Source organism: Marispirochaeta aestuarii (assembly GCF_002087085.1).
GTDB classification, from domain to species: Bacteria; Spirochaetota; Spirochaetia; order JC444; family Marispirochaetaceae; genus Marispirochaeta; species Marispirochaeta aestuarii.
In genome coordinates this window covers 57414-114349 of the sequence record NZ_MWQY01000011.1, presented here as the reverse complement: position 1 = coordinate 114349, position 56936 = coordinate 57414, and the positions used below count along the sequence as shown (strand labels likewise).

Below are 56936 nucleotides of genomic sequence, written 5' to 3'. Positions count from 1 at the left end.
TGACTGACCCCAGAGACCTGGAGCTGGAAAACCAGGACCTGACGGACGCCATCGTTTCAGCCTACGAAACCATTGAGTCTGCCATTGAAATGACCGATTTTCTCGATACCCTTACCAGCGCCTCTCCCCTTGACCGGGTACTCGAACTGACGGGAGAACGGCTGAATTCAATCATTCCCTTCGATGTCTCCGCCTTTTACCTGGTAAATGATGATACCGGCGAACTGGAGCTCTATTCCTGCCGTCCTGCTGCAGAGGCTGAACATATTAAAGGCCTGATTGCAGAGGAGATGGAGAAGGGGAATATTCACATAGCCCTTAGAGACCAGCGCCCCATGCTGCGTCACATAGAGGCCGAAGACAGAAACAGGCTCCTTCTCCACTCCATAAGCACAACCCGCCGCTGCCGTGGACTCTTCGCCGGGGTGTTCAGCCACGGTCCGGGCCACGGAGACAGGCTGACTCTCCTGCTTTTTACCCTGATACTGTCCCACTGTGCCAATGCCCTGGAAAGCGCCTCCCTGTACGAAATGGTTCACCGCTCCAACCTGGCCCTTACAGGATCGGTGGAAAAAAACCGGATCCTCTTCAACAAGCTCAGTATGGGTATCGATGAAATTCTGCGCCTGGTCCGCCACATGCTCAAGTCAGATCCCTCAGTATCCCCGGAAGAAAAGGCGAACCGCCTTACGGTTCTGCGGGCCGCGTACCGCTACTTTACACAGACGGGAATCCCGGAGGAGAGGAACCTGCGGGAGATCATCAACACAGTTGTCCGCCACTATGCGGCGACCTTCTCTCTGGAAGAAAAATCTCCGAAACTGGCTGTGACCGGCTCAAACCTCAAGATCGGCCTGCTCCAGGGGGTACTGATATCCCTCACGCTGTATGAGGTACTGGCCACCGCTTTTCACCGGCGGCCGGAGGGGGAGTGGGAAAACCTGGAAGCCGGGACATCCCTGGACAGAGCAGGTCTCCTGATCAGCGTATCCCCAACGAAGGCGCTGGAAAACCTGGAGAGACAGGAACTTTCCATGCTCCGGTTTCTTGTGACCGGAGAGCTTGGAGGCACCATACGGGTAGACCCCTCCAGCGGAATCCTGCGGATTCATATTCCACTTTCTTAAGACTTGCGGTTCTGTCCAGAGTCCCTTATCATCACACTATGAGGTCTGTTCAAAAAGAACGAAAAGGTCAATTTCTTTCAATCATTTTACCCCTGGTTCTGTTGACATCCCTCTATTTTACCAGCTTTTACAATTACCTTCTGTTTCATTCCCTGTCGGAGCTTTTCAGCATCATCATTGCCTGCGGGGTATTCATGATCGCCTGGAACGCCAGAGACCTGATGGAGACCCCGGTGCTGGTACACCTGGGAGTTGCGTATCTTTTTATCGCTTTCCTCGATACCATGCACACCCTTTCCTATACAGGGATGGGGATCTTCACAGACTACAGCTACCATGCAAATCAGCTCTGGATTGCGGCCCGCTATACAGAGGCGCTCAGCCTGCTGGGATTCGTGCTTTTTATAACGACAAAACAACGAAACTACAGACCGACCTTTATTGGTTACCTTGCCGTCACAACCCTGATCATGATCTCTATCTTCCCGACAAATATATTCCCGGTCTGCTTTATCGAGGGCAGCGGTCAGACCCTCTTCAAGATTGTCAGCGAATATGTGATCGTCGCTATCCTCTTTGTCACTCTGTTGGTCTTCCGTTCCCGGCGGGGACTCTTTCCGCCCGGCCTTTTCAGGTTTTTTTACTGGTCCATAGCCGCCACCATCGGGAGCGAGTTTGCCTTTACCCTGTATACCGATAACTACGGGCTGCTGAACATGCTGGGGCACTACCTGAAAATCCTTTCCTTTTACCTGATTTACCGCTCCCTGGTTAGCGAGGGCATCCGGAATCCGATAAAACTCTTCTATTCCGAACTGGAAAAGACCGCCCGGGATCTGGACGAGGCCAATAAAACCAAGAACAAACTTTTTACCATCATCGCCCACGACCTCAAGAATGCCTTTAATTCCACCATCGGGATAACAAACCTGATGCTGTCAAATACACACCGGGGCGCTTCGACAGATGAGGAAAACCGCGAGCTTATAGGCATGATAAATGTCTCCGCCAAATCGACCTATGACCTGCTGGAAAATCTCCTGGCCTGGTCCCAGGCCGAATCCGGCAGGCTTATAGTACGGACTGAGCCTGTCGATATCATTGAACTCTGCAGAAGCGTCCATGCCTATGCCCATACGAGCGCCAAGGCTAAAGAGATAAATCTGCGCCTCGAAACCGACGAGGATCGTCTGCAGGTTATGGCAGACAGCAATATGATCTATACGGTTTTGCGGAACCTTGTGGACAACGCCATCAAGTACACCCGACGGGGCGGATCAGTTTCAATCAGCCTCAGGGCAAACAGGAGCCTGGCCAGGATCGAGATTACAGATTCGGGCATTGGAATGAGTTCAGAAGAGATCAGGGGATTATATTCCCCCGACAAAAACCCCTCCCGCCCGGGGACAGAGGATGAAAAGGGCACAGGCCTGGGTCTCCAGCTGGCCCGGGATTTCCTGAAAAAAAACGGGAGCGCCCTGGAAATCAGCAGCGCTCCCGGCAACGGTACCCGTATGGGTTTCAGTCTGCCCCGTGCTCCAGAGCAAGTTTCAGGTCTGCTATAATATCATCGATGTGTTCCAGTCCAACGGAGAGCCGGATCAGTTCCGGCCGTACCCCTGCGGTAATCTGGTCCTCCGGAGAGAGCTGGGAGTGGGTAGTGCTTGCAGGGTGAATAACCAGGCTCTTGGCGTCCCCCACATTGGCCACATGAGAGAAGAGCTTCAGGCCTTCAACAAAGGCCGATCCGGCCTCGGCACCGCCCTTAATGCCAAAGACCACCATCCCGCCGAAACCCCGTTTCAGGTAACCGGCGTTCCGTTCGTAGGCCGGATTCGACGGCAGACCGGGATAACTGACCCACTCCACCCGGGGATGATTTTCCAGAAACTCGGCTACCTTGAAGGCGTTCTCGCTGTGACGTTCCATTCGCAGGGGCAGGGTCTCAAGCCCCTGCAGAAAGATCCAGGCGTTATCCGGAGAGAGGGCCGCCCCCAGGTTTCGTAAGGGAACCAGTCTCATGCGCATGATAAAGGCCACCGGGTTAAGATCTCCCAGATCGTGGGCGTAGCGAATACCATGATAGGAGGGGTCCGGCTCGTTGAAAAGCCTGAATTTGGGGTTCGTCCAGTCGAAGCGGCCGGAGTCTATTACCACACCGCCGATTCCCGCACCATGGCCTCCCAGCCACTTTGTCAGGGAGTGAACCACGATATCCGCCCCGTATTCGATGGGCCGAAGCAGATACGGTGTTGTAAAAGTGGAATCCACAATCAGGGGCAGGGAGTTTTCGTGGGCCAGGGCGGCGATCTTTTCGATATCCGCCACCACCAGTCCCGGGTTTCCGATGGTCTCGAAGTAAACTGCCCGGGTCTTTTCGTTGATTGCCTTTTCCAGCCCATCCAGATCTTCCGGGTCAACAAAGCGTACGGTAATACCGAACTGGGGAAGAATATCGTGGAACATGGTAAAGGTGCCGCCGTAGAGGTTGCTGGACGAGACGATCTCTTCCCCGGCGGAGGCAACGTTTATAATCGAATAGAAAACCGCCGAGGTTCCCGATGCCAGGGCCAGGGCGGCCGCACCGCCTTCCAGTGCCGCCATACGCTCCTCGAGGACCGCCTGGGTCGGGTTCATAATGCGGGTATAAATATTACCCAGCTCCTTCAGGGCGAACAGGTTTGCCGCATGTTCGGTATTGGTAAAGGTGTAGGCGCTGGTCCTGTAAACCGGGACACCCCGGGAGTGCTGATCGCTGTCGGGTACCTGTCCGGCATGCAGCGCCAGGGTTTCAAAATGGAATTTTGACGACATGGATTCCTCCGAAACTTGATTTTTCCGGTCAACTCTCAGCCTGTCAGCTCTCGAGGGAAGACCATACAGAAAGATATCTCTCCCCGGTATCGGGAAGAATGACTACGATTCGTTTATTCAGGTTCTCCTTTCTGGAGGCCACAATACGGGCGGCGTGGGCTGCTGCTCCACTGGAGATACCTGCCAGGATTCCTTCCCTGCGTCCCAGTTCCAGGGCGGCCTCCATGGCTTCGGTATTGCCCACCTGTACAATCTGGTCAATGACCTCTGTATCGAGCACCCCGGGAATAAACCCGGCCCCGATCCCCTGGATTCTGTGGGGCCCCGGCTCTCCTCCGGAGAGAACCGGGGAGGCCTGGGGTTCCACTGCCACCACCTGGAGCTTCGGGTTCAGCTCCTTGAGACGACTGCCGGTTCCGGTGAGGGTTCCGCCGGTGCCGACCCCGGCGACCAGTATATCGACCCGGCCTTCGGTGTCCCTCCAGATCTCCTCGGCGGTAGTCCGGCGATGGACCTCGGGATTGGCGGGATTATCGAACTGCCACGGCATAAAGGCATTTTTATTCTCCTTGAGAATCTCCTCCGCCCGGGCAATGGCACCCTTCATACCCTTCTCAGGCTGGGTCAGTTCAAGCCGGGCTCCCAGGAGTTTCAGCAGGTTGCGCCGTTCCACGGACATGCTGGCCGGCATGGTCAATACAAGCTGGTACCCCCGCTGGGCGCAGACAAAAGCCAGGCCTATGCCGGTGTTGCCTGAAGTAGCCTCTACAATCAGACTTCCCAGGCCCACCATTCCCTTTTTTTCTGCATCCTCGATCATTGCCAGGGCAATGCGGTCCTTTACGCTTCCGCAGGGATTAAAGGATTCCAGCTTTGCCAGGATCTCCCCGCCTTCCGGGGCAAAACCTGCCAGGACTACCATAGGGGTGTTGCCCACCAGTTCGGTGATATTCCGCGCTATTGCCATCGTCTGTCTCCTTGTCTCAGATAGAATACATCAGGGAATCGTTGTTCTTTTTGCCGGCGTTTCTGGCCAGATCTCCCAGGGTCATGGAGGAGAGTACCTCCGTCATGGACCGCCGCAGGGCTTCCCACAACTCCGAAGCTGCCCGCAGCGTCCCGGGACTGGCAGGGGTATGTTCTTCCCGGGTAAAAAGGTCACCCTCGAGCACATTTACGATTTCCAGGGGGGATATCTCTTCCGGGTCCCGGGTCAATTCATAGCCCCCCTTCGCTCCCCTCACAGCAGAGATAAACCCTGCACTTTTCAAGGGAATCACAAGCTGACCCAGATACTTCTCCGACAGCTCCTCGGTATCGGCTATCTCCTTTAAAAGCCGGGGCCCGCCGCCGTAACTCATGGCCAGGGCGATCATCAGACGCAGTCCGTAACGGCTCCGTGTGGACAGTTTCATACATTCCCTACCAAAACAATCTTCATTATAGGAATATACTATACCCCCTCATCTCAATAGTCAACTATTTTTGTCATGTTTACAGGAAAGCTGCAATTTTTAACAAAAACCGTACAAACTGTTAGTAGCTTTTTTCTATCCTATGGTATGCTGTTACTATAGAACGCCAAGTCACAAGGAGATGTAAGATGAAAAAAGGATTACTTGTGTTCCTGATCCTCGCAGCCTCATGTGCCCTTTTTGCCGGCGGAGCCAAAGAGGCAGCCCTCGGTTCCGAGGAGAACCCCATCGTCTGGTCCTTCGTACCCTCCGGAGAAATGGAGAGGGTCTCTGCGGGAGCCCAGGAGGTTGCCGATCTCCTGCACGCGGAAACGGGTTACTACTTCAGCACCAACGTCGCAACCGAGTACGTGGGAGTAATCGAAGCCATGAGCAGCAAACCTCCCAAGGCACACATGGCCTCCCTGGCAACCTTTGCCTACATAATGGCTGCCGACCGTGGAGTTGCCGATGCCGCCCTGGTTTCAGTGCGCTACGGTTCGCCCACCTATAACGGTCAGTTCATAACCCAGCGGGACAGCGGTATCCGCAGCATCAAGGATTTCGCAGGAAAAACCTTTGCCCGGGTGGATCCCCTTTCCACCAGCGGCTGGATTATTCCGATGATCGAGATGCGCGCCGTCGGTATCGATCCTGAACGGGACCTGAAAAGCGTTGTGGATGCAGGCAGCCACGACACCGTGGTATCCGCTGTCTACAACCGTGAAGCCGACGTGGGAGCAACCTACGTGGACGCCCGAACCCGACTGGAAAAGACCTATCCCGATGTTATGGACAAGGTCGTCGTAATCGGCGTAACCACAGATATCCCCAACGACGGAGTCCAGTTCCATCCCGCCGTTCCAGCGGAGATGCGCGATAAGATCGTGGATGCCCTTCTTAAGATCGTTAAAACCGAAAGGGGCAAAGAGGCCCTGAATACCGCCTACCAGTGGGACGATCTTGCAGCCCACGGGGACGAGTTCTACGATCCCTTCCGGCAGGTACTCCAGGCCGCGGGACTGAAAGCACAGGAGCTCATGGAATAGTCTGCCCTTTCAGGGTAACGAGACAAATCCCGGAGGGGGGATATCCGGTCCCCCCTCTAACTTTTTTGAGGAAATCATGCTCGAAGTCAAAAATCTCACCAAGGTCTACCCCGACGGAACACGGGCCCTGAATAATGTCAGTTTCACCGTGGAGGACGGTGAGTTCCTGGTCATTATCGGTCTGAGCGGATCGGGAAAATCGACCCTCCTCAGGTGTATAAACCGACTGATCGATCCTACGGAAGGAACTATCATCCTTGACGGCCGGGACGTTACCGCCGCGGACAGCAGGGAACTCCGTTTTATCAGGCGAAAAATAGGAATGATCTTCCAGCACTTCAACCTGGTGGACCGCTCCAGTGTACTGACCAACGTACTCTCCGGAAGACTCGGTTACCTGAATCCCTGGCGCAGTGTTCTGCACAAGTTTCCCGGCAGTACACGCAAAGAGGCCATACAGGCCCTGCGGAAGGTAGGAATTGAAGATCAGGCCCACAAGCGGGCGGATGAACTCTCCGGCGGACAGCGTCAGCGGGTTGGAATTGCCCGGGCCCTGATGCAGGACCCCGGCATGATCCTGGCGGACGAACCGGTGGCCAGCCTGGATCCCGTTCTGGCTCATACGATCCTCGGATATCTGGAAAAACTGAACCGGGAAAGCAGCATATCTGTACTCTGCAGCCTCCACTACCTCGACCTTGTGCAGCGCTATGCCACCAAGGTTATCGGCCTGAAGGACGGCGAGATCGTCTACCGCGGTACCCGCGACGATATCCGCAGCATGACCGACCAGCAGTTCAAGGAGATCTATGGAGAAGAGGCCGAACGGGTAAGTGCGGGCACCCTGAGCCATCAGGACAACATCAGCGGGGAGGTGGCACCATGAATCAACGGGTCTATAAAGAGGCGAAAAATTCCCTGGTCAGCGCCCCCGTCGCAGCCCTGCTCTCCCTGTTCCTGCCGGGGCTTGGACAGATCCTGGCCCGCAGGATCCAGCGGGGACTCCTTCTTGCCGGTTCGATGATCAGCCTGGCAGGACTCATGGTCTGGCGAATTCGCATTATCGGGCGCCTTGAAGAGGGCTTCTGGGGAACCCTTGCAAAGGCGCTTTCCCGGAATCCCCTTTTTGTAGGCTTCAGCCTGCTGGCTTTAATCGGAATCTGGATATGGATCGTCATCGATGCGGCCCGACAGACGGATAAAAAAAAGCAGTACGGCAACGCCATTTTCGCCCTGATTCTTCTGGTGTTCTTTGCTGTAGGATGGCAGATCAGTCAGATCGATCTCGTACGACTTACCAGGGACGCCAACGAAGCCTGGACCCCTCTCTCAAAAATCCTGTGGCCCTGGGATGCGGCGGTCACCCGGGACACCGAGAGTCTGGAAGCCGGCGCAGAGCTTCTGGTGGACTCCGAAGGGGAGATTCCGCCGGTACCCGAAAAGCGCCCCGGAGAGCCCTACATACTGGTTGAACCGCGATCGGGGAACCTCTCAAAACTGGACGAGAACAACAAAGTGGTACCCGGAACGGAGCTCACTATCAGGGGAGAGAATTTCGAGCCGAATACCCACACCGAAATATGGTGGAGCGACGCCATCGGCAATGAGTTTCAGCCCCGTCATGAGGGACGTTATCTTTCAGTTACCACCGATGATACCGGATCCTTTGAGCTGAAGATGGTTATGCCCTACCGGCTTGTGCCTCCAAGCGCCAGGGGACCTCAATATCACGAGGTGATTGCCCGCCAGGTCAGCGAGGTCGGGCCCCTGCTCCCCAGCGAACCCCTGCTTCTGACCATAGAGCTGATAATCGAAACCATCTTCATGGGCATGATGGCCACGATATTCGGTATTATCCTGTCGGTACCGGTAAGCTTTCTCGCAGCCCGCAACCTGATGTCCGGAAGCTGGGTAACCATGACCATCTACTATATTACCAGAACCATTCTGAACATCGTACGAGCCATCGAACCCCTTATCTGGGCCCTCATTGCCGTGGTTTGGGTGGGGCTCGGTCCCTTTGCCGGTATCGTGGCCCTGACTATCCACTCCGTAGCGGCCTTAGGGAAGCTCTATTCCGAATCCATCGAGAGTATAAATCCCGGTCCCATCGAGGCCATCCAGGCCACGGGAGCCACAAAACTGCAGACCATCATGTTTGCCGTGGTTCCCCAGATGATCCCCCCCTTCGTCTCCTTTACCATCTACCGCTGGGACATAAACGTGCGCATGTCCACGGTCATCGGTATGGTGGGAGGCGGCGGAATCGGCTTCCTCCTGGTCCAGTACATCCGGCTCCTGGAGTACCGTTCCGCGGGAATAGCCGTATGGTTCATCGCCCTGACGGTCTCCATTCTCGATTATGTGAGCGCGGAGATACGAAACCGTTTTGTCTGATATGATGCAGTCCGATCTGGCGGGCAAGACTGCTCTGATAACAGGCGGCGCCAAACGCATCGGCGCCGCCTGTGCCCTGGCCCTGGCGGGAGCCGGAGCCGATATTGTTCTCCATTATCACCACTCTTCAGAAGATGCGGAAAAAACCGCGGACAGCATACGCAGCCGTGGGGTAAGGGCCTGGCCGCTCAGGGCCGATCTGGAATCGGAAAAGGAGACCAGGGGGCTCTTCGAAAAGGCCCTGGATATGACCGGGGGTCTCGATATCCTGGTCAATTCCGCATCGATTTTCCCCGACAGCACCGTGGACAGCTTTACCTGGGCGGAACTCGAACAGAACCTCAGGGTAAACACCTGGGCGCCCCTGCTCCTCTCCCGGCTCTTTGCAGCCCAGGAGCGCTTTTCCGTCCCTGAGGACCCGCCGGAGGCCGCAAAGCTGGGAAACATCGTCAATTTCCTTGATACCAGGATTACCGACAACGACAGCAAGCACGCGGCCTACGCCTTGAGCAAACGTAACCTTTTTACCCTTACCCGCATGCTCAGCGTCGCCTGCGCTCCGGGAATCAAGGTAAACGCCATTGCACCGGGGCTGATTCTTCCCCCTCCCGGGGAAAACGAGGAATACCTGGAAAAACTGCGTCACACCAACCCCATGCGCCGCGTGGGAAGGCTCGAGGACATCAGCAGCGCCCTGCTGTTTCTTGTGGCTAACAGCTTTATCACCGGTCAGGTCATCTTCGTGGATGGCGGCCGCCGCATTAAAGGAAGCATGTATGGAGTATAAACCGGACCGAATCCACATACGGGATATCCTCGTCCGCTGTATCGTCGGAATAAATCCCGATGAGCGGGAAAAAAAGCAGGATGTAATAATCTCGCTCTGCCTGGAGGGCGACCTGAGGCTTCCCGGAGAAAGCGACGATATCGGTGATACCATCAACTACAAGGAGATCAAGGACCGTGTAATACGCTTCACCGAGGCAAGCTCCTTTTTCCTTATCGAGGCCCTGGCCCACGAGATAGCCGCTCTTTGCCTCGATGTACCGGAGGTCCAGCGGGTGGGTGTTACCGTCGACAAGCCCGGGGCCCTGCGTTTCGCAAAAAGCGTGGCCGTGGAAATCTTCCGTACACGGGAGGACTATCCCGATCGGGGCTTTGATGGCTGACTTTTTCATTGCAACAGGATCCAACATCGAAGCCGAGACCAGTCTCACGAAGGGGCTCACGCTGCTTGCTGCCCGGGTAAAACTGCTCAGGATCTCCACCCACTATCGAACAGCCCCCCTGGGCGACAGGCGACAGCCGGAATACGTTAACGGGATCTGGCACGGGCAGACCGAAATGAAACCCCTGAAGCTGAAAGAGACATTACGACGCATCGAAGCAGAATGCGGCCGCATACGAACCGGGGATTCCTACGCCTCCCGTACCCTGGACCTGGACCTGATTCTCTATGATGATCTTCTGCTTACAGGCCCGGAGCTTGTACTGCCGGATCCGCAGATACGGGAAAGGGCCTTTGTCTATATTCCCCTTCTGGAACTGGAACCGGACATCCGCCTGCCCGGGGATAAAAGTATCCTGGCGGGACTGGTCAATCCCGACATGGAGCTGTACTATTCTCCAATAACCGAAATCCTGCGTAATCTGCTCGATTCCGGCCTTTGAAACAGAGGAGGCTTCAAACCATGAACCGCGAACGTGTAGCCGGGCTTATTCGTGAATTATTAATTGAACTGGGCGAGGATCCCGAACGGGAAGGTCTTCAGCGTACCCCGGAACGGGCCGCCAAAGCCTGGGAGTACCTGAGTTCCGGTTACAGCCGCAATATTGACGAGGTTATCAATGGAGCGGTATTCGAGTCCGAGGCCAACAATATGATTATCGTGCGGGACATTGAAGTCTACAGTCTCTGTGAACATCATATGCTTCCCTTCTACGGCAAGGTCCATATAGGTTACATAGCCCGGGACAAGGTCCTGGGGGTCAGCAAACTTGCCCGCATTGCCGACGTCTTCGCCCGGCGACTGCAGATACAGGAACGCCTGACTCGGCAGATTGCCCGGGAGATAATGGATTCCACCAACGCCGAGGGTGTGGGGGTTGTTATGGAAGCGAAGCACCTCTGCATGATGATGCGGGGGGTTGAGAAGCAGAACTCTGTTATGACCACCTCCTCGGTACTGGGCAGCTTTCACAACGACGAGGCCACGCGCCTGGAGTTCCTGCAGCTGATATCCAAGAAGCTGGACTGATTCTCCGAAGCTGCTTGCCGCGTCTCATACTTTGGTGTTATTATCACCATGTATGGACACAAATCACCAGATATCACCTTCACTTCAGGTCTTCCTGAAGGATGATCCCATATTCATTAACAACGGAAAGTGGCTTCATCCCCTTTTTGCCCTGGAGGACTTTCTCTCAGAAAATGAGTATACAGCCGCCGATCTCTACCTGAAAGACAGTATTATCGGAAAGGCCGCAGCCCTCCTTATATACCGCCTGGGAATACGCCGGATCCATGGCAGACTCATGAGCGAGCCTGCAGCGGAGTATCTGCGCTCCCGAAACGCGGAATTCTCCTGGGAAACCCTGGTTCCCAGAATCCAGTGCAAAACCGAGGAACTTCTGGCCGCGGTAGACGATCCCGAGGAAGCCTACACCGAGCTGAGCCGCCGGGCCGGGCGGAAATGACGGATTCTCTTATATCCTTCCGCGCTGTCAATGTCCGCAGGGGTAAGCGTCTTGTTCTTCGAGACCTCTCCTTCGACATCAGCGCGGGGGAACACCTTATCCTGCAGGGAGAAAACGGCATAGGAAAAACAACCCTGTTAAAAACAGCCCTGGGATTTATTCTTCCCGAGAAGGGCAGCCTGATTCGAAAACTCCGGGGTCCCGGAAGCCTGGCATATCTGCCCCAGGAGTCCCTCAGCGGCGACCTGCCCATATCGGTGCAGGAGGTGGTTGATATCGGTTTCAGTGCCCGCAGAATGGGCAGGACCGAACGACGCAGGAGGATCCACGACCTCCTGGAAGCTCTGGGATGCGCATCCCTGGCCGGGCGCTCCTTTGCCACCCTCTCGGGGGGAGAGAAACAGCGGGTCTCCCTGGCACGCTGTCTTGCCCAGGCCCCGGAAATGCTCATCCTGGATGAACCCACCGCCGGGCTGGATCCGGAGATCCGGTCCCGTTTCTATCCCCTCCTTCTGGAGATGGCTGCAGGACATGGAGCCGCGGTGCTGCTGGTGACCCACGACCTCAAGGGAATCCCCGAGGAAGGCTGGCGTCGACTGCGTCTCGAGCAGGAGCTGGATACCACCCGTGTGCGGGAGGTTGGCTGATGCTGGAATACCTCGCTCTGCCGCCGATCCAGCGGGGATTCCTGGCCCTCCTGACTGCGGGAATCGCCTTTCCACTGATTGGGGTTTTTGTAATCAGGCTGAACCTCATAACCCTGCGCTTCATGCTGATGCACGGGGCCCTTCTGGGAAGCGCCCTGGCCATGGGACTTCAGATATCTCCGCTTCTGGGCAGTCTGGTAGTCAATCTTCTGCTTATTTTCATACTCATCGCCGTTACCCGCCGCGGGGACATCCCCACCGGTTACGCCACAACTTTTTTGATGGTGGTCAGTATAGCCCTGGCTGTTATTGTCATCTACAAGGCCGGAGTTCCCGCCAAGGATGCCCTGAGCATTCTCTGGGGAAACATCTACGCCGTCAGAGGTACCGAGCTGGCGATAAACAGCGGAGTCGGCGCCGCGATTATTCTCTTTATTCTTATCCTCCGGCGCCGACTGACGGCGGTCCTGTTCAATTACGACGTGGCCGCCACCTCCGGTATCCCCGCGGAGACCTATCGCCGGATCATTCTGATCGGTACCGGAATCACCATCGCCATATCCATGCGCCTTGTAGGGGCCCTTCTGCTGGACTCCCTGGTTCTGCTGCCGGCGGTCTCATCTCTTCTGGTGGCGGGCAGTACCGGTGCAATGTTTCTTGTCTCATCCCTGGTGGGACTCTTCTCCGCCCTTGCCGGCTTTATTCTATCCCTCTGGTTCGATATTCCCGTCAGTGCAGGGGTTACCCTGACCTCGGCACTGGTATTCGGAATTATGATACTTATTAAACATTTCAGGAGTTCTTTATGAAAAGACTGTTATTTCTGTTGTTCTGTCTCGTCCTGTCCCTCGCCCTTTATGCCGAAGGGGTTCAGGAGGCACAATCCTCCCCTGAGGTCATTGCCACGACCTCCTGGACCGCCTCCTTCGCAGAGGTCGCAGGCCTTGAGGATATCCGAATCCTCGCCCCCTACGAACTGCAGCACCCTCCGGAGTACGAAATGACCCCGGGAGATATCAGGGACATAGCCGGGGCCGATATGATTATCTACGCCGGTTACGAAGTCATGATGGAACGCCTCAAGGAAGCAGCCTCCGCGGATGCCCGGCTGGTACAGATTACCACGGTAAACACCTGGCCGGTTATAAGTGAATCCGTACGGATCATCGCTAAGGCCGCGGGCACCGAAGAGACAGCGGAGGCGAACCTTACGGCGATTAAAGAGTTCTTCGACGACTGGCGGGCTGAACTCGCTCCCTACAGCAGGACCCCCGTCATTGTCCATCAGTTCCTTGCAGGACTTGCAAAAAACCTCGGCCTTAGCGTCGCAGGGACATACGGACCCGCTCCCCTGGAGGCAAAACAGCTGAAAGAGCTCTCCGAAAGCGGCGCAATGGTGATAATTGACAACTGGCACACCGACGTGGGTGCCCCCCTGCTCGAGATCATGCCCGAGGCAAAAATCGCCACCCTGATCAACTTTCCCGGAAAAGACGGTACCAGGACCCTGATGGATGTACTCGAGTACAGCCGGCGGGAACTGAGCGCGGCATTCAAATAGGCTCGCCGCCTTCTTTGAGGGTAGTAAAAAAACCTTATTCGGTGGTACCCTGCATTCCATCTTGAATGCCGGGTGGCCACCATACTATGCGACTCTCCTCTTCCCAGAGGGTACTCTATTCAGCGCTTTTCTTCCTCCTCTTCCTGTCTGTGATTCAGCTCCCCCTGTCGGCTGAAACCGGGATCGAAACGGAGCCTGCAGAGACCTCTCCCCGCTACGGAATGGCCGCCCTGGAGGCAATGGGGAGCAACCTCTTTCTTCTGGGGGTAAATCGCTATATTCGCCAGGCCGAATACGCCATGATAAGCCCCGAGTCCATTCACACCAACCTCACGAGCAGCTGGGTATGGGACCAGGATGAGTTCTCCGTCAACCAGATCGGTCATCCCTACCAGGGCTCCTTCTATTTTATCTCCGGAAGATCGAACAATCTCAATTTCTGGGAATCCTCCCTGCTGACCCTGGGGGGAAGCGTCACCTGGGAGCTCCTCATGGAGACCGAACTGCCCAGCAAAAACGATCTGATCGTAACGAGCCTCGGGGGAATCGCAGTTGGTGAAATGTTCCACCGTCTCTACCTGGAAGCCGACGCCAGCGACCTGCACGCCCGCTGGTTGATAAGCCCCATGGACAGTATGAACAGCCTGCTGTTCAGGGAGGATACCAAACCTGCCCGGGGCCGATCCTCCCTTAGAGACGTACAGCTTGCAGGAGGTATCGTCCTTGCGGATAACGAACTTGACGGAAGCCGGAATTACGAAGCGGCGGAAAACGACTTCTCAGCCTATGTCAGCGGGCAGATTATTTACGGCGACCCCTTCATCCTGAAATCCATAACACCCTTTGAGCACTTTGAACAGCGCTTCAGCATTAATCTTTCTGATACTTTCTACTCCGCATCCTTTTTTTCCGACGGGGCACTCTGCGCCTGGCCCCTGTATGACACCCGGCATTCCCAGGGGAGCGCTTTTATCAGCCTTCACTACGATTTCATCTTCAGTTCCCTGATCAATCTTGCGGCCAATTCTCTGGGCCTCAGCTTCAAGACCCAGCACCATTTCGGCAGGTCCTGGTACCTGTCCTCCAAGCTGCACCTCAACTGGATACTCCTCGGCGCCAGCGAATACCTCCACCTCTGGTACGACGCTCCGCCGGAGAACGGCACCGAACGCAGAAACTACGACCTGGGTACCGGGGAAGGAGTAAAATTCTACTTTGAGGTCTCCCACGGAACCATCGGCAGTATCCTCGTAAATTACTCCTACTACGGCATCCACACCATCCCCGAATCGGTTCCGGAGTACGGTTCCACAGGCTATTCCATAATCGGAATCCTCGACATGGCCTTTGAACGGCGATTCCTCGGAGACTGGTACACCGGTGTCTCCGCCACATCCTACCACAAGCAGGGATTCTATGACGCTGCTGCAGATACAAACGACATTATCAGCAGCGTAAACCTCTACGTAAAGCGTAAACTTTAATACCGATCTTCTTGACTCAGTAAAAAAAGGGGTATACATTATTATTGTATCAATGCATTAGTACAATAAGTGTTCAGTACATCCACGGCAGGAGGTGCCATGGCGGCATCACGGAAAAATACCCGCTTACTTCAGTTCAGCCTGGACCCGAAAAGCGGGGTTCCCTACTACAAGCAGATCATTCTGCAGATAGAAATGGCCATAGCCGACAGCCGCCTGAGTACCGGAGACCAGCTGCCGACGGTCCGCAGCCTGGCGGTGGAGCTGCAGATAAATCCCAATACCGTGGCCCGGGCATACAGCGAGCTGGAAATACGCGGGATTGTACATACCCAGCAGGGCACGGGCACCTTTATCGCCGACAAGGAGATTCAGCTGGACGAAATAGAGCGGGAGCGGATCCTGGCAGAGATTACCCGGGGCTTCGTAACGAAAGCCAGCTCCTACGGATTCAGCATGGAGGATGTCATAAGCTATCTGCAGGAGCTGAACCGATGAAAAGCAGGCCTCGAAGAAGAAGAGCGAAGGGGCGGCTCCGCCGGCCCTGAACGGAGCTGAGCGGAGCCGGAGGACATCAGTCCGATGGCGACCGAGTAAGAGCGAAGGGACGGCTCCGCCGGCCCTGAACGAAGCTGAGCGGAGCCGGAGGACGCAAGTCCGATGGCGACCGAGTAAGAGCGAAGGGGCGGCTCCGCCGGCCCTGAACGAAGCTGAGTGGAGCCGGAGGACGCAAGTCCGATGGCGACCGTGCAAAGAGGAGAGAAGCATGAATATTGGGATAGTAAAGGAAAGATACTCCCGCATAAAAAACCAGCCCCGCAGAAAGCTGGAGAAGGATTTTCACTACTCCACCTACTCCTTCCTTATGCTGCTGATCTTCGGCGGGGGAGCAGGGGGACTTCTCTACTGGTTTGATCCACTTGTTGCGCCGGAGGCCCTGGCCACCATCTTCGGCGGACTCCTGGGGGCAGGTGTTCTGATGGCTCTCTTTCCCCTGTGGACGATACAGGTAGTAGCCCTCTTCCTGGTTCTGGGACTTATGGGAGGCTACGGGCGAATTCAGTATCCCCCGGCCTATATGCTTGCCGGACTGGGGGTTCTGCTGTCCGCATCGGTACAGCTCGTCTTTCACTGGGACAAGGTGGTGGTACTGCGTTTCGGGCGCTTCCGCCGGGTTCGGGACGCAGGGATTTTCATCCTTCTTCCCATAATCGACCGTATCGCCGACTTCGTGGATACCCGCATCCGGGTTACCGACTTCAGCGCCGAACGAACCCTTACCAGGGACAATGTTCCGGTACACATAGACGCCCTCTGTTTCTGGATGATCTGGGATGCCGGGAAAGCCATTCTTGAGGTGGAGAACTATATTGAAGCGGTCACTTTGTCAGCCCAGACGGCCCTGCGGGATGCCATCGGCAAGAACGACCTGGCCAAGCTGCTTTCCGAGCGGGAGGACGTTGGCCGGGACATCCAGCAGATCCTGGATGCCAAAACCAGCCCCTGGGGTATAAGCATTCTGAGCGTCGAGTTTACGGATATCCTTATTCCCAAGGAGCTCGAAGACGCCATGAGCCGCAAGGCCCAGGCGGAACGTGAGAGGCAGGCCCGCATAATCCTCGGGACTGCCGAGGCGGAGGTTGCATCGAAATTCGAAGAAGCCTCCCGTGCCTACGTGGACAATCCTGCAGCTCTCCAGCTCAGGGCAATGAACATGGTCTATGAAGGGATGAAGTACAACAAGAACTCCCTGATGCTCCTGCCCTCCTCCGCCCTGGAGAGCATGAATATGGGTACCCTGCTGGGAGCGGCGGCTTTCCAGAAACAGAACGACCCGGAAAAATCCGGGAAGGAGAACACGGATGATTGAGGTACGGGATATCGTCAAGGACTACCGCAGCGGGGAAACCCTGGTCCATGCCCTGAGAAGCCTGAGCATCGACATAGGAAAAGGTGAGTTCACATCCATCGCCGGCCCCTCGGGTTCAGGAAAAACCACCCTGCTGAACCTTATCGGTTGTATCGACAGCGCCGACGGGGGAGAAATCCTCATCAACAAGGAGAAGGTGTCCCGAATGAACAAGAAGGAGCTGGCGGCTTTCCGTCGGGATAACCTGGGCTTTATCTTTCAGACCTTCAACCTGATCCCCGTGCTCACTGCCTACGAGAACGTCGCCTTTGCGCTTAACCTGCTCAAGCTCGATAACGGTGAGGTGAGGGAACGGAGCATGCAGATTCTCAGGGAAGTCGGGCTCGAAGGTATGGAGGACCGGCGGCCCTCCCAGCTTTCCGGAGGACAGCAGCAGAGGGTTGCCGTAGCCCGGGCCCTGGTCAAGAACCCGGCCATTATCCTGGCCGACGAACCTACGGCAAACCTCGACTCCGAGACGGGTCGCTCGGTACTGGAACTGATGGAAGAGATGAACCGAAAACACGGAACCACCTTCATCTTCTCTACCCACGACAAAATGGTCATGGACTTCGCCCGCCGTCTTGTACGGCTGCAGGACGGCCGGATCATCGAAGACAGCGGAGGCAGATCATGAAGTTTCTGCTGGCCCTGGCATTCAGGAATCTGACCCGCTATACCAAACGTACGGTAATAACCGCCTCGGCCATCGCCTTCGGACTCGGGTTGTTTATCGTTCTGGACAGTTTCCTGAAAGGTGCCGAGATGGAGTCGGAGATAAACCTGATCAACTACGAAACCGCATCCGCCAAGGTAATGCATCCTGCCTATCTTGGTGAGCGGGATAATCTTCCCCTTAAGTACGTGATAGAGGAGCCCGAAAAAATCATTGATATTCTGGACGGGAATTCCATTGCCGCCACACCGAGGGTCGTTTTCAAGGCTGAACTCTTCGTCCGGGAAGACCCCTACCCCGAATCCGGTTCGGTCTACGTCAAAGGTATCGCCCTCGATCCCTCCCGGGACGACGAAGTTTTCCGGCTAAGGGAGACAGTTAAAAAGGGCCGTTACCTCGAAGAGGACGAAAACGGGGTGCTCATCGGGGAATGGATGGCCTCTGACCTGGGAGCCCGGGTTGGATACCCCCTAACCCTGCGGGTCCGGACCCGCTACGGTGCCTATGAAACCATGGACATGGAGATCGTCGGACTTATCAACTCCCCAAACCCCCAGATCAACAAAAGCACCGTGTTCCTGCCCCTTTCGACGGCGGATTATTTTCTTGATATGGACGGCGCAGTCACCGAGCTTGCCCTCAGCCCCGGCCTGACTTTTGACCGATCCCGCGATCCTGACAAAATGGCCGGACAAATCGAAAAACTTCTGCATACCAATGGATATGATCTGCAGGTCCACAGCTGGAAAAAGCTCGCCCCGGACTATGTCGCCATGGCTGCCATGAAATCCACGGGATCACGGATTATCCTCTTCCTGGTCTTCGTTATCGCCGCAGTGGGAATAACCAACACCATGCTGATGGCCGTCTTTGAACGTATCAGGGAGCTCGGAATGATGCGGGCCATGGGAATGACGGACCGGCAGATCCGGCTTTCCTTTCTTCTCGAGGCCGGTGGAATCGGTCTGATCGGTGCCCTGGGGGGACTCATCTTCGGTGCCCTGGTAAACTGGCCTCTCGTTGAATGGGGATGGGATTTTACACCCATGCTGAAGCAGATGGATATCGGCTACCGGATTTCGGGGGTATTCCGCAGCATGTGGAACATCCCCACCATGTTCAGGGCCTTCTTCGCCGGGATTGTTATTGCCATGCTCGTGGCCCTGTTTCCCATCCGCAGGGCGCTGAAGATGCAGATTACCGACTGTCTGCGGGATGAATAAGGAGGAACAGTATGAAGCTTTCAAGCATCGCCTTCAGAAACATAAGCCGCAACCGCCGGCGAAGTCTCCTCTGTATTCTCGCCATTGCCCTGGCGGCCATGACTATTGTTTTTCTTTTCAGCCTGCTGGCCGGCATGAAAGCGGACCTCAAGTGGAACGTTCAGTCCTTCTTTACCGGCCAGATCCGCGTGCGCCACGAGGGCTACGACGAAAAGGAAATGCTGAATCCCCTGCACCTGCGCCTCGAAAACTGGGAGCGCATGATACGGGATATCGAGTCTCGTGATCTCTCCCTCCAGGCAGTACCCCGCATTCCCTTTCCGGCTTTCCTGGAACCGCCGACGGTGAGCAACCCCGACGCCGTAAACGCGAGCGCCATGGGAGTGGGCCTGGACTTTGAGAAGGAGAAGGATTTTCAGCATCTTGACAAATACCTCGCCACAGGAAGGCTTCCCGAGAAAGGCAGGTTCGAAATTCTCCTGGGCGCGGGTCTGGCAAGGAAAATCGAAAAAGGCGTGGGCGACAAGGTAACCCTGATGACCACAACCATGCGCCGGGGCCCCAACGCAGCAACCTTTACCGTAACCGGAATTGCCGTCTTTAATGTGGCCGCCATGAACCAGAGCTACTTTTACATACCCCTGGACAGGGCCCAGCACGTCCTCAAAATGGGAGATTCGGTGGTGGAAATACTGGTCAAGTCCGGCGGAGAGCTGTCGGACCGGGAGGCCGGGACCCTGGTGGCAGGCATTATCACCCCGGAAGACAGAGCGGTTGCCAGGGACTGGCGGGAGCTGAACCTGATGGTCCGGTGGATTGATATTGCCGACATCTCATACAACTTCATGGCCCTGATCTTTTTTGTTCTCGCCAGTACCGTGATCGCCAACTCGGTTATGATGATCATTTACGAACGCATGCGGGAAATCGGAACCATCGGCGCCCTGGGCATGGAAGGCGGGGAGATCGTCCGCCTCTTCTTCCTCGAGGCCTTTTTTATGTCCCTCATCGGCACCGCCGCAGGAGTCGTTCTGGGTGCGGGAATTACCACGGTGTTCGGTACCACGGGTATCGATTTCTCCTCCGGCATGCAGGGTGTGGACTTCGATATAAGCAGCCTTATCTATCCCCGGCTCAATGTAAAGTCCACGGTATTCGTCTTTTTCTATTCCCTGGCAGTAGCCTCCCTCTCCAGCCTGATCCCAACCCGCCGGGCCGCGAGGATCGAGCCGGTGGAGGCCCTGCGTCACGTATAATGTTGTAGACAGCGGGGCGGCTTTACCGTCCCCGAACGAGGCCAAGCGGAGCCGGAGGACATCAGTCCGATGGCGACCGTGTAAAGAGTGAAGGGGCGGCTCTGCCGCCCCGAACGAGGCTGAGCGGAGCCGGAGGACATCAGTCCGATGGCGACCGTACAAAGAGGAGTTCACGTAATGAGAAATATACTGGCATTGTTACTGATGTTTTCGGCGACCCTGCTGAACGCCCTGGGTCCCGACGAGATTATTCGACGCCTGGAGGAGAACCAGATCCATGAGACCGCCTACTCGGAAGGGAGAATGATAACCACCGATAAATACGGCAGCATTACCCGTACCTTCCGGTCCTGGGCCCGGGGAGAGGAGGATGCCCTGATCGAGTTCACCAGCAGGGGAGAGGAAGGGCAAAAGATCCTGCGTACCGAAGACGAGATCTACCTCTATTTTCCCGACGCCGAGGATGTACTGCGCATCCAGGGAAGCGCCATGCGGGATTCGGTTATGGATTCCGACTTTTCCTACGAGGACATGACGGGGGGCAAGAGCCTGCTGGATGATTACAGCGCCGGGATGGAAGGAACCGAGACGATTGACGGCAATGAGTGCTACAAAATCCGGCTGACGGCAAAGCGGCGCTCCGTCCCCTACCATTCCCAGCTCCTCTGGATCGACAGCAGCAGGTTTACCTGGCTGAAAGGACACAAGTTCTCCCGTTCCGGGTCCCTGCTCAAGGAGATGAAAGCCGATGAAATAAAAGAAATACAAGGGAAATTCATTCCCACCCGGATCCGCATGGAGGATAAAATGAAAAAGGACTCCTCCACCGAACTGATCCTCGACACCCTGAAACTCGGTATATCCATCGATCCGGGAACCTTCAGCCTGGAGGAGCTTACATGGTAAGGATCTGTCGATCCGCCACGGCAGCCTGTATGCTCATGCTCTTCCTGTATACACCTGACCTGGCCGCCGAGAACAGTCTCAGCATAGAGATCGAGAATCTGGCCGGTGTCTTTCAGGGCAAGGACTCCGTTGCGGGAGTCAGCGGCGGCAGCGAGGCGGAACTCAGCTTCCGTTCCGAGGCAAACCGGGACGTGAAAGCCCAGGTGTCCCTGACCGCAGATGTGACAAATGCGAGGGAAGAGACAACGGAATTCGATGTCTACCGGGCATTTATCAGGGCACGGCTCCCCTGGTTCCGGCTCACCATGGGAAAGACCCGACTCTCCTGGGGGGAGGGTTTCATGTTCAACGCCGGGGACGTTCTTTTCGACTCCCTGTCCACCAGTGTTGATTTTACCGGAGAGGAGATCCGAACCACCGGGACCTGGCTCGCCTCAGTCTACTGTCCCCTGGGTCGTTTCAGCTTTGCCGAAACCGTTCTTTTGACCCCGGAAGAGAACCCGGAGGACTACCCATCCGGCGGCGGCCGTCTGGTTTTGCGTCCCGGGGGAATAAAAACTGAAGCAGGCTACATATACGCCGGAGACGCCGGGGAACACCGGCCCTATGTATCCTTCCAGGGCGGCGGACTGATCAACTGGCACCTTTCCGCGGCCAGCGCAATCGAGCCCGTCGCCGGCGCGGAGAAACAGCTTGATGAGCGCCTGCGCCTGAGTTTCGGGCTGTTTCAACTCTTCAGGCTTGGTTACTCGTCTACCCTTAATCTCCGCCTCGAAGGGCTCCTCCGTCCCCGGGGCAGCTGGCGCGCCGGAGAAGATCCCCGGGAGTACGGGCTCTATCTATATCCGGAAATCAGCCTGACCCCGGACGACAGGAGGAATTTCTTCTATCGGGCTGTAGTCTCCCCGGTGGATATCAGCGCCCTTCACGTAGTCGGCAGCAGCTGGAATATCTATCAGGGTTTTACCCTTCTTGCGTACACCGGCATCGCCAGCGGAGAAAAGGGAGATCTCTTCTCCCTTCAGAACGGCAGAGACGAGGGTTCCCCGCCTGCCTGGTTTGTCAGTGCCGGCTGTGCATTTGTGTTCTGATCGCCCGGGTTTTCGGGAAAAGAGCCTACTCCGGTTTGGCGTAGAACTGAAGAAGCTGGATAAAGTAGTAGATCTTCTTGTAAACCTCCGCCAGCTTGGATCTGATCTGGTTGTCCGTGGAGATATCGATCTCCTTCCAGTTCAGAATAAGCTCCCGGGGTTTGTGGTCGTAATCCTCAATCACCACCTTAAGGGTTTTTCCCACGGTTATTAAATTGGAGGCTGCTCCGTGGATCATCTTGAAGGCCTCCTCGTTGACCTTCTTGAGCTGTTCCCGCAGGGCATTTACAGCATTCTTGTCCCTGTCGGCCCGCTTCATGGCATTACGAAGGGCGATTCCCCGCTCTCCCTCGTCTCCCAGGGATTCATCAAACTGGATCAGCTGGTCGGAGATACTCATCACCGCATGGAACGCGTCGGACAGTTGCTGGGACATAAGATTTGTTGACCATTTTCCCCGGATGAGGAGCTGGTCCACCACCTCTCGGATGTCCTTCTTGAAATAGTCCAGCAGAAAGGCCTTCAGGTAGTTCATGGGAGCTACGTGCATGTAGCCGGCCATCATCTTCTTGGAGAACATGACGTTGTTCTTGTCGGTATAGTTTTTCATCCGGGAGATGGCAACGCTGCCGAAAACCTGCTGGAGGAGCTTTTCGATCTTTCCGGTGCGTCGTTCCTTGATGATCTTCTGTACCGTGAGCTCAGTGTTGGTCTTGATCTTGGAGAGATACTCCTCAACAATATGCTCATTGGGCCTGGCAGCCTTGACCTTGTAATAGGGATCCTTGTCAACGTAGCGGATAACAAGCTCCAGGACCATGCTTTTTCTGACTTCCGCCACATTGCGGAGAATCTTCTTCCATTGACCGGCATCCACGACGGGCATTTCACGGTAGAGCTGAAGCACATCCAGCAGTTCCTGCCAGGGCTGGCTGCGGTCGATGGCTCCGGCGACTTCAAGAAAATCCTTAAGGTCGTCGGAGATATACTCCCCGTTGATCGGTTCAAAACGCGGGTTATAGACAAAATCCCGTTCCGGCAGGCCGGAATCGAACTTCTTGAGTAAAAAATAGTAGTCAAAATGAACAAAGCCGAGAAAAACCATCAGCAGGTTGTACCGGGCGTTTATCTGTTTCACCTTCTCAGCGTCAAAGGCGGCATACAGGGAAACCAGCCGGTTCTTGAGCTTCTGAACCAGGGATTTGTGGTCCATGGTCTCCGCGAGCTTTCGGATTGCCTCTTCGGAGAGATCGTCTTTTATGGTGATCTGACCCTCGGCCAGGGATTCCTCTATGATCAGCTGCTTCAGAACATTGGAACTGGCTGCATGGTCCAGCAGGACCTGGGCAGGTCCGATGGTGGTATAGATATCATGAAAGAACTTTGCCAGTCCGGGAAGGGCCTCTTCCGTCTTCGGCTTGTAGAATTTGAATTTCTGCTTTTTCAGCTCTTTGGCGATATCCTTCAACAGGCGCCGCTTCTCTTTTTCGGGATCGTTTCCGGAAAAAATAAAAGAGAAAATTCGCTGAAAAATATTCTGCTGCTCTTCTTCCTTCTGCTCCTCCGCCGGAAGCAGATCGTTTTCCTTCATAGCATGTATGGTATGGGAAAAGCGACTAGCTGTCAATCGAAGGAATCTCCGGGTTTCTCCGGTAAATTGCCAATGAGCAGATAATTAGTTTAAACTCTGTTGTACAGGGAATGATCATGACACGTACGGATATACTGCTCGGCAAATTTCTCGAGAATGGTTTTCGCAGCCCGGGAATCGCCTGGATCGCGCCCGGTCTTGTCGGTGAGACTCCCGGAGACCGGACATACCTGGTTATCATGGGAATCTTCCCCATACCCGATCCGGCCCCCTCAGCTGATCCCGGGAAGGTCCTTGTCGCACCCTTCGCAGCGGCCCATTACTACCGGGACTGCGTAAAAAGGCTGAAGGCCCTGGTTTCTGAACTGCAGAGGGGAACGGGAGTCAGCAAACAGCATGTAAGGCTTTTCAGCAACTCCCGGCTGCCCGAACGCTCAATCGCTGCAGCCCTGGGAATCGGCTGGGTCGGCCGCAACGGCCTTTTGATGAACAGGGAGTACGGTTCCTCCTTCGTGCTTGCAGGGATTCTGGCTTCCCTGGACGAAGGGGAGATCTCCCGGCTCCGCGGAAATGAAGATCTCGCAAGGATCAGCAGCCTGGAAGCCCCGGCGGATCCTCACGGGGAATGCGGCTCCTGCCGGGCCTGTGTCTCGGCCTGCCCGACAGGGGCCATTGCGGAATCGGGCGGAGTCAGGCTTGAACGCTGCCTCCAGTACCTGGCAACCACCAGGGAGGACCTTCCCGATTTTGCCCGGAAGGTCTGGGGCCGACGACTGTACGGCTGTATGGACTGTCAGAACAGCTGCCCGGTAAACCGGCGCAGGAGTGTTCACGCCGACGGAGACAGCCTGGGCAGGGAGGAATATCCCATCAGGGATCTCCTCCCTAAGTTCGCCTCACCTGCGGAAAAAGGACTGAAGAAGATCTTCCCCGATACCGCCCTGGAGGCCAGCTGGATTCCCCGGGAGGCGATTCTCCGGAACCTGCTGACCGCCGCAGGCAACAGCGGAGACCCGTCTCTGGAACAGCTGATCCGGCCCTTCCTGGAAGAGAAACATCCCGTGGTGAAAACCGCTGCAGCCCGTGCCCTGGACCGGATATTTTCAAAATAGTGGATAAATATACGCCTGTTTCTGTATATTTATTGACAAAACCTTCCGTTTCTGGCTATCCTTTCTGGCGATGAACCCATTAGCCCAGGAACTAAACAGGATACTCGACGGCTCGGTCTGCCTGGACCTGCTGTCCGATTTCGGTAAGCGTTTCTATTTCCCCAGGGGAATAGCTCTCCAGTCAGTTGAAGCCTCTGAGCATGCCCACCGCTTCAACGCCACAGTAGGAATGGCCTACAGCGAAGGACACCCCATCGAGCTGGAAACCATCAGGGAGCACATGCCCCTGCTCAGCCCCGCTGAGGCGGTCGCCTATGCACCATCTCCGGGACTTCCAGCCCTGCGAAAACTCTGGCGGGAAGAGATCTACCGCAAGAACCCCTCCCTGAACAAGCGGGAGATTTCCCTGCCCGTTGTTGTTCCGGGGCTTACCAGCGGTATTACCCAGATTGCCGACCTCTTTGCCGGCGAGGGAGACACCGTGCTGGTCCCAGACATGTTCTGGGGCAACTACCGGCTCATCTTCGAGGTCAGAAACGGTTCTGTAATCAAGACCTTCCCCTTCTTTACCGACGAAGGAAAACTGAACATCCAGGCTTTTGTAAACGCCATGCGTTCTTCCGCGAAGAATGGAAAAATCATTCTGCTGGTGAACTTCCCGAACAATCCCAGCGGCTATTCCCCCACCAACGAAGAAGCCCATACCCTTGCTTCGGCGGTCCGCGAGGTGGCCGAAGAGGGATATAAAATTCTCGTTGTAACCGATGATGCCTACTTCGGTCTCTTCTACGAAGAGGATACCTTCAAGGAGTCCTTCTTTGCTCTGGCAGCGAACTGCCACGAGAACGTCCTGGCCGCCAAGGTGGACGGTCCCACGAAGGAAGACTTCTGCTGGGGCTTCCGCGTAGGCTTCCTTACCTTTGCCTCCCCCTCCATGACAATGGAGCAGTATGATGCCCTGAACAAGAAGGTAGGAGGCGCCCTGCGGGGGTCGATCTCCAACTCTTCGCGTCCCGGTCAGAGTATCCTCCTCAAAACCCTGGAAAAACTCGACCATGACGAGGAAAAGAAGAAATGGATGGAAGTCCTGAAGGAACGCTACCTGAAGGTAAAGGAAATTCTCGAAACCCGGAGTACCGGCAGGGAGCTCACCCCCATGCCCTTCAACTCGGGCTATTTTATGAGCTTCAACTGCGGATCGGTGGATGCGGAAAAACTGCGTCTGGAACTGCTGCATAAGGAAGGCATCGGAACCATCTCCATCGGCAGCGACTGCCTTCGGGTTGCCTTTAGTTCCATCGACACGAAGGACCTGCAGCCTCTCTTTGATGCGATATTTGCCGCCGCCGACAGGCTGGCGGGATAATACCGGATTGACTATCCAGCGGCGGGGAAACGGTCACCCTGCCGCTCTTTTTTTATACCCATCAATCGGACAACCTCATTACTGAAGGCGCTCTTTCCGGGAACCCAGAGGGGAGCCCCCCGCCGTGCCGAGGGGGTATCGCAGGTCATGCGCATGATAAGGGTCTCCGGCGGCAGCAGTGCAAGGGCTTCCGCCACGTATTCCGCATGCCGCGCCGGGGAAGGAACTGTCAGTGTTCCTTTCAGATACTCCCGGTAAAGGGGTGAAGAAACCGGGATGTGAAGATTGTGGAGTTTGATTCCCTCAGGGCGCAGGGCGGCCACCCGGCGGACGCTCTCCATTATCTCCCTTCGCCCCTCACCGGGGAGCCCGAAGATCAGATGCACCGCTGTTTTAATTCCCCGCTCCTTGAGCATATCATAGGCTCTGAAAAAGGCGGCGCTGTCATGTCCGCGGTTTATCCGCTTCAGGGTGGCGTCATGAACACTCTGAAGGCCCAGTTCTACCCATACATCAAAATCCTCACCGCGGTAGGAAGCAAGGAGGTCGGCCCTGGGACCGTCGATTTCGTCAGGCCTGGTGGAGACAATCAGCTCCCGGAACGGGGCCATCTCCAGACAGTCATCGTAGAGACGCCGCAGCTCCCCGACAGAGCCGAGGGTATTCGTGTAGGCCTGAAAGTAGAGAAGCAGTACCCGGGCTCCGTAGCGTTTGCTGAGGAATTCCACTCCCCGCGCAACCTGCATCCTGAGGTTCTCCGGTCCGGTCCGGTCCAGATAGACCGCCCGGGCACCGGAGATTTCACAGTAACTGCAGCCTTCCCGGGAACGTCCCCCCGCCCGGTTCGGACAGGAGAAACCCGCATCGACTGCAACCCGGTAGGCCGGCACCCCGTAGCGTTCTTTCAGGTAAGCTGAGTAACTTCGATAAGGCAGTATGGACACGAAAAAAGGATATCCCGCTCCCGGTCTTTCCGCAATCCCCCGGAAGATGACGGGCAAAACAGCGGCGTTGACAAGGAGCCGCAGAAATCCGTACTGTTTGGACGTGAACAAAGCGAGCTCTATCCGACGGCATATAATTTTTCTTACCGGTTTCGTACTACTGGCGGCTCTAATCACTCCCTTCACAGGCTGCCAGCGCTTCAACAACGACCCCGCCCTGCTCTGGACCGACCAGGCAGAGATTGCCGCGTATGCCGAAATCTTCAATACCTCCCAGAACGAGTACATGGTATCCGTTGTCTACAAGCCCTCTCCGGCCCTGGCGGTCAGACAGGCAGAGGTCCAGCCGGATATCGTCATCGGATCCTTCCTTAACGACCGGCGCACCATCCCCCTCTTCCAGTCCCTGGACCGAATGATAGAGGACGGACAGCTCGAGACTGAGGAATTTTACCCCGGTATCCTGGATCTCGGGGTCTTCGAAGAAAAACAGACCCTGCTGCCGATATCCTTTTCCTTACCCCTGATGTTCTTTCTGGACAGTTACAGAGAAATCGAGAGCTTTGATCTGAGCCTTGGACAGATCAGGGAACACGCTGCAGGATTCCCTGAACTGCACCCCTCCCGTACAGTCCTCGGCTATTCCCCCAGATGGAACCCCGAAGCAGCCTTCACCTGGCTGAGGCTTCTCAATGTGGACTTCCGGGAAACCATGGAAGGCACCCTTGTATGGAACCAGGAAAGCCTCGACCGGGGTATATCCGACATGCGGGAGTGGATCGAAGAGGTTAACGGAGGATGGGAGGCGGACATTGAGTTTATCGAAAAGTACATGTATGAACCCCCCTACAAGCTGGTTAACTCAGGAAGAATACTCTTTGCTTTTTCCCATATAGACACCTATTTTTTTATTCCCCCCGCCGACCGGGAACACCTTGATTTCCGCTGGATTTCCCATGAGAACCAGGTACCGGTTCGGGAAGATATGGTTTTTGCAGGAATCCCCAGGACAGCGGGAAGAAGCACTGCTGCCAGGGCTTTTCTCGAGTGGTTTTTTCGTCCCGAAAACCAGGCGCTGCTGCTTGAAACCAGCCAGTACAAGCGGATGCGGCATTTCGGCATTGCCGGGGGCTTCTCTTCCCTGCAGGGAGTAAACGAGATTGAACTGCCCCGGTTTTTTCCCGAGCTGGTTGGGCATGTACCTCCGGCATCTTTTATCGAGTTCCCCCCTGCCCTGCCGGATATATGGAACGACCTGAAAAGTGAGAGCATTCTCCCCTGGCTGCAGTCCCAGCTGAATGAGGTCCCCGCATCTCAGAATCTCAGCCGCAGTATCGAACGATGGATCAATCAGCAGCCCCAGAGGTAAACCGACCTCCGCGTATCAGCCGGCGTGGAGACGCTTAAGTTCCGTAATGATTCTGTGATCGATTTCATCCGGAACTTCCCCTCCGCAGGATATCCTGGAATAAACCGCTTCCAGCCCCTCTTCCCTGAACATTCGCGCAATATCATGGTCCGGACTCTGCGGGTTTGCCTCCTCAAATACCAGGGCGGCCAGATAGACCCGTCCAAGGCCCTCCATCGGAAGCCTGTGCGTGACGGCTTCCCGCAGGGCTCCTGTTATCCGATCGTTTCGCCCAAGTTTTCGGGACAGGTCCCGCCCGATCCTCTGGACCGAGTCCCCCAGGGAAGGATTGGCAAAACGCTCAAGCAGGTCATCAACATGATCCTTCAGTTCAGAGAGGCTAAAGACCTCCGGGTAAGCTTTGAGCAATATTTCAGCCCCCTCCATCATCACATTCCGGATTTCAGAGAAAAACCACGCATACTGCATCAGGGGAGCCAGAGAGGCTTCTCCGGGAAAATAGAGCCGTCCCAGATAGGCAGCGGCGGCATGACCCATGTTGTGCAGAAAAAGCTTTCGATCGACCCAGGCCCGAATGGGAGATACCAGTCTGATCGACGGTGATTCGGGAGGATGGCCGACAAAGCCGTCCCGATCGAGAATCAATGTATTATAGGCTTCGGCCTTCAGGCTCAGGGGATTCCGCCGCCGTTCTTCTTCAGTCAGAAGAGGGACCATCTTGCCGATACTTGTCTCCACCAGCCCCAGGTGGCTTTCCACCGGAAAATCTCCCTTCAGGGGCTGCAGAATCTTCCGGCGAAAGACTTCCGAGGCATCCCTGAGATTCTCCGCCAGAATAATATCCAGAGGAAGGAACTCCCCGTTTTCTCCTCTTCGCCCGGGAAGCATCTCACCGATCAGGGAGGCCACCGCCTCCAGTCCGGCCCGACCCACGCAGGTCACCATAAGAGGCACTCGCCGCAACAGTGGATCAAGGGTTTGGTGATCTGTAAGAGCCAGGGGAAAAAAACCTTCCACCCTTCGAACAGACTCCTTTTCCCCTGCACATATCCGGATGGTGTAGGAGCCGGCCTGTTTCAGCGCCGCAATCAGCTCTGTGTTGATATCCGCCAGATGGACGGTATAGCCGGCATCCAGAAAGAGGGGGGTTATAAACGAACGGCCGATATTTCCCGCTCCGAAAACCAGGACCTCACCTTTCATGCAGACTGACCCGTGTAGCTGCTCTTTATTTCCTCGATTTTCTTCTGTTTTTCCCCGGGATACTTTTCAGCATAGACACCTCCGACATGATAGAGTGCCAGCCCGCCGGCACAGATCCCTTCGACAACAGCTTCCTCAAGATCCACAGGACCGGCTGGATCCGCATCCATCTGCCGGGCAACGGAGGCCAGAACCCCGCCCATAAAATTATCTCCGCAGCCGGTAGTGTCGCCCCTCTTTTCCGGGTTTTCCGCCAGGTCGAACACTATTAATTCGCTCACCGGGAAAAATTTCCCCGGGACAGATCGAAAGAGATCCGAGCGGGTTTTTACATAAACATCGTCCTTTCCCCGGGTAATGATGCAGGCACCGCAACCCTGCGCCAGCAGGAACTCCGCGGCATCCTCGACATCCTCCTGCAGGGAGAGACGCCGGGCCTCCTCCCTGTCTGTAATGAGGATATCGATCCAGGGATACGCCGGATTTTCATGGGTCCCCAGAGGCCAGGCATGTACAGGGTCAGCCGCCTGATGTCGAAAATCATACACGGTCCCCGCAACATTGAGACTGCCCCGCTCCCTCGCCTTTTTTGTCAGGAAAGCCAGATTGTCATGAAGCGGCGGGACAAGGGCACTGCCGCCCCAGAGGCATATGTCACTTCGAAAGAACCCCTCATCCAGCATATCCGGAGAGAAGGCCAGGGCACTTCCCGGGGTGTTCACAAAACTGCGCTCCCCCGCTCCGTCATGCCAGGACGGGTCCGAGAGCACCACCGTTGAAGGCACCGAACAGCCGGGAGCCCGGTCGGTGTACAGGGCCATGGGAAAGCGCTTCAGGTCTTCCATCAGCCTCTCCGATTCAGGGTCGTCCCCCAGGCAGGTGTAAAACTGAATATTCCACTCCTTCGGCAGAACCTGGGCAGCGTGAATCATGGACACCACAGCCGGTCCTCCCAGATTGACCTTGTCTGGTTTTCGGCCCTGTGTGAGAGCTGCGATACACTCTTCCGCAGGAAGTCCTGCAAATCGGGAAAGACTTTCCGCAAATACAAGGCCTCCCGGCGTAAGACCGCCGTCTCCAGGCAAACTGGAGAGGAATTTCCGGAAATTCGGGGACTCCAAGGAGACATCCCTGTACAGATAATCATACAGACAGCATCCGGTACCGGAGATTGTCACGTTTATACCCCCAGAAACCTTGAGTAGTCGCTGGAGAGCAGGTAAAGCGGTTCCTCGTCCTCCTCAATTTCCGGAAATCGGCCGAGGGACTCGTAAAAATAATTATCCGCTGCATCGTCATTGACCAGGCTCACCTCGCCGACCAGGACCGTTCCCTCTCCCGTTTCCCCATAAAACCTGTGGTACACCCCGGGCTCCAGACAGATGCTCTGTCCCGGTTTCAGGCACAGCGTCTCTCCCGGCTGAACAGTACGGCTTCTGTCATCAATCAGGATCTCCACAGGCCGCTCTTCATCCATTGCCGTACCGTCACTGGTATGACGGAGCTTGAACAGGAGATTCCCCCCGCTCCGGTTGATGATGTCTTCCTGTTTCAGTTTATGGTAATGAAAAGGGGTTTCCTGCTCCTCTCTGACTATCATGATCTTTTCGGCATACAGTTTTCCCGGCTGGCCATTCACGCCGTTCCGGAGCGTAAAGAGAAAAAGCCCTCTTTTAAGATAGTCTCCACTTCCGAAATCGGTAATGTCCCAGCCCAGGGAATGGGCAAAAACTGCTGAGCATTGATGGCTGTACTGTTTCCACTCATCCAGTGACCAGTATGCCCACTCGGGAAGATGCCACATGCTGGATTTAAAAAACTCATCTCCCTCCCGGAGAATTGCATTGATTTCGCTTCGTTTCATGGAAAGATCTCCTTTTCCGGAATTCCTGAATGCTAACCTAGGTAAGCATTCTAAATCTTGTCAGAGATTCCCGCAAGTTATAAAGTGAGGGGACATGAAAAAAACCATGAAAAGCATTGCCCAGGAGCTGGGAGTCTCCCGCACCACTGTTTCCCTGGTACTCCAGGGCAAGGGAGATCAGTATCGAATAAGTCGGGAAACCCAGAACCGCATTCTCGAAACCGTAAAAAAAGAGAACTATACGCCCAATTACTTTGCCCAGACGCTGAATGCCGGCAGCTCCAGAACCATCGGCATTATTTTTCCCGATATTTTTGAAAGCTTCATGGTTCACATGCTGCGGGGAATCGAGGATGTCCTTTCGGCGCAAAACTATATGATGATTCTCATGACCAGCCGTTTCAGGCATGAAACGGAAGCCCGTAACACGGAAGAACTCCTGCGCCGGGGAATCGACGGCCTTTTGATGGCACCCACCTGCGGCTACGAAACAGAATCTCCTCCGCGACCTCACCTGGAACTGATCGCCGGAAAAAAGCTTCCCCTGGTAATGATCGACAGGATTCCCGAAGGCTACACAGGAAGCCGGGTTCTGCAGGAAGACAGGGAGGGGGGCACCGCAGCAGCGGAGTATCTGATCGCTCAGGGCTGCGAAGTCTGTACCGTGGTTTCCCTGAATATAAGTGCATCATCCCTGCGGGAGCGGATAGACGGATTCACCCGGCAGATACCGGAATGCAGACGCCTGCTTCTTGGCCGGCAGGACCGAAACGCAGGTGACCTTGAAAAGGCATTAGCGGATACGGTACGAGCCCACAGAGGAAAAAAACTGGGTTTTTTCTGTACAACCTACAGCCTGTCCCTCCGGGTAAAAGAAATCCTGACCGGCAAAGGACTGGTTCTGAACAGGGATTACGCGGTCATCCGCTTTGGAGGAGATCCGGAAGGATTTTCAAGCGGCATGGCCAGCCTGATTCAACCCCACTATGAACTGGGGATCAGCTCTGCACAGATTCTTCTGCACCTGATGGATAACCCGGAGGCGGAACCGGTCCGGAAAAGCCTGGCCCTCAGGGCCGATTACAGCTCTGTAAGCGGCAAATAGACAGCCATTTTTCATTGACAGCTGAAATTTTCCACTGTACCATGGTTTTTATAAGATAATTGGAGGTCATTAATGGCTAACGTAGAACTCAAGAACATCGTAAAGGTTTACGATGGGAACGTTCGCGCTGTCGACAACGCGAACATCACTGTAGAGGACCGGGAATTCGTAGTACTGGTCGGCCCTTCCGGATGTGGAAAAACCACGACATTGCGCATGATCGCCGGTCTCGAGGACATTACCGAGGGTGAACTCACCATCGACGGCAAAATCGTCAACGATGTCCCCCCCAAGGATCGGGACATTGCCATGGTTTTTCAGAACTATGCCCTGTATCCCCACATGTCGGTCTACGACAATATGGCCTTCGGGCTCAAGATCAGGAAATTTCCAAAGAACGAGATCGACGCCCGGGTCAAGGAAGCCGCCCAGATCCTCGATATCGAGGAGCTGCTGGACAGAAAGCCCAAGGCTCTTTCCGGCGGTCAGCGCCAGCGCGTCGCCGTAGGCCGTGCCATCGTACGTAAACCCAAGGTGTTCCTCTTCGACGAACCCCTGTCCAACCTGGACGCAAAACTCAGGGTCCAGATGCGGGCGGAGATTTCAGCCCTGCACAACCGGCTCCAGGCGACAATGGTCTATGTAACCCACGACCAGGTGGAAGCCATGACCATGGCGGACAAGATCGTCGTAATGAAGGGCGGGCTTATCCAGCAGATCGGCACCCCCCTCAATCTCTACAACGAACCGAACAACCGCTTCGTTGCCGGCTTTATCGGGTCTCCCCCCATGAACTTTGCCAACGTCACCATCAAGGAGGAGGGAGGCAAGCTGTTTGCCGACGAAGGGGATTTCTCCATCGAGATCGAAGGACGCTACGCGGAAAGTATCAGGAGTTACGTCGGCAAAGAGGTAACCTTCGGCGTACGTCCGGAAGACCTCTACGAGACCAAAACCGCCGACGACAAGGTTATCAAAGCCACTGTCGAAGTCATCGAGCCCCTGGGAGCAGAGACCCATCTCTATGTAAAGACAAAGAAACACACCATGATTGCCAAGGTCGCCCCGAGCGTTCAGCCTTCGGTGGGAGACGCAATCTATCTGAAACCCGACATGAACAAGGTACTCTTCTTCGAACAGGAGAGCGAAAAAACAATTCCGTATAAATAAAAACCGACCTTTAGTCCCTGCCGGCCCTTCGGGGCCGGTCTTTTTTTGTCCCCACCGGGGAAACAGCCCTGGAGAGGATCGCTTTTCGATTGATTTCAGCATAATCCTGACCTATAATTGACAGCGTGAATGTACTTCAGGAATCTACCAGACAAGAACTTGCCGGCAAGCTGAACGACCTCATCGAAACTACCGAGGCTGTCTATACCCACATAGCGGAAGAGTATCCGAAGATGCTGCAGGAGTTCGACAGCGGATTTACCGACGCGGACAGACAGATCAGCCTCATAGCGGCGGAAGGCGGCAACGGACTCGACGCTCTGCACATGATTATGGACAATACGAAGGGCTGTATTCAGCAGACCCACAGCTCCTTTTCTTCTCTGAGCAGTTCCGACAACAGCCTGCTCGATATGCTGAAACAGAGTATCAAACGTCTTGATACCCTGGAGGAGCTCATCGCCGCCATCACCTTCAATACCGAGGAGATGGAGCTCATCTCCCTCAACGCCATGGTAGTCGCCCTGAAGGCGGGACAGGAAGGCGGCGGGTTTTCCCATGTTACCGATGAGCTGAGGCGGATCTCCGCTAAAACCATATCAGAGGCGAAAAACCTGACCACCGAGGGAAAACAGATACAATCCTATTTTGAGGAAGTCCAGAGAACCGCCGATATGATAACCCAGGAACAGGATAGAATATTCTACAGTTTCGGCGACAAGCTCTTCAGTTACTTCTCCACCATCGAAGAACGCCTTACCAGGATCGTGAATTTCTTCAAGACCCTGCGCACCCGGGCGGACGATATCCGGCAGCCCCTTATCCGGATGATGGAAGCTGTTCAGACCCAGGACATTATCCGGCAGACGGTGGACCAGATCAGCATAACCCTGGACAAGATCCAGAGCATCGATGACTCTCATAACGGCAACGGCCGGGAGGACTGGCTGCTGGACGAACTGACCTTTCTCGAACAGGTGGCCAATCTCGGCTCATACCTTCTTGAGAATATCGCCGCGGCGATCACCGAGAATTCCGAGACCTTTGTTTCCAGCATTGAAGAGGTAAAAAAGGCCGTCGAGACCATAGAACACGAACGGGACATCTTCATTTCCCGGCAGATCGAGGGCGAATCCAGGGACGACGGCATCTACGACCTGTTTCACCAGTCGGAAAACGAGCTGGGGGCCATGTTAAAGAACACCCGCAAGGTCCCGAAGCTGAAACAGAACATGCGCACCACCAACTCCGCGTTTCTCGGCCGCATCCAGGGACTGGAAGAGGGCTTTCAGAAGTTCACCACCCTTGTCGGACGTTTCAGGAACATTCATGTTGCGGCACGCATAGAGGTCGCCAAGCGGCAGATACTCAAGGGAATGCAGTCTACGGTCCAGGAGATGAGGAACCTTACGGACCGCATTTTTTCCGACGTGGAGAGCGCCCTGGAGACAACCAAGGAGTTCATAGAGACTGCCCAGGAAGCGGAGGAAGGCTTTCGCGACTCCTATCGCCAGGAAACCGACCTTGTATCCTCTTTCACCCTGGAGATTCAGCGCCTCTACGGAAAACTGAAGGATACCAACGACGAGATTGTCCGTACCATGCAGGGGTTCACCCTTTTCAACCTCAAATTCCGGGAACTCTTCGGTTCCACCGACGCAGACAGAGAACGACTGGCCGGACTCAGTCAGCAGGCCAGATCCATCATGGAAATCTTCGAACGCACCGCCCATTCCGCCGCCTCCCGCAAAGCCCAGATCCTCAATGAGCGGGGACAGGAAAAATGGGAAATCCGGGAGCAACGGCTGCAGGAGATCGTCAACCAGTTTACCATCTACGCCCACAAGGCACGGGCCGGAGAGATCGGCGGCTTCTCGGTGGAAACCGGAACCCAGGAAGGTGCAGTAACGTTTTTCTAGAGAGCTTGACAAGCTGTAAGCCTCCCGCCTAGGATTGACCCAGTACTGTCTGAATCAAGGAGACTCTATGAAACGCCCCTCCGCTGTCGCCATTCTTGGCTGCGGCACTGTCGGCGGCGCAACCGCCGCCCTGCTTCTGAGCCAGCGTTCAATGCTCGCCGCCAAGACCGGTCTTGATATTGAACTGCGCTACATTGTGGACAAGGATTTTTCCCACGCTGAATCCCTGAACCTGGATCCCGGTCTCTTTGAGACCGAACTGGACAAGGTCCTTGCGGATCCGGATGTGCTTGCTGTAGTGGAATTGATAGGAGGAACCGGGATTGCCCGGACCCTTACCGAAAAGATCCTGAGAGCCGGAAAACGGGTTGTTACAGCAAACAAGGCGCTTCTGGCAAAACACGGCGCCGAACTCATGGCCGTTGCCAGAGAAGCCGGCGTTTCCATCTCCTTTGAGGCCTCCTGCGGCGGGGGAATACCGATTCTGCGGGCACTATACGACGGGATTCTCCCCAACCGGATCGACGCCTTCTACGGTATAGTCAACGGAACCTGCAACTATATCCTTACCGAGATGATGCAGAAGGGAAACAGTTACCAGGAGGCCCTCAAGGAGGCCCAGGAGGCAGGCCTGGCGGAGGCCGATCCCACCCTGGACGTTACCGGGGGAGACTCTGCCCACAAGCTGGCCATCATGTCGTCCCTGGCATTCGCCCAGCGGGTGGACCTGGAATCTGTCCCGGTACAGGGGATTGATTCCCTCAAGCTTATCGACCTGAATTTCGGCCGGGAACTCGGCTATGTAGTCAAGCTGCTCGCAATTGCCCAGAGCGAAGAAGATGGCCTCGCCCTGCGGGTCCGGCCTGCGTTCATATCCACCGAACACCCCCTGGCCTGGGTTTCCGGACCCTTTAACGCAGTCAGCGTATACGGCCATGCGGTGGGACACACCATGTACTACGGACGCGGAGCAGGCGGCAGCCCGACGGCAAGCGCTGTTACGGCGGATATCATCTCCAGCTGTATGGGAACCGCGGACACGGTCTTCTCGACCCTGAACATCTGGCCCGACAGGACAAAGAAGGCCGTCCTCCTGCCACAGGAGGACATCCAGGGCCGATACTACGTGCGTCTGATGGTGGAAGACCAGCCGGGAGTGTTTGCCCAGATAGCCGGGATTCTCGGAGAAAACCAGATAAGCCTTTCTTCGGTGCTCCAGAAAGAGCCCTACAACGACAAAGCCGATGCCGTTCCCGTGGTAATAACCACCCACAGTGTACGGGAAGGAAACCTGCGAACGGCCCTGGCCGCCCTGGACAAGCTGCCCGTCGTCCGCGAACCGAGCATCTGCATTGAAATACTCGATGAACACGAGGAAATATTCGCGTAAAGCCGCGGTATACACTATTATAGGGAACATTACGGAGGTGCCCTGTGGAAAACAATCGTCCTTCCATTCCTACCCGTCAGGGACATGACACGGAATCCATTGCCTGGGGCTACGCCGAACACCTCAAGTTTACCCTTGGCGTGGACCGTTACTCATCGTCAAATTACGACAGATATATGGCCCTGGCCCTGACGGTCAGGGACAGACTCATGAACCAGTGGATGAAGACCCAGCAGACCCATTACAAGCAAAAGGTAAAGCGGGTCTACTATCTCTCTCTTGAGTTCCTTATCGGTCGTTCCATGGGCAACAATGTAATCAACATGCACCTTCAACCGGCGGTTGAAGAGGCCCTGAGCGAGCTGGGCTACAGCTGGGAAGAGCTGCGGGAGGAGGAGATCGATGCGGGTCTCGGAAACGGAGGCCTCGGCCGTCTGGCCGCCTGTTTCCTCGATTCCCTGGCGACCCTGAACCTCCCCTCCTTCGGATACGGCCTGCGCTACGATTTCGGGATATTCCGACAGCAGATAGAGAACGGCTGGCAGGTGGAACAGCCGGACGACTGGCTTCGCCGGGGGAACCCCTGGGAAATAGAACGACCGGACATAGTGGTCCCGGTACACTTCGGCGGACGGGTGGATACCATCGTTGAACGGGGCCGGCGAAAATACCACTGGGTGGACACCACACCGGTTCTGGGCATAGCCTTCGACACACCCATCGTCGGTTTCGGAGGAGAAACCGTCAATACCCTGCGGCTCTGGAGCGCCAGGGCTGCCGAGGAGTTCGATTTCAGCGAGTTCAATGAAGGCGACTACGTCGAAGCTGTGGCCGCAAAGGTCAGTGCGGAAAACCTTACCAAGGTGCTTTACCCCAATGACAAGCTCTATCTCGGCAAGGAGCTGCGGCTCAAACAGCAGTACCTCTTCGTCGCCTGTTCCCTGGCCGATATCGTACGGCGTTTCAAGAAGGGAGGACATTCCTGGAGAGAGTTCCCCGACTACGCGGCGATTCAGCTGAACGACACCCATCCCTCCCTGGCAGTGCCTGAACTGATGCGCATTCTGATCGATGAAAACCAGCTTGACTGGGATACGGCATGGGACATCACCATCAAATCCCTGGGCTACACCAACCACACCCTGATGCCGGAGGCCCTTGAAAAGTGGCCGGTTCCGATGCTGGAGAAACTCCTGCCCCGGCATCTGCAGATCATCTACGACATCAACCACCATTTTCTCCAGCGGGTATCCATCGCCTTCCCGGGAGACATGCAGCGCCTGAACCGGATGAGTATTGTGGAAGAGGGAGACACCAAGCAGATCAGAATGGCCCACCTCTCCATCGTGGGAACCCACTCCACCAACGGGGTTGCGGCCCTTCATACCGACCTGCTGCGCAGCCGGGTGGTGCCGGAGTTTGCGGAGTTGTATCCGGAACGCTTCAACAACAAGACCAACGGAATTACCCAGCGACGATGGCTCCTGAAATCGAATCCAGCACTTTCCTCACTGATCACTGAGCACATCGGTGAAGACTGGATTACCGACATGACCCGGCTGAAGAAACTCGCTCCCCTGGCGGAGGATGCGGCTTTCCGAAAACGCTTTGAAGAGGTAAAGCAGGAGGCAAAAGAGCGTCTGGCGGAGGTACTCGCCGCTGATCACGGATTCGTCATCAATCCCGGATCAATCTACGATGTGCAGATAAAACGTATTCACGAATACAAGAGGCAGCTTCTGAATGCCCTGCACATTGTCATGCTCTATAACCGCATCAGGAAGGGGGAAACCAAAAACCTGATTCCCCGGACCTTCCTTTTTGCCGGTAAGGCGGCACCGGGTTATCAGCTGGCAAAGCTCATAATCAAGCTGATCAATAACATCAGCGTGGTGGTCAACGGAGACCCTGTGGCCAGCAGGTATCTGCGGGTCTACTTTATTCCCAACTACCGGGTCTCCCTGGCGGAAAAGATCTTTCCCGCCGCCGAGGTTTCAGAACAGATATCCACTGCAGGAACCGAGGCCTCCGGTACCGGAAACATGAAGTTCATGTGCAACGGTGCCCTTACCCTGGGTACCCTGGACGGTGCGAATATCGAGATTATCGACGAGGTGGGCAGGGAAAACGCCTTTATCTTCGGGCTGACCGCGGAAGAGGTGGCCGACCTGCGTCCCCGCTACTCCCCCTTTGACCTGTACAACGGGGACAAGGAAATAAAAGCGGCGGTGGACCTGCTGTTTTCAGGAAATTTCAACTTTTCCGAGCCGGGAATATTCGAGCCTCTGCGCCGGGCCCTCTTCGATCAGGGGGATTTCTACATGCACCTTGCGGATCTCAGGTCCTACGCGGACGCCCAGAAGCAGGTCCAGGAACTCTACCGTAACCGGGACGACTGGAACCGGAAAGCGATACTCAATATTGCCCATTCGGGGAATTTTTCCTCAGACCGGACCATCCGACAATATGCCGAGGATATATGGAACGTACAGCCCTGTCCGGTGGACACCGAGCACGACCCCATCAATACTCTGGAGGAGGCGCGGAAATAACCGGAATACCCCCCGGAGACTCAACTATTGACCGCTGCATGTCGATGATGTTAACGTTATGCAAGAAAAAATGGAGGACCTATGTCGGCAAAAGATGAAGCTTTGAACGAAGAAGCCGCCACGTCCGGAAAGATCTACTGCGCAAACTGCGTCCACTGCAAGCTGGTCAGGGAGCCCCTGGGGGGGGTGCGCTATTCTCTTCGCGTACGCTGTGATGCGGGAAAATGGCGCAAAAAGCTCGGTGAAGAAAAGATCTACAAATATTTCACCGTTGCCCGGCGCAGTCTCGACTCCTGTGATGCCTATGAACCCATGGGAGATCCCAAAGAGTTTATTAAAGACCTGAAAAAGAACCTTCCCATCAAGGATGAAATCTATACAAGCCGCGATTAATATGCTTAACTTTTTTCCATGAAACACGGAATCGCGGTACTCTCTGCCCTGCTTATAATGGTATTCATCTCGTCCTGTATCAGTGTTCCGGCACCGGAAGATATCCCTGAGGACCTGTCTCCCATGGAATATTTTCAGCGGGCCCAGGAAGCGGTAGCCCAGCGAAACGACTACGAAACTGCCCTGGTATACTACCAGACCTTCAAGGAACGTCACCCTGAGGATCTGCAGGGAAATGTGGAAGCGGATTACGAGATCGCCTTTCTTCATTACAAGAAGGGAGAATACGCGGCGTCCAAAGCCATGTTCAATGAAATAATCGCCCGCTACGAAACCGAACAGGCTTCACGACTCAAGGAGTGGCCCCTGATCCTTTCCCGCAAGGTGCTGGCAAAGATCGAGGCCGCTGAAATATCTATTGGGGTAGAATAATCGTATACAGCTCAACATCCCGGCTTTCCGCATCCTCGTAGACCATTTCCTTGGTCACCTTTCCCCGGGGTCGCGGATGAGGGGGAGCATCTCCCACCAGCACAATCAGCCTCCGTTCGGCACTCCATGGATAGGAATGGATGCCCGCATACAGGGCTTCATAGACTGCCTCGGGAATATCTCGGCCGCCGTACACCCGAATGCGATCCAGAATCCGCTGTACTGTTTCCACCCCGCCGGCCTGAAAAGGATAGACATCGGTAACATACTCCTCGTCGTAATCCTTGTACAGGACAACCCCCACACGCAGGGAATCAAAGCCTTTGGACTTTTCCCGCAACAGCGGGACCAGACTCTTTCGAAGATGAGGCATATCGTTGGTCATGCTCTGGGTCGTATCAAGGGCCAGCACCAGGTCCATGCTGCGTCCCGGAGCCTCATCGATAATTCCGGCAATCTTTTCCAGAATGTCATCTTCTCCCCGTGAATATATAAGCTTTCCCCTGCCTGCATCACTGATCTCCCGGTAGGCCTCCACGGTGGCATCCATATAATTACCCTCCGGTGGACCCTCAAAGGGTTTCTGGATCACCTTCAGGACAAAGGGGTTGTCCCGGAACCCAGCGGTATAGTCGGCAAAGGGTTTTTCAAATGCCCGGATACTCAGGTAGGTTCCGTCCAGCACCTGTACCTCCCCGGACCTGGTCCAGGGGTACCCGTACAGCACAAGATAGGGAATGAATATGTGAAAAGCCTGCCCCAGTTCAGGATGCTCTTCCGGGGTGGAATCAACAAGGGAGTGACCACGGGTTTCTTCGAGAAACACACCGTTCAGAAGGCGTTTTTCATCCCCATTGGCCCGGTGATATTCCGGATTGCGGTAGGCGTAACTCGCAGTCTCCCGTTCGGGATCTTCAGTCGATTCCGTTAAAAGAACAGAACCGCGCCCGGGTACCGCCTGAACATACAGGTCATAACCGCCGTCAAGGCTCTGGGTAATTACAAGCTGCTCCGGGGCTATTTCCAGAGGATCGGCCCACAAAAGTGAGATCCCGAAACCAAGCACCATGGCCAGATATACTTTCCATACTCCCATACATCCATTATCGGCCATGGATACAGCTATTCTTAGCCCTGGCTTTAGTCTTGGCTCCGGGCTGTTTTTCCACTACAATCGGGTTGTATGAAGAGAGTAATTATCGCCAATGATCACGGCGCAATAGAGATCAAACAGAAGCTGGTAAAACATCTTGAGAGCAGGGGATACAGGGTTGATAACCTTGGTGTGGACTCCGAGGAGTCGGTGGATTATCCCGATATGGCAAAGGAGGCCTGCGAACGCTTCCTGTCCGACGGCGACTATGAGTTCGGAGTCGTCTGCTGCGGAACCGGAATCGGCATATCCATAGCGGCCAACAAGGTTAAGGGTATCCGCTGTGCGCTGCCCCAGAACATTTTCGCCGCACGAATGGGCAGGGAGCATAACAACGCCAACTTCATAGCCTTCGGTGGCCGCATCGACTACTGGGAACCGGTGGAAAAGATGCTGGACGCCTTTATCGACGGCGATTTTGCCGGAGACCGCCACGCCCGCAGGGTCGACAAGATCATGGGGCTTGAGAACCGCTGATCTCCACGACCCCCGGAAAAGGGGGCAGTATCCACTGGCGGGACGTATTCAGAAAATACAGAAAGCGACGCTGAAAGGAACTCAGGACGGCGCACATATCCAGATCTGCCTTTTCCGGAACAAGGGCGACAATGCTCTCCCCGTTCCGGAAGGGCAGATACATGATTTTGCCCAGACGCGGATTGTACAGTAGCCCTGTCTCAAATGCACAGCCTCCGTCCTGCCAGTCCGACTCGGCGGCAAGGGAACGCTGAAGATAGAAAATGCTGATCCGCGTTTCCCGGTACAGATACTCTCCACGAAAATGAAGCGATATGTCCCGGGGCAGAAAAGGCAGCCCCTGTTCCTGGTACGGCCCTTTCAAAAGCACCATGATATCCGGCGACTCCTGGGAAAAAAGCGCACAGGGAATCAGAAAGAGAACAACAAGACCAAGGAGCCTCCGCTTCCAGCGGGAAGAAAAAACCGCCGGAAGAGTTTCGCACGGAGGCACGGCAGCTCCTGAACTACTCCACGGTGACACTTTTCGCCAGATTTCTCGGCTGATCAACATCCCTCCCCAGCTTCAGAGCCATGTAATAGGCAAACATCTGAAGCGGAACAACCATCACATAGGGGTAAAAAAGCTCATGGGTCTTGGGGACGAATATGGTGTCGTCGGCTATTGCGGCAACCTCGGCGTCTCCTTCTACGGCCAGGGCAATCACCTTGCCGTCCCGGGCTTTAACCTCTTTCATGTTGGAAACTACCTTGTCCCGCAGGTGATCATCGGGCACGATAAAAACAGAAGGGGTTTCCTCGTTGATCAGAGCGATGGGACCGTGCTTGATTTCCGCTGAGCTGAAGCCCTCGGCATGAATATAGGAGATCTCTTTCAGTTTGAGAGCCCCCTCCAGGGCAACGGGATAGTTGATTCCACGCCCCAGAAAAAGGAAATTTTTTGCATCGGAGTATTTCTCCGCCAGAGAGCGAATGTGCTCCGTCCCTTCAAGGACTTTCGCCACTTTGTCGGGTACCGATTCCAGGGCGTTGATAAACTCGAGGCCCTGATCCCATGACATGTGGCGCATCCGGGCCATCAGCAGGGTAAAAAGGTAGAACACCGTTATCTGGCTGGTAAAGGCCTTGGTGGAGGCCACGGCGATTTCCGGTCCCGAGTGAATGTAGGTGCCGCCGTCGGATTCCCGGGCGATAGTTGATCCGACCACATTACAGATGCCCAGAACCTTGGCCCCCTTACGCTGCAGCTCCCGCAGGGCAAAGAGGGTGTCGATGGTCTCCCCGGACTGGGAAACGGCAAAATGGAGTGAGTTCTTTTCCACCACCGGGTTCCTGTAGCGGATCTCGGAAGAAAGATCCGCCGTGGCGGGAAGGCGCGCCACGCCCTCGAGGAGATAGGCCCCCACGAGACCGGCATAGTAGGAGGTACCCGCGGCTATGATACTTACCCGTTCCAGGTTTATCAGCTCCTGGGGACCCATGTTCAGTCCCCCAAGATGGGCTGTTCCGGCGTCGCGGTTCAAACGCCCCTGAAAGGCACGGAGGATCGATTCCGGCTGTTCCCGGATCTCCTTCTCCATGTAGTACTGAAAACCGTCCTTCTCTATCTGGTCCAGCTCCCAGGAGATGGTATCTATTCTCTTCTGGATTTCCCGATTGGCGGCATCGACGATTTTGAATCCCTCAGGGTCGATAAGAACTATCTCGCCGTCTTCCAGGTAGACCGCCTGTTTTGTGTAGGCAAGTACCGCGGTGGTGTCCGAGGCCAGAAACATTTCGTCCTCTCCCACACCGATAACCAGGGGAGAGCCGTTTCTGGCGCCGATAATCCGTCCGGGTTCATCAGCGTGAATGCAGACGATTCCGTAGGTACCCTTCAGAAGCGGCAGAGAGGTCTGTACAGCCGCCGCTATATCGCCCTGGTAGTTGTAGGCGATTAAATGAGCAATAACCTCGGAGTCGGTTTCGGAGACGAAGCTGTAGCCTTCAGAGATGAGCATCTCCTTGAGAGCCATGTAGTTCTCGATGATACCGTTATGACATATGGCGATTTTTCCCGAGACATCGGTGTGGGGATGGGCGTTGATCTCATTGACAACCCCGTGGGTGGCCCAGCGGGTATGCCCGATCCCGTAATTTCCCTTCAGAGTATCGGGAACCGCTTCGGTGAGATCCTTGATCTTGCCCGGACGCTTTACCACCGAAAGGCTGTCGCCGTTGCCGATTGCGATTCCGGCGGAATCGTAACCTCTATATTCCAGGCGGCGCAGCCCCTGGAGAAGGACTTCCGAGGAGACCCGGCGTCCTGTATAACCCACTATTCCACACATTTGTTTCTTCCTTCTATGACAATGGTATCTCTAGACTATATCACGTACGCTGAATATGCACCACGTTGATCAGTTACCGGAGGCGCTCTCCGCCAGGGAATGAAGCTTATCCCGGTCCAGCAGAAACATGAGGTTGTCTTCGGTCTTTACCACCCTGGTGGAAGCGAGATTCTCAATAAAATCCAGGACCGCGTCCTGGGGAATCTCGAGATTAAGGGAGATTTCCCGGGAAAGCTTATGATACTCCAGCCGGGCCTGTTCAAAACCGTTTTCAGCGAAAGCATAGTAGAGATTCAGGGCAATAAGTCCCTTGGTGTTGCGTTTGACCAGGTGCTGAATCTGGTTATTGGTATGCTGCAGCCTGCGGCAGAGCTTGTCGATGACATTCAGGGCAATCCTGGCATTCTTTTCGATCATTCCCAGGAAGCCTTCACGGTTGAATGCCAGAAGTTTTACAGTCCCGATGGCAGTCGCCGTGGCGCTGCGCTTGACCTGGTTCACAATCGCCATCTCCCCGAAGAAATCACCCTTCCCGAGGACCGCCAGGATATGCTCCTTACCGCCGATCTGCTTGCTGATCCGGATATTTCCTTCCTGAATGATGTACATTTTGTCTCCCCCGTCTCCTTCCTGAAAAAGAATCTTTCCGGAATCAACGGTCAGACCGTATTTCTCAAAGAGTTTATTATCTTCCATTGCGTTCTCCCGTCTCTAAATTTTCGGCATATGGTGAAGCAATTCCAGCATGTACGCGGTATTACAGTACATAAAAGTGAAGGAGGTTTCAATGGACAAGCACCTGCTTTTACTGACGGTCCTGGTCTCTCTTTCCTGGACCTGCTGTACACCCTTTATCGATATTGACGAAACGGGGGAAGTCTTCGGACTTACCGGTGCCGATCTTGCTCCTCCGGTGCTGTGCGCCGCCGGGGCCCTGGATGAGAACTCCTTCGCCCTGGAGTTCTCGGAGGAAGTTTACGAGGCATCCCTGGAAGGCATAGTCCCTCCCCTGGGCGAAGCATCAGTGGAGATCGTTTCAGCCTTTCTTACCATTCATACCGGGGAGTTCCAGTTACCCGGAAAGGAGTATGCCCTTGATCTGCGTGTAAAAGATCGGGCCGGGAACTCCCAGCAGCTTCTTGTACGATGTTACGGACATAATCCCCGGGTGCCGGGTATGCTGATCAACGAGTTCACAACCCGGGGAAGCAGCACCCACCCGGACATGGTTGAACTCATGGTGCTGGAAGAGGGCAATCTGGCCGGCGCCTGCCTCTACGAAGGAACATCGGAAGACTGGGAGCAGCGAATAGTCTTTCCCGCCTGCGAAGTCCGTTCCGGAGAGTTCCTGCTGATCCACTTTAAACCCCAGGGATTACCGGAGGAACAGAATGAGACGGAGGATACCGGCCTGTCCGGAGGCCTGGACGCCTCTCCCGATGCAAGGGATTTCTGGGTCGACCAGGGAAGCGGGCTCTCCGGAAATAACGGGGTTATAAGCCTGTACCGGGATCCCTTCGGCGAGATTATGGACGCGGTTCTCTATTCAAACCGTACCTCCGCTTCCGATGAGGATTACCGGGGATTCGGGTCGACAACGGTGATGCTGAGGGCAGATTACCTGTCCGATCTGGGAGCCTGGACGGGCGAGAGTCTTCCACTCTGCCCGGAAGATGCTGTAAATCCGGAGGAGTCCACCGCTACGCGATCCCTCTGCCGCAGTTCCGTTTCGCAGGACAGCAACAGCAGACAGGACTGGCATACGGTTCCCACCGGGGCTTACAGTTTCGGTGCAATTAACAGTGATGAACTGTACGAGCCCTAGAGATAGGAAGAGACCAGGTCAAGTATGGCCTGTTTTGAACCTGCACCTACCTGCTGGTTTACAACCTCACCGTTCTTTACAACCATCAGGGTGGGAATACTGATTATATTATACTCCGCAGCGAGCTGTCCCTGATCGTCCACATTTACCTTGGCCACCTTGAGCCTGCCGTCATACTCGGCGGCAATCTCTTTCAATACCGGTTCGACCATACGGCAGGGAACACACCACTCTGCCCAGAAATCTACAATAACGGGAACATTTGACTTGAGAACCTCGGATTCAAAGTTATCTGCAGTGATAGTAACTTCGTTGCCCATATTTCCTCCGGAAAAAATGCCTATTGGGATTTAAAATCGTTTAAGCGAAAATCATCGATAACAGTATGCACATATTCGTACATTTTTTCCAGAAAATTCCGCTCATCCACCCTCAGAATATCATTTGTTCTGATGAGTCCGATCTCCCGGTACAGATCGTTCAGAAGGAATCCCGAATCCACGATAAAGCGCTGCTCTTCCCGTTCAATATCCCTCACATTGCGGGGAAAACGGCTGAACAGTGACACGTAAGCGGCGAGACGGGGAGAAACCCCTTCCTTTGTATCACTCCAGAGATCAAAAATCCTGCGTTCCAGAATGACCCGGGGGCCGGAAAATACGGAGGGCGCAATTTTTCTCATACAGCGCTCGATATCCGGCCAGGATTTGTGTTCAAACTCACTCATGGCACCAAAGAGTTTACGAATCTCAAAAGATGCCTCGGGATGAACCTTTTTATCGGGATACTTTTTGATCTTTTCGCGGTTTTCCGCGATTATCCTGTCCGCAAAGCTGCCGGTCTTTTTCTGCTTCTTCTTACCGGCAATATCTGCAGCTCTATTGTGCTCCTTCCCGATACGCTCCTCTTCCCTGCGCTGGAGTTCACGGACAGTGGTCAACTCGGCATGCAGAAAGAGGGACATGTCCATTCTGGATTTCATGGCACTGAGATACCGGTCCTCGAAGTCGTTCCGAAGTTTCCTGGATTTCATGAAGCGGACAATATAATGGTCATACTCCTGGAGTATGCGTTGCCTGGCCCGTTCTATCTCTTCAAAGCTTAACTTGTTTCTTTTCATTCTCCACACAAGCGGCGGGTAAAATCGCGGACCGCCGTATAGATACTATCGGCATTCTCCCCGCTGTGTTGAGTAATTACCTCCACCAGGGCGGAGCCTACCACCGGTGCATGTACGTGGGGCTGCAGGGCGGCAATCTGTTCGGCATTGCGGATCCCGAAACCGCCGAAACTCAACATTCCCGTTCCGGAACAGGCATCCAGGAAGCTTATGATCTCCGGAGAAATCCGGGTCTCCCTCCCGGTAATGCCGCTTCTCAATGCCACATAGAGGTATTTCTCTTTCAGAGAAGCTATCTCATCGAGGCGATCCCCGGATATGGTGGGAACCACAACCGGCACAATGGGCATTCCGGCGGTCATGCCCGCCGCGTAGAGACCTTCATCGGCTCCAGGAACAAGATCGGGAACAATAAGCCCCTCGACTCCGGCTTTCAGGGCCCTGCGGATAAAGGCCTCCATACCCATGGCGATAACAGGATTCGCGTAGGTCATGATGAAAACCGGTACATCCCCCATGGAGGCGATACTCTCTGCGAGCTCGAAGCCTTCATGGAGAGAGAAACCCGCCTCCAGGGCCCTGCCGCAGGCGGCCTGAATTACCGGACCGTCGGCGGTGGGATCGGAGAAGGGAAACTGCAGCTCGATATATGAGGCCCCTCCGTCGATCAGTGCTCCGGCAACCTGAAGGCTCTGTTCCCTGTCCGGATAAAAGGCAACCATATGGGTCATGATCCGGTGCTTTTCTGAATTACTCATCTCCTGCTTCTCCTTCAGCCTCCCGGGCAAGGAACTCCTTCCAGGAGGGCCCTGCAAGGGCACCGGCGGAGATAAAGAGGTCCTTGTCTCCCCGGCCGGACATATTCACGATAAGCGCTTTATCCTTCGGCAGCTTCGTCGCGAGCTTTATGGCTTCGGCACCCGCATGAGCCGACTCCAGGGCAAAGATTACCCCCTCGTACCGGGCAAAGGCTTTCACCGCTTCCAGGGCTTCGGTATCCGTCGCACTGGCGAATTCGATTCGTCCGGCCTTTCCAAGGTGGGCAAGTTCCGGTCCGATTCCCGGATAATCAAGGCCTGCGGAGATGGAATGGGTCGAAAGGACCTGGCCGTTGTTGTCGGTAAGAAAAAGACTCTTGTAGCCCTGAATAATCCCTTCTCTGCCCCCGGAACCGGTCATCCGGGCAGCATGGGCCCCGGTTTCAAGACCCAACCCGGCCGCCTCCACCCCGATAAGTCGGGGTTCGGAGGACTCGATAAAAGGGGCGAAAAAACCGATGGAGTTGGACCCGCCCCCCACACAGGCTATCAGGGCTTCCACATTCAGATCCCGTTCGGACATTTGGAGTGCCGTCTCCCTGCCGATAACCGACTGATACTCCTTTACCATTGCAGGATAGGGATGAGGCCCCAGGGCACTGCCGATCAGATAATGGGTGTCGGTAAAGTTGGCCGACCAGTCCCGCAGGGCTTCATTTACGGCGTCCTTCAGGGTCCGGGCTCCCGAGGCGACGGGAACCACCCTGGCTCCGAAGAGCTCCATCCAGAAAACGTTGGGCCTCTGCCGACGGATATCCACGGTTCCCATGTAAACCGTGCAGTCAAAGCCAAGCTTGGCACAGACAGCAGCGGTTGCCACCCCGTGCTGTCCTGCCCCGGTCTCCGCGATTATCCGCGTTTTTCCCATGCGCCGGGCAAGCAGGGCCTGTCCCAGGGCATTATTGATTTTGTGAGCCCCCGTATGTGCAAGGCCTTCCATCTTTACGTATATCTGGGCCCCGCCGATCTGTCGGCTTAAATTGTCGGCATACATCAGCGGTGTCGGCCGGCCGATAAACTCGTTGGCATAACGATCGAACTCGGCTTTAAAGTCTGAGTCATCCTTCCAGCCTTCGAAGGCCTCTTCCAGTTCAAGAACAGGCTTTCGCAGGATCTCCGCCACATAACGGCCGCCGAAATTTCCGTATAGTCCCTTTGTACTCATCTGTAAATCACTCCATTCTGCCGTCAAGAAGCTCAAAGAGCCGTTTCAGTTTCTCCGGATCCTTTTTCCCCGCCTCGGCTTCAACTCCGCTGGACAGGTCGATGAGCTCAGGATTAAAGTCCCTTACGATCTCAACGACATTCTCACAGTTGATTCCGCCGGCGATCCACAGGGGCCCGGTCTCCGCCGCCCTGCGTACAAGGTGGGAGCTTATCCTGACACCCGATCCTCCCCGTATCCCCTCTGCCCGGGCATCCATGAGGACCCGGGGAGACCAAAAGTTCCTCGCCGCCTCAAGATCCTTCTGTGACCCCACCCTGACGGCCTTATAATAGGGAAAGGCAAGACCTGCGCATTCCTCCGGCTCTTCATCACCGTGAAACTGCACAGCATCCAGGTACCCCCCATCCAGCAGCTCCTTTACCTCCCCGGGGAGGCGTCTCCGGCCGTCCGGTCCGGATTCACTGACCACGACCCCCACTTTCAGGGCCCAGGTTGCACCCAGGTTGCGTACAGAGTCTGCATCAGCCCGTCGGGGAGAATCGGCAAAAACAAATCCCAGGAGGTCCGCCCCCAGAGAATCTGCCAAAAGAGCGTCCTCCCGGCCGGTGATGCCGCAGACCTTTACCAGCGGCCGTTGAGGATGATCAGCCCTGCGCCGGGCCAGGTGCTTCCAGAAGACCGAATTTTCGGGACCTGCCCCCGCCGCCGCTGCAAGCTCACCAAGGCGCTCGGGGTGGCGTACAGCGGTCTCCCCGATCAGTACACCGGAGAACCCGGCGTTCCTGGCGATCCGGACATCCTCTCCCCGGCCGATACCGGACTCGAAAATCAGCTTCGTATCCCAGTCAATCGACTCGGCAAGCTGGAGAGGCAGGAGCAGGTCCGTGCGGAAACTGCGCAGGTCTCTGCTGTTGATACCCGTAAAGCGGGGCCGGAGACGGCGCACTTTAGCAACATCCTCGACCGAATGGACCTCCACCAAGGCATCCATGCCGAGAGCGTATGTCTTTGTATACAGCTGCGCCAGGGTATCGGCCTCCAGCAGGGATGCTATGAGCAGGACTGCATCTGCCCCGGCACGAAAGGAGATTTCCAGATCTTCTTCGTCGAGGATAAACTCCTTTCTGAGAACCGACAGCTGGGGGAAAGTCTCCTTGACAGCCATGAGATCAAGAAGGGACCCGGAGAAATGGTCCTCCTCCGTAAGAACCGAAACCGAAAGGACTCCGGCATCGGAATAGAGCCCGGCCTGATGAACCGGGTCCAGGGAAGGATTAATTCCCCCCCTGGAGGGGGACGCACGTTTAATCTCGCAGATAATACAGGGTTCCCGGCCAAAGCTGACCAGGGGTACACGGCGTTCTGCCGGGATCTGTACTCCCAGGGAATGACCTTCCCTGAGGATACGCCGGCGCCGTTTTTCCACAATGCCTTCGAGAATTCCCCTGCTCATCGTTGTGAAGCCTCGATAACAGCCTGCAGTTTTTCCCGGACCTGTCCCGAGCTCAGGGATTTCAGAGCCATGGTATAGCCTTCCCCTATACTCTCCGCCAGTCCGTAGACAAGCAGGGCCGCTCCGGCGTTGAGGCAGGCGGCGTCCCGCAGTGCGGGCTTCCCGCCTCCGTCTATAAGGTCCCTGGCCATGGCGGCGTTATCCTCCGCTTCTCCTCCCTGCAGATCTTTAAGAGTGCAGGGCTTTATACCCAGATCCTGGGGAAAGAACTCCTCCTCCACCAGCTCTTCTCCCTGGGCGAAACGGACTATTTTTGAAGGACCGGTAACCGTCAGTTCATCCAGTCCGTCTGATCCGTGGACAACCATTCCCCGCTTGATGCCCAGCAGCATCGCCGCCCTGGCCATCAGCTCGCTCTTTTCCCCGTCGAACACACCGATAAGCTGATACTCCGCCCCCGCGGGATTCGCCAGGGGACCGAGCATATTCATGATCGTCTTGAACCCCAGCTCCCTGCGGACCTGTGCGGCATGGCGCATGGCACCGTGATAACGGGGAGCAAAAAGGAAGGCAAAGCCCTCCTCCCGGATCATCCTCTCAGCATCCTCCGGTCCAAGATCGATGTTGATTCCCAGGGCACGGTAAAAATCCGCGCTGCCGCAGAGGGAGCTTATGGCCCGGTTTCCGTGCTTGGCCACCTCCGCACCGCAGGCGGAGGCAATCAGGGCCGCCATGGAGGAGATATTGAAGGTCCCCTGGCCGTCGCCGCCGGTACCGCAGGTATCGAGAACCGGTTTCTCCGCCCGGACGGTGACCCGTTTTTCCTGCAGCACCTGGGCACAGCCCGCTACCTCTTCCGGGGTGATCCCCTTGGCGTTGAAGGCGGTAAGACAGGCCGCCAGTTTCGCGGGGAGGACGCTTCCTTCGGTGACCTCCCGCATGAATCCCGCAGCCTCCTCCCTGCTCAGATCCTCTCCGGAAATTATCCGCTGCAGGTTCCGCTGAAGGGGATAGGGTTCCCGCCGGTACTCGATAAAGTTGGCCAGGAGCTTTTTCCCGTCCTCCGATGCGATTGACTCGGGATGAAACTGCACACCCTCGATTTCATATTCCCGGTGACGAAGTCCCATAATTTCTCCGTCATCGGAGCGGGCGCTCACTTCAAGCTGTTCGGGGAGGGAGTCCTCCTCCACCGCAAGGGAATGATAGCGGGTAAAAAGCGGGCGGGAAGGGAGGTTTCTGAATACCCCCTTGCCGTCGTTATCAATCTCCTCGGTTTTCCCGTGCACAATACGCCGTGCCTGTACAGTCTTCCCGCCGAAGGCCTCCCCTATGGCCTGATGTCCCAGGCAGATTCCAAGGATCGGGACTTTCCCGGCAAAACTGCGGATTGCTTCGATACTTATTCCCGCCTCGGAAGGTCTTCCAGGACCGGGGGATATGATCAGGCCCTTCATGGGCAGATCCAGCAGCTCCTTAAGGCTGATCCTGTCGTTACGGAATACCCTGACCGGCGTGTTTGTCAATTCTGTAAGATACTGGTATATATTCCAGGTAAAGGAATCGTAGTTATCTATCAGTACGTACATTATCGAATCTCCTTCGAATCAGATCTGTGCCTCGATGGCGGAAAGAAGAGCCCCGAGCTTTTCACCCGTTTCCTCGTACTCCCTCTCAGGGGTCGAGTCATACACGATTCCTGCGCCCGCCTGCAGGGTAATAGTCTCACCCCGCTGCAGAGCCGCGCGTATGGTGATGCATGTATCCATCTGCCCGCCGGGTTCGAAGTATCCCACAAGTCCCGCGTAAAAACCCCGGGGAAGCGGTTCAAGGGAATCGATTATCTCCATGGCCTTCAGCTTGGGTGCTCCGGAAACGGTTCCTGCAGGAAAGGTGGCGCGAATCACCTGGGCGGAACTCCTGTCTCCAAGTTTTCCCCGCACCCGCGATACGAGATGCATGACATGGGAATAACGTTCCACCTCCATGAAGGAGGTCACTTTTATCGTACCAGGTTCGCATACCCGTCCCAGATCGTTACGGGCCAGGTCTACCAGCATAAGGTGTTCGGCCCGCTCCTTTTCGTCGGCTTTGAGCTCCTCTTCAAGGTGACGGTCATCCTCCTCCGTTTTCCCCCTCCGCCGGGTTCCCGCGATGGGGTGGATCTCCGCATATCCGTCCTTTACCTTTACATGAACCTCCGGGGAAGATCCGAAAATCGCATAATCATCAAAATCAAGAAAAAAGAGATAGGGTGAAGGATTTGAAGTCCTCAGGTGCCGGTAAGCTTCCAGGGGAGGAATCGTCGTCCGCAGGGTAACCCGTCGTGAAAGCACACCCTGCAGAATATCCCCTGCGATAATCCGCTCCCGGACCTTCCTGACCCCATCCATGTATCCCTTACGCTCCTCCTCGCTGTCCGCCACCTCTGAGGCATATCCTTTTTCCGGCTCCTCGAGATAGGTAAAATCAAGATTGCCAAGGCGTTTTTCCGTATCCGCTATAAGTTTCTCAAGGTCTGCCGGGGCCTCTTCATAATCCAGGGCCACAAGGTAGAGAATATCCGTGTAGTGGTCGAAGATTACATACAGATTTCCAAACAGAAAACAGGCATCGGGTATCTCCATATCCGGAGTCTTGGGAAGAAATTTTATGTCATCACAAAAGCGGGCGAACTCGTAGGAGAGGAATCCGATCCCCCCGGCGGGAAAAGGAAGCTCGAGCCCCAGAGACTTGTGCTGGTCAGCAAAATAATTCAGCACATCCAGAATATCCCGGGCACCGCTTTTTATCCGTTTTGATTTTCCTTCCCGTACAAAGAAAATATCCCTGTCCAGCTGCTGCAGCCTGAAGGCCTCCTCGACCAGCAGAACAGAGAAGCGCTCCTTTCCCTTTGCGAAGGAGGAGCTTTCAAGCAGCGCCCTGGCCCCCAGTTTCCTGGCGAGGGAATAGGGAGTGAACTTGTCCCCCGGGACCGCTTTTATCAGAACCCGTTCTTTTCGTTCGGTTTTCATAGGTATCTCTCCCGACTATAACGTTTCTACAAACAGTAACGTTTCTGTATAAAGAAACTACAGGAAGAAACATGTACTGTCAAGTCCCATATTTTGATGCTCTGTTGTTTTACCCGGGTACCGGTCCGTGGCCGGGAATTATCCCGGTACCGGCCAGAGTGTGTTATAATGAGAATAGGAATCAAGTATATACAGGAGGACGGATATGAAGAAATTTTTTGTTGTGGCAGTTACCGTAATCGTTGTACTGAGCATTAGTTCGGCGGTCTTCGCCCAGGACAATGCGTTTGCGGAAGATGGCTGGAAGAAACGCTTTTCGTCACCTTCCTACGGTCTTTCCTTAATGATGCTCAACGTAAGTGACGATAACGGACTGGAAGAGACAATCCTGGTTCCGGGATTCGATTTCCGTATATTGAACGGTACCAACATCTCCAAACGGGGAGGCTTCTATACCGGCTACGAAGTGGGGGCCACAATCTACCACCTGGGGGAATCTGATTCCTTTTATATCAGCGACGCGAGCATGGATGCTCATGTAGCCGAACTTTTTGCAGGCTGCGTCTACATCATGCAGAAATACGGTTACCGTCTGGACCTGGGAGCTAAAGCAGGAGGCATAAGCATCGGTACCGAGATAGGCATAGGCATACAGGTGGGGGGTGGCGATTATGAAGTTGTCGATGATTCCGACGAAGATAACACAATCAGCGGAGGAACGGACAATCCACTTGGAATGCTGCTGGAGCTGACGCTGGAAGGAAGTCTTAGAATGGGCCAGAATAAACGGCTTTTCGCAGGCCTGGGAGTAATGGTCTCGAACCCCATGCTGGATGAGTTTGACGGCGGCTTCGGAAGCCTGGACGTTGAACAGAATCCGGTACGCCCGGTACTGCGCGGCGGCTTCAGTATGAACTATTAAAACAGGGGATTAAAACCTGGTACGCAGCCAGGTGCATAGCGCGGGAATGGTACTCTCCGTACCCGGGCTATGCTTCAATCAGCTGATTTTAGAAAACTTCCGCCATAACCTGCTGCCGGTCCTCCACCCGGTCCTCCGACGCCCCGTCTTCAGCATCATCACTTTTGCCGGTTTTATTGAACTGGGGCCGGTCCTCCACCCTGTCCGCCACGATCTTGATCTGATACTGGGGTTATCCTTCGGTATCGGCCCAGCGGTCCTGCTATAACCCTCCCAGGGTTCCTTCCGGATGGATAGTGTTAGATCTCTTTTTTCATTTTTTATTGGGAATAATGCCATTTTAAAGACATAAGATTGGATATGCTGTATGAAGCCATGTCATTACTTGAGCAGAGGGGACCGTAAATAAAGATTTGTATATTTTCTGATAATACAATGGTATAATAAAAAATGGGTATATCCCGGAAATTAACAAGAGTGGAGGACGAAAAATGAAAAAGCTTTCAATTTTCTGCATCTTTGCTTTACTGTTAATTATCATGCTGTCACCGGTAATGGTCTTTGCCGGAGGCAGTAAAGACACAGACTCAGCCGGTGATCTTATCAGGGTCGGTATCGTGAACCTGCCGCCGGAAGAATCGGGTTACCGGCAGGCCAATGTTGAAGACATGAACAATGTCTTCTCAAGGGCGAACGGCTATGACGCAAAACAAACCAATACCGGCGACAACAGCGAGCAGATTGCCGCAGCAAAAGGCTACATTCGCGATGGAGTGGATTACCTCCTGATCTCAGCTGCAAACGCATCCGGATGGGACGACACCTTAAAATCTGCAAAAGACGCAGGCATAAAGGTTATTCTCTTTGACCGTGCGATTGATACAGAAAAATCAAACTATCAGGCAGCCCTTCTTTCGGATATGGCGTATGAAGGCGATACAGCGGTAGCTTGGGTTTTAGGTCTGAAGCTTGATAAGATTAATTTGATCCTTATTCGCGGCCAGATGGGATCCGCGGCTGAAATTGGCCGCAGTGGCGCTGTTCTCAAAGCCGAAAAAGAAGGGAAACTCAATATCGTGGCGGACGGGACAGGAGGAGACAGCTGGAGTCTTGAGGAAGCCCGCAAAGTGGTAGAAGCCGCAATAGCCGCAGGAAAGGATTTCAACGTTATCTATGCGGAAAACGACGGAATGGCGCAAGGTGCCGTACAGGCCCTCGAGGCGGCCGGAATCTCCCACGGCAAGGGAGGCAAGGTCAAGATTATTGGTTTTGACTTTAACCGCTTTGCACTTCGGAACGTGCAGGCCGGCTACTGGGATGCCGACATGCAGTGCAATCCGCGTCAGGCTGCCGAGATTTCCAAGTGGATCAAAAGCGGCAATCTCCCCGACGGAATCGTGTATCAGGAGGAATTACTCTTAACTACCGACACGATAACTGACAAAGACATCGAAAAATGGGGGATCAATGCTGATCCCGGCAAAGGTGTGATAACAAGGTAGTAGTCATTTAACGCAATTACGTAAACGCGAAGTTTTATGTGCGGTACGGTGTTCGGCAATGACCATGACACCGCACCGCAGGAGCTTTGTTTGATGTCTGTTAGGAGATCGTTGATTGCAGTCCGAAGTCATACTCGAAATGAGAGCTATCAGCAAATCTTTTCCAGAGGTCAAAGCCCTTAATAACGTAGATTTCAGGCTCCGGAAGGGTGAGATTCATGCCCTCATGGGAGAAAACGGAGCGGGCAAATCCACACTGATAAAGGTCATAACCGGAGTTTACGAAAAGGACGCCGGCCATATATTTATAGATAAAAAGCAGGTTCACTTCAGGTCGCCGCAGGAAGCGCAAAAAAATGGAATCGGCACAGTCTATCAGGAAATCACTCTTTGCCCCAATCTGACTGTTGCAGAGAATATGTTTATCGGCCGCAGCCGGGATCCTTTCATTAA

57 protein-coding genes (3 of these 57 running past the window's edge) are annotated in these 56936 nt (G+C 55.1%); 37 read left to right on the top strand and 20 right to left on the bottom strand.

Annotated features, from left to right (window positions below; translation table 11 throughout):
- Nucleotides 1–7 carry the 3' portion of an HDOD domain-containing protein gene (locus tag B4O97_RS11240; RefSeq protein WP_083050889.1) on the top strand. The gene continues 1205 nt to the left of window position 1, outside the view, so only the last 7 of its 1212 coding nucleotides appear in the window; its start codon lies beyond the left edge, outside the window; the stop codon is at nucleotides 5–7.
- Nucleotides 1–1127: the 3' portion of a hypothetical protein gene (locus B4O97_RS11235; protein ID WP_083050888.1), read on the top strand. It extends 1 nt beyond the left edge of the window; only the last 1127 of its 1128 coding nucleotides appear in the window; only part of the start codon is in view: it crosses the left edge, with 2 bases visible at nucleotides 1–2; the stop codon is at nucleotides 1125–1127. Before B4O97_RS11240 ends, B4O97_RS11235 begins: the two co-directional genes overlap by 8 nt.
- A gap of 38 nt (nucleotides 1128–1165) precedes the next feature.
- Nucleotides 1166–2692, top strand: coding sequence for a sensor histidine kinase (locus tag B4O97_RS11230; RefSeq protein WP_083050886.1), 1527 nt, complete (start codon nucleotides 1166–1168; stop codon nucleotides 2690–2692).
- Here the strand turns inward: B4O97_RS11230 and B4O97_RS11225 are convergent.
- From B4O97_RS11225 to B4O97_RS11215, 3 genes are read right to left on the bottom strand one after another with little or no spacing between them, the layout of a single operon-like run.
- Complete coding sequence (locus tag B4O97_RS11225) at nucleotides 2649–3941, bottom strand: O-acetylhomoserine aminocarboxypropyltransferase/cysteine synthase family protein (RefSeq protein WP_083050884.1); 1293 nt, start codon at nucleotides 3939–3941, stop codon at nucleotides 2649–2651. The genes B4O97_RS11230 and B4O97_RS11225 overlap by 44 nt on opposite strands.
- A 43-nt stretch (nucleotides 3942–3984) precedes the next feature.
- A complete protein-coding gene (gene cysK / locus B4O97_RS11220; RefSeq protein ID WP_083050883.1) occupies nucleotides 3985–4908 on the bottom strand; it encodes a cysteine synthase A in 924 nt (307 codons plus the stop codon).
- A gap of 16 nt (nucleotides 4909–4924) precedes the next feature.
- Nucleotides 4925–5356, bottom strand: coding sequence for an RrF2 family transcriptional regulator (locus B4O97_RS11215; RefSeq protein ID WP_083050881.1), 432 nt, complete (start codon nucleotides 5354–5356; stop codon nucleotides 4925–4927).
- Nucleotides 5357–5544: 188 nt separating this feature from the next.
- Here B4O97_RS11215 and B4O97_RS11210 point away from each other — a divergent pair, with 188 nt between their 5' ends.
- From B4O97_RS11210 to B4O97_RS11120, 19 genes are all read left to right on the top strand, one after another.
- Entirely contained in the window at nucleotides 5545–6444 is a 900-nt protein-coding gene (locus B4O97_RS11210) for a phosphate/phosphite/phosphonate ABC transporter substrate-binding protein (RefSeq protein WP_083050880.1), read from the top strand.
- 76 nt (nucleotides 6445–6520) lie between these two features.
- A complete protein-coding gene (phnC, locus tag B4O97_RS11205) occupies nucleotides 6521–7330 on the top strand; it encodes a phosphonate ABC transporter ATP-binding protein (protein ID WP_083050878.1) in 810 nt (269 codons plus the stop codon).
- Nucleotides 7327–8841, top strand: a complete 1515-nt coding sequence (gene phnE / locus B4O97_RS11200) for a phosphonate ABC transporter, permease protein PhnE (RefSeq protein WP_083050877.1) — start codon at nucleotides 7327–7329, stop codon at nucleotides 8839–8841. Before phnC ends, phnE begins: the two co-directional genes overlap by 4 nt.
- Nucleotide 8842: 1 nt before the next feature.
- On the top strand, nucleotides 8843–9628 hold the full coding sequence (locus B4O97_RS11195; RefSeq protein WP_083050875.1) for an SDR family oxidoreductase: 786 nt from the start codon (nucleotides 8843–8845) through the stop codon (nucleotides 9626–9628).
- Nucleotides 9618–10010 carry a dihydroneopterin aldolase gene (locus B4O97_RS11190; protein WP_083050874.1) on the top strand — a complete coding sequence of 131 codons (393 nt, stop codon included), beginning with the start codon at nucleotides 9618–9620 and terminating at the stop codon, nucleotides 10008–10010. The genes B4O97_RS11195 and B4O97_RS11190 overlap by 11 nt, the downstream gene beginning before the upstream one ends.
- Entirely contained in the window at nucleotides 10003–10512 is a 510-nt protein-coding gene (gene folK, locus B4O97_RS11185) for a 2-amino-4-hydroxy-6-hydroxymethyldihydropteridine diphosphokinase (RefSeq protein WP_158084265.1), read from the top strand. The genes B4O97_RS11190 and folK overlap by 8 nt, the downstream gene beginning before the upstream one ends.
- 20 nt (nucleotides 10513–10532) lie before the next feature.
- A complete protein-coding gene (gene folE, locus B4O97_RS11180; protein WP_083050871.1) occupies nucleotides 10533–11099 on the top strand; it encodes a GTP cyclohydrolase I FolE in 567 nt (188 codons plus the stop codon).
- Nucleotides 11100–11151: 52 nt separating this feature from the next.
- Nucleotides 11152–11538, top strand: coding sequence for a DUF1893 domain-containing protein (locus B4O97_RS11175; protein WP_083050869.1), 387 nt, complete (start codon nucleotides 11152–11154; stop codon nucleotides 11536–11538).
- The gene (locus B4O97_RS11170) at nucleotides 11535–12185 is read left to right on the top strand and encodes a metal ABC transporter ATP-binding protein (protein WP_083050867.1); all 651 of its coding nucleotides are present in this window, start codon (nucleotides 11535–11537) and stop codon (nucleotides 12183–12185) included. The genes B4O97_RS11175 and B4O97_RS11170 overlap by 4 nt, the downstream gene beginning before the upstream one ends.
- The gene (locus B4O97_RS11165) at nucleotides 12185–12994 is read left to right on the top strand and encodes a metal ABC transporter permease (protein ID WP_083050866.1); all 810 of its coding nucleotides are present in this window, start codon (nucleotides 12185–12187) and stop codon (nucleotides 12992–12994) included. The genes B4O97_RS11170 and B4O97_RS11165 overlap by 1 nt, the downstream gene beginning before the upstream one ends.
- The gene (locus B4O97_RS11160; protein WP_083050864.1) at nucleotides 12991–13746 is read left to right on the top strand and encodes a metal ABC transporter substrate-binding protein; all 756 of its coding nucleotides are present in this window, start codon (nucleotides 12991–12993) and stop codon (nucleotides 13744–13746) included. The genes B4O97_RS11165 and B4O97_RS11160 overlap by 4 nt, the downstream gene beginning before the upstream one ends.
- 86 nt (nucleotides 13747–13832) lie before the next feature.
- Nucleotides 13833–15230, top strand: a complete 1398-nt coding sequence (locus tag B4O97_RS11155) for a DUF3943 domain-containing protein (protein WP_158084264.1) — start codon at nucleotides 13833–13835, stop codon at nucleotides 15228–15230.
- A gap of 99 nt (nucleotides 15231–15329) precedes the next feature.
- On the top strand, nucleotides 15330–15728 hold the full coding sequence (locus B4O97_RS11150) for a GntR family transcriptional regulator (RefSeq protein ID WP_083050861.1): 399 nt from the start codon (nucleotides 15330–15332) through the stop codon (nucleotides 15726–15728).
- A gap of 268 nt (nucleotides 15729–15996) precedes the next feature.
- Nucleotides 15997–17100, top strand: coding sequence for a slipin family protein (locus B4O97_RS11145; RefSeq protein WP_096348885.1), 1104 nt, complete (start codon nucleotides 15997–15999; stop codon nucleotides 17098–17100).
- Nucleotides 17093–17776, top strand: a complete 684-nt coding sequence (locus B4O97_RS11140; RefSeq protein WP_083050860.1) for an ABC transporter ATP-binding protein — start codon at nucleotides 17093–17095, stop codon at nucleotides 17774–17776. The genes B4O97_RS11145 and B4O97_RS11140 overlap by 8 nt, the downstream gene beginning before the upstream one ends.
- On the top strand, nucleotides 17773–19038 hold the full coding sequence (locus B4O97_RS11135; protein WP_083050858.1) for an ABC transporter permease: 1266 nt from the start codon (nucleotides 17773–17775) through the stop codon (nucleotides 19036–19038). Before B4O97_RS11140 ends, B4O97_RS11135 begins: the two co-directional genes overlap by 4 nt.
- Before the next feature lie 11 nt (nucleotides 19039–19049).
- Nucleotides 19050–20294, top strand: coding sequence for an ABC transporter permease (locus B4O97_RS11130; RefSeq protein WP_083050857.1), 1245 nt, complete (start codon nucleotides 19050–19052; stop codon nucleotides 20292–20294).
- A 177-nt stretch (nucleotides 20295–20471) separates the two neighbouring features.
- On the top strand, nucleotides 20472–21200 hold the full coding sequence (locus B4O97_RS11125) for an outer membrane lipoprotein-sorting protein (RefSeq protein WP_083050855.1): 729 nt from the start codon (nucleotides 20472–20474) through the stop codon (nucleotides 21198–21200).
- The gene (locus B4O97_RS11120; protein WP_083050854.1) at nucleotides 21194–22291 is read left to right on the top strand and encodes a hypothetical protein; all 1098 of its coding nucleotides are present in this window, start codon (nucleotides 21194–21196) and stop codon (nucleotides 22289–22291) included. The genes B4O97_RS11125 and B4O97_RS11120 overlap by 7 nt, the downstream gene beginning before the upstream one ends.
- Nucleotides 22292–22316: 25 nt before the next feature.
- Here B4O97_RS11120 and B4O97_RS11115 read toward each other — a convergent pair whose 3' ends face one another.
- Nucleotides 22317–23882, bottom strand: coding sequence for a DUF5312 family protein (locus tag B4O97_RS11115; protein ID WP_096348884.1), 1566 nt, complete (start codon nucleotides 23880–23882; stop codon nucleotides 22317–22319).
- Between the two features lie 116 nt (nucleotides 23883–23998).
- Here B4O97_RS11115 and B4O97_RS11110 point away from each other — a divergent pair, with 116 nt between their 5' ends.
- Nucleotides 23999–24994, top strand: coding sequence for an epoxyqueuosine reductase (locus B4O97_RS11110; RefSeq protein WP_158084263.1), 996 nt, complete (start codon nucleotides 23999–24001; stop codon nucleotides 24992–24994).
- A 70-nt stretch (nucleotides 24995–25064) separates the two neighbouring features.
- A complete protein-coding gene (locus B4O97_RS11105) occupies nucleotides 25065–26360 on the top strand; it encodes an aminotransferase class I/II-fold pyridoxal phosphate-dependent enzyme (RefSeq protein WP_083050849.1) in 1296 nt (431 codons plus the stop codon).
- An 11-nt stretch (nucleotides 26361–26371) separates the two neighbouring features.
- On the opposite strand, the gene B4O97_RS11100 is transcribed toward B4O97_RS11105, so the two are convergent.
- Entirely contained in the window at nucleotides 26372–27415 is a 1044-nt protein-coding gene (locus B4O97_RS11100) for a TIGR01212 family radical SAM protein (RefSeq protein WP_158084262.1), read from the bottom strand.
- Here B4O97_RS11100 and B4O97_RS11095 point away from each other — a divergent pair.
- Nucleotides 27408–28673, top strand: a complete 1266-nt coding sequence (locus B4O97_RS11095; protein ID WP_158084261.1) for a type 2 periplasmic-binding domain-containing protein — start codon at nucleotides 27408–27410, stop codon at nucleotides 28671–28673. The genes B4O97_RS11100 and B4O97_RS11095 overlap by 8 nt on opposite strands.
- Before the next feature lie 15 nt (nucleotides 28674–28688).
- On the opposite strand, the gene B4O97_RS11090 is transcribed toward B4O97_RS11095, so the two are convergent.
- Genes B4O97_RS11090 through B4O97_RS11080 form a run of 3 tightly spaced genes read right to left on the bottom strand, consistent with a single transcriptional unit; the run spans nucleotide 28689 to nucleotide 31740 of the window.
- Complete coding sequence (locus B4O97_RS11090; protein WP_083050844.1) at nucleotides 28689–29876, bottom strand: mannitol dehydrogenase family protein; 1188 nt, start codon at nucleotides 29874–29876, stop codon at nucleotides 28689–28691.
- A complete protein-coding gene (locus B4O97_RS11085; RefSeq protein WP_143305652.1) occupies nucleotides 29873–30997 on the bottom strand; it encodes a carbohydrate kinase family protein in 1125 nt (374 codons plus the stop codon). Before B4O97_RS11085 ends, B4O97_RS11090 begins: the two co-directional genes overlap by 4 nt.
- A gap of 59 nt (nucleotides 30998–31056) precedes the next feature.
- Nucleotides 31057–31740: a D-lyxose/D-mannose family sugar isomerase gene (locus tag B4O97_RS11080; protein WP_083050841.1), complete on the bottom strand. Its 684-nt coding sequence runs from the start codon at nucleotides 31738–31740 to the stop codon at nucleotides 31057–31059.
- A 94-nt stretch (nucleotides 31741–31834) separates the two neighbouring features.
- Here B4O97_RS11080 and B4O97_RS11075 point away from each other — a divergent pair, with 94 nt between their 5' ends.
- The 7 genes from B4O97_RS11075 to B4O97_RS11045 all read left to right on the top strand — a co-directional run bounded on the left by B4O97_RS11075 (nucleotide 31835) and on the right by B4O97_RS11045 (nucleotide 40701).
- Complete coding sequence (locus B4O97_RS11075) at nucleotides 31835–32845, top strand: LacI family DNA-binding transcriptional regulator (RefSeq protein ID WP_083050839.1); 1011 nt, start codon at nucleotides 31835–31837, stop codon at nucleotides 32843–32845.
- 72 nt (nucleotides 32846–32917) lie between these two features.
- Nucleotides 32918–34015: an ABC transporter ATP-binding protein gene (locus tag B4O97_RS11070; RefSeq protein WP_083050838.1), complete on the top strand. Its 1098-nt coding sequence runs from the start codon at nucleotides 32918–32920 to the stop codon at nucleotides 34013–34015.
- Between the two features lie 125 nt (nucleotides 34016–34140).
- Nucleotides 34141–35934, top strand: a complete 1794-nt coding sequence (locus B4O97_RS11065) for a methyl-accepting chemotaxis protein (protein ID WP_083050836.1) — start codon at nucleotides 34141–34143, stop codon at nucleotides 35932–35934.
- A gap of 67 nt (nucleotides 35935–36001) precedes the next feature.
- Nucleotides 36002–37324: a homoserine dehydrogenase gene (locus B4O97_RS11060; protein ID WP_083050835.1), complete on the top strand. Its 1323-nt coding sequence runs from the start codon at nucleotides 36002–36004 to the stop codon at nucleotides 37322–37324.
- Nucleotides 37325–37368: 44 nt separating this feature from the next.
- Complete coding sequence (locus B4O97_RS11055; RefSeq protein ID WP_083050833.1) at nucleotides 37369–39876, top strand: glycogen/starch/alpha-glucan phosphorylase; 2508 nt, start codon at nucleotides 37369–37371, stop codon at nucleotides 39874–39876.
- 81 nt (nucleotides 39877–39957) lie between these two features.
- Nucleotides 39958–40269, top strand: coding sequence for a hypothetical protein (locus tag B4O97_RS11050; RefSeq protein WP_083050831.1), 312 nt, complete (start codon nucleotides 39958–39960; stop codon nucleotides 40267–40269).
- Between the two features lie 18 nt (nucleotides 40270–40287).
- Nucleotides 40288–40701 (top strand): outer membrane protein assembly factor BamD, encoded by a 414-nt coding sequence (locus B4O97_RS11045; protein ID WP_083050830.1) that lies wholly within the window; start codon nucleotides 40288–40290, stop codon nucleotides 40699–40701.
- Here B4O97_RS11045 and B4O97_RS11040 read toward each other — a convergent pair.
- Nucleotides 40685–41797, bottom strand: coding sequence for a vWA domain-containing protein (locus B4O97_RS11040; protein WP_233143018.1), 1113 nt, complete (start codon nucleotides 41795–41797; stop codon nucleotides 40685–40687). The two genes, B4O97_RS11045 and B4O97_RS11040, sit on opposite strands and share 17 nt — an antisense overlap.
- Before the next feature lie 87 nt (nucleotides 41798–41884).
- Between B4O97_RS11040 and B4O97_RS11035 the strand changes: the two genes are divergently transcribed.
- Complete coding sequence (locus B4O97_RS11035; protein ID WP_083050828.1) at nucleotides 41885–42331, top strand: RpiB/LacA/LacB family sugar-phosphate isomerase; 447 nt, start codon at nucleotides 41885–41887, stop codon at nucleotides 42329–42331.
- Here B4O97_RS11035 and B4O97_RS11030 read toward each other — a convergent pair.
- From B4O97_RS11030 to B4O97_RS11020, 3 genes are all read right to left on the bottom strand, one after another.
- On the bottom strand, nucleotides 42309–42824 hold the full coding sequence (locus B4O97_RS11030; protein ID WP_083050827.1) for a hypothetical protein: 516 nt from the start codon (nucleotides 42822–42824) through the stop codon (nucleotides 42309–42311). The genes B4O97_RS11035 and B4O97_RS11030 overlap by 23 nt on opposite strands.
- Nucleotides 42825–42837: 13 nt before the next feature.
- On the bottom strand, nucleotides 42838–44661 hold the full coding sequence (gene glmS, locus B4O97_RS11025; protein ID WP_083050825.1) for a glutamine--fructose-6-phosphate transaminase (isomerizing): 1824 nt from the start codon (nucleotides 44659–44661) through the stop codon (nucleotides 42838–42840).
- A 69-nt stretch (nucleotides 44662–44730) separates the two neighbouring features.
- Nucleotides 44731–45357, bottom strand: coding sequence for a Crp/Fnr family transcriptional regulator (locus B4O97_RS11020; RefSeq protein ID WP_083050824.1), 627 nt, complete (start codon nucleotides 45355–45357; stop codon nucleotides 44731–44733).
- A gap of 91 nt (nucleotides 45358–45448) precedes the next feature.
- On the opposite strand from B4O97_RS11020, the gene B4O97_RS11015 reads away from it, so the two are divergent.
- Complete coding sequence (locus B4O97_RS11015) at nucleotides 45449–46486, top strand: hypothetical protein (RefSeq protein ID WP_083050822.1); 1038 nt, start codon at nucleotides 45449–45451, stop codon at nucleotides 46484–46486.
- On the opposite strand, the gene trxA is transcribed toward B4O97_RS11015, so the two are convergent.
- From trxA to B4O97_RS10980, 7 genes are read right to left on the bottom strand one after another with little or no spacing between them, the layout of a single operon-like run.
- A complete protein-coding gene (gene trxA, locus B4O97_RS11010) occupies nucleotides 46483–46806 on the bottom strand; it encodes a thioredoxin (protein WP_083050821.1) in 324 nt (107 codons plus the stop codon). The genes B4O97_RS11015 and trxA overlap by 4 nt on opposite strands.
- A gap of 20 nt (nucleotides 46807–46826) precedes the next feature.
- A complete protein-coding gene (locus B4O97_RS11005) occupies nucleotides 46827–47606 on the bottom strand; it encodes a hypothetical protein (protein WP_083050819.1) in 780 nt (259 codons plus the stop codon).
- A complete protein-coding gene (trpA, locus tag B4O97_RS11000; protein ID WP_083050817.1) occupies nucleotides 47603–48364 on the bottom strand; it encodes a tryptophan synthase subunit alpha in 762 nt (253 codons plus the stop codon). The genes B4O97_RS11005 and trpA overlap by 4 nt, the downstream gene beginning before the upstream one ends.
- Nucleotides 48357–49589, bottom strand: coding sequence for a tryptophan synthase subunit beta (gene trpB / locus B4O97_RS10995; protein ID WP_083050815.1), 1233 nt, complete (start codon nucleotides 49587–49589; stop codon nucleotides 48357–48359). The genes trpA and trpB overlap by 8 nt, the downstream gene beginning before the upstream one ends.
- Nucleotides 49590–49596: 7 nt before the next feature.
- Complete coding sequence (gene trpF / locus B4O97_RS10990; RefSeq protein WP_083050814.1) at nucleotides 49597–51045, bottom strand: bifunctional indole-3-glycerol phosphate synthase/phosphoribosylanthranilate isomerase; 1449 nt, start codon at nucleotides 51043–51045, stop codon at nucleotides 49597–49599.
- On the bottom strand, nucleotides 51042–52634 hold the full coding sequence (locus B4O97_RS10985; RefSeq protein WP_083050812.1) for a bifunctional anthranilate synthase component II/anthranilate phosphoribosyltransferase: 1593 nt from the start codon (nucleotides 52632–52634) through the stop codon (nucleotides 51042–51044). The genes trpF and B4O97_RS10985 overlap by 4 nt, the downstream gene beginning before the upstream one ends.
- A gap of 18 nt (nucleotides 52635–52652) precedes the next feature.
- Nucleotides 52653–54059 carry an anthranilate synthase component I family protein gene (locus B4O97_RS10980; RefSeq protein ID WP_083050810.1) on the bottom strand — a complete coding sequence of 469 codons (1407 nt, stop codon included), beginning with the start codon at nucleotides 54057–54059 and terminating at the stop codon, nucleotides 52653–52655.
- A 205-nt stretch (nucleotides 54060–54264) separates the two neighbouring features.
- On the opposite strand from B4O97_RS10980, the gene B4O97_RS10975 reads away from it, so the two are divergent.
- Nucleotides 54265–54981 carry a hypothetical protein gene (locus tag B4O97_RS10975; protein ID WP_083050809.1) on the top strand — a complete coding sequence of 239 codons (717 nt, stop codon included), beginning with the start codon at nucleotides 54265–54267 and terminating at the stop codon, nucleotides 54979–54981.
- Between the two features lie 88 nt (nucleotides 54982–55069).
- On the opposite strand, the gene B4O97_RS19755 is transcribed toward B4O97_RS10975, so the two are convergent.
- Complete coding sequence (locus tag B4O97_RS19755) at nucleotides 55070–55192, bottom strand: hypothetical protein (RefSeq protein ID WP_269844559.1); 123 nt, start codon at nucleotides 55190–55192, stop codon at nucleotides 55070–55072.
- Nucleotides 55193–55472: 280 nt separating this feature from the next.
- On the opposite strand from B4O97_RS19755, the gene B4O97_RS10970 reads away from it, so the two are divergent.
- The gene (locus tag B4O97_RS10970; RefSeq protein WP_083050807.1) at nucleotides 55473–56483 is read left to right on the top strand and encodes a substrate-binding domain-containing protein; all 1011 of its coding nucleotides are present in this window, start codon (nucleotides 55473–55475) and stop codon (nucleotides 56481–56483) included.
- A gap of 115 nt (nucleotides 56484–56598) precedes the next feature.
- On the top strand, nucleotides 56599–56936 hold the 5' portion of the coding sequence (locus B4O97_RS10965; protein WP_083050805.1) for a sugar ABC transporter ATP-binding protein. It continues 1174 nt past the right edge of the window; the window shows 338 of its 1512 coding nt (coding positions 1–338); the start codon lies at nucleotides 56599–56601; its stop codon lies beyond the right edge, outside the window.

Coding starts and splice junctions, on each gene's coding strand:
- trxA (WP_083050821.1), bottom strand. CDS start 46,806: ATGGGCAACGAAGTTACTATCACTGCAGATAACTTTGAATCCGAGGTT.
- B4O97_RS11035 (WP_083050828.1), top strand. CDS start 41,885: ATGAAGAGAGTAATTATCGCCAATGATCACGGCGCAATAGAGATCAAA.
- B4O97_RS11215 (WP_083050881.1), bottom strand. CDS start 5,356: ATGAAACTGTCCACACGGAGCCGTTACGGACTGCGTCTGATGATCGCC.
- trpA (WP_083050817.1), bottom strand. CDS start 48,364: ATGAGTAATTCAGAAAAGCACCGGATCATGACCCATATGGTTGCCTTT.
- B4O97_RS11130 (WP_083050857.1), top strand. CDS start 19,050: ATGAAGCTTTCAAGCATCGCCTTCAGAAACATAAGCCGCAACCGCCGG.
- B4O97_RS11165 (WP_083050866.1), top strand. CDS start 12,185: ATGCTGGAATACCTCGCTCTGCCGCCGATCCAGCGGGGATTCCTGGCC.
- glmS (WP_083050825.1), bottom strand. CDS start 44,661: ATGTGTGGAATAGTGGGTTATACAGGACGCCGGGTCTCCTCGGAAGTC.
- B4O97_RS11135 (WP_083050858.1), top strand. CDS start 17,773: ATGAAGTTTCTGCTGGCCCTGGCATTCAGGAATCTGACCCGCTATACC.
- B4O97_RS11210 (WP_083050880.1), top strand. CDS start 5,545: ATGAAAAAAGGATTACTTGTGTTCCTGATCCTCGCAGCCTCATGTGCC.
- B4O97_RS11060 (WP_083050835.1), top strand. CDS start 36,002: ATGAAACGCCCCTCCGCTGTCGCCATTCTTGGCTGCGGCACTGTCGGC.
- trpB (WP_083050815.1), bottom strand. CDS start 49,589: ATGAGTACAAAGGGACTATACGGAAATTTCGGCGGCCGTTATGTGGCG.
- B4O97_RS11080 (WP_083050841.1), bottom strand. CDS start 31,740: ATGAAACGAAGCGAAATCAATGCAATTCTCCGGGAGGGAGATGAGTTT.
- phnE (WP_083050877.1), top strand. CDS start 7,327: ATGAATCAACGGGTCTATAAAGAGGCGAAAAATTCCCTGGTCAGCGCC.
- B4O97_RS11125 (WP_083050855.1), top strand. CDS start 20,472: ATGAGAAATATACTGGCATTGTTACTGATGTTTTCGGCGACCCTGCTG.
- folK (WP_158084265.1), top strand. CDS start 10,003: ATGGCTGACTTTTTCATTGCAACAGGATCCAACATCGAAGCCGAGACC.
- B4O97_RS11015 (WP_083050822.1), top strand. CDS start 45,449: ATGGACAAGCACCTGCTTTTACTGACGGTCCTGGTCTCTCTTTCCTGG.
- B4O97_RS11020 (WP_083050824.1), bottom strand. CDS start 45,357: ATGGAAGATAATAAACTCTTTGAGAAATACGGTCTGACCGTTGATTCC.
- B4O97_RS11170 (WP_083050867.1), top strand. CDS start 11,535: ATGACGGATTCTCTTATATCCTTCCGCGCTGTCAATGTCCGCAGGGGT.
- B4O97_RS10975 (WP_083050809.1), top strand. CDS start 54,265: ATGAAGAAATTTTTTGTTGTGGCAGTTACCGTAATCGTTGTACTGAGC.
- B4O97_RS11070 (WP_083050838.1), top strand. CDS start 32,918: ATGGCTAACGTAGAACTCAAGAACATCGTAAAGGTTTACGATGGGAAC.
- B4O97_RS11090 (WP_083050844.1), bottom strand. CDS start 29,876: ATGAAAGGTGAGGTCCTGGTTTTCGGAGCGGGAAATATCGGCCGTTCG.
- folE (WP_083050871.1), top strand. CDS start 10,533: ATGAACCGCGAACGTGTAGCCGGGCTTATTCGTGAATTATTAATTGAA.
- B4O97_RS11075 (WP_083050839.1), top strand. CDS start 31,835: ATGAAAAAAACCATGAAAAGCATTGCCCAGGAGCTGGGAGTCTCCCGC.
- B4O97_RS11105 (WP_083050849.1), top strand. CDS start 25,065: ATGAACCCATTAGCCCAGGAACTAAACAGGATACTCGACGGCTCGGTC.
- B4O97_RS11145 (WP_096348885.1), top strand. CDS start 15,997: ATGAATATTGGGATAGTAAAGGAAAGATACTCCCGCATAAAAAACCAG.
- cysK (WP_083050883.1), bottom strand. CDS start 4,908: ATGGCAATAGCGCGGAATATCACCGAACTGGTGGGCAACACCCCTATG.
- phnC (WP_083050878.1), top strand. CDS start 6,521: ATGCTCGAAGTCAAAAATCTCACCAAGGTCTACCCCGACGGAACACGG.
- B4O97_RS11110 (WP_158084263.1), top strand. CDS start 23,999: ATGACACGTACGGATATACTGCTCGGCAAATTTCTCGAGAATGGTTTT.
- B4O97_RS11120 (WP_083050854.1), top strand. CDS start 21,194: ATGGTAAGGATCTGTCGATCCGCCACGGCAGCCTGTATGCTCATGCTC.
- B4O97_RS10970 (WP_083050807.1), top strand. CDS start 55,473: ATGAAAAAGCTTTCAATTTTCTGCATCTTTGCTTTACTGTTAATTATC.
- B4O97_RS11175 (WP_083050869.1), top strand. CDS start 11,152: ATGGACACAAATCACCAGATATCACCTTCACTTCAGGTCTTCCTGAAG.
- B4O97_RS11160 (WP_083050864.1), top strand. CDS start 12,991: ATGAAAAGACTGTTATTTCTGTTGTTCTGTCTCGTCCTGTCCCTCGCC.
- B4O97_RS11005 (WP_083050819.1), bottom strand. CDS start 47,606: ATGAAAAGAAACAAGTTAAGCTTTGAAGAGATAGAACGGGCCAGGCAA.
- B4O97_RS11155 (WP_158084264.1), top strand. CDS start 13,833: ATGCGACTCTCCTCTTCCCAGAGGGTACTCTATTCAGCGCTTTTCTTC.
- B4O97_RS10985 (WP_083050812.1), bottom strand. CDS start 52,634: ATGTACGTACTGATAGATAACTACGATTCCTTTACCTGGAATATATAC.
- B4O97_RS11040 (WP_233143018.1), bottom strand. CDS start 41,797: ATGGGAGTATGGAAAGTATATCTGGCCATGGTGCTTGGTTTCGGGATC.
- B4O97_RS10980 (WP_083050810.1), bottom strand. CDS start 54,059: ATGAAAACCGAACGAAAAGAACGGGTTCTGATAAAAGCGGTCCCGGGG.
- B4O97_RS11195 (WP_083050875.1), top strand. CDS start 8,843: ATGATGCAGTCCGATCTGGCGGGCAAGACTGCTCTGATAACAGGCGGC.
- B4O97_RS11045 (WP_083050830.1), top strand. CDS start 40,288: ATGAAACACGGAATCGCGGTACTCTCTGCCCTGCTTATAATGGTATTC.
- B4O97_RS11225 (WP_083050884.1), bottom strand. CDS start 3,941: ATGTCGTCAAAATTCCATTTTGAAACCCTGGCGCTGCATGCCGGACAG.
- B4O97_RS11140 (WP_083050860.1), top strand. CDS start 17,093: ATGATTGAGGTACGGGATATCGTCAAGGACTACCGCAGCGGGGAAACC.
- B4O97_RS11115 (WP_096348884.1), bottom strand. CDS start 23,882: ATGAAGGAAAACGATCTGCTTCCGGCGGAGGAGCAGAAGGAAGAAGAG.
- B4O97_RS11230 (WP_083050886.1), top strand. CDS start 1,166: ATGAGGTCTGTTCAAAAAGAACGAAAAGGTCAATTTCTTTCAATCATT.
- trpF (WP_083050814.1), bottom strand. CDS start 51,045: ATGAGCAGGGGAATTCTCGAAGGCATTGTGGAAAAACGGCGCCGGCGT.
- B4O97_RS11150 (WP_083050861.1), top strand. CDS start 15,330: ATGGCGGCATCACGGAAAAATACCCGCTTACTTCAGTTCAGCCTGGAC.
- B4O97_RS11050 (WP_083050831.1), top strand. CDS start 39,958: ATGTCGGCAAAAGATGAAGCTTTGAACGAAGAAGCCGCCACGTCCGGA.
- B4O97_RS11190 (WP_083050874.1), top strand. CDS start 9,618: ATGGAGTATAAACCGGACCGAATCCACATACGGGATATCCTCGTCCGC.